This window comes from Micromonospora sp. DT15, assembly GCF_049841475.1.
Lineage (GTDB): Bacteria > Actinomycetota > Actinomycetes > Mycobacteriales > Micromonosporaceae > Micromonospora.
On record NZ_JBNCKJ010000002.1, the window covers coordinates 278,839 to 335,555 of the forward strand.

The window sequence follows — 56,717 nt, forward strand, 5'->3', positions numbered from 1 at the left end:
CACCTGGACACCCAGATCCGTCCAGGTCCAGTCCCGGTACGGCGGCACGGCACGGCCGAGCTGCGCGCTCGCGGTGGCCGCGTCCCGCCGCAGCAGGCACACTGCGGTACCGTCCGGCGCGAAGACCAGGCCGGACTCGTTGGGGTACCCGTCAGCGAACAGCGTCGGCACCCACTGCCGCAGGTCCAGCCCGTCCGTGCTGCGGTAGAGCCGGGCGAACCTCGGCTCCCGGGTGGCGTAGCCGACGCCGTACATCGCGTCGTCGTGCCAGGCCGCCCGCCACACCCAGACGCCCGGCTCGCCCACCGGGGTCGGATCACCCCAGGTGTGACCGTCAATGCTGAGCCAGGTCACCGTCTGGAACGTCTTGCTGGCCGCGCCGGTGGCGGCCGCCGCGAGCAGTTGCAGCCGCCCGTCGGGGCGCGCCACGAAGCGGGGGTCACGCAGGTCGGCACCGGGCTGCGCGATGACCGTCGTGGAGGTCCAGGACCGGCCGTCGCTCGACGTCAGTACCCGGATCACGCCGTCGTCGCTGAGGTGGGTGCGGGCCTCCCGGAAGGCGCAGAACCAGCTTCCGGCGTACCGGACGAGGTCGGTGAACGCGCTGTGCGGCGCGCTGTCGCCGATCCGGAGCACGGCGACGACCTCCGCGGTGCGGCGGCGGGTGGGTGACGACGTCATACGCGGCGGCCTCCAGGTGCGGTGACGACCGTAGACGCTAGTCAGCCGTCGCCGACGCCCACGCGACCAGCAACCGAACGTCCGACGAACAACGCGCGGGCGCTGTCGGATCGGCGTCGTTGGCGCGACTAAATCGGCGCGCTGGGCCGGGATGTTGGCACCCACCGCCCACCATGGGCGGTGGGTCGACCGTGGAATCAATCGGCGAGGGAGGTGACCGGATGCTCGGTTCAATGCTTCAGGCTCTCGCGACGAAACTGGTCGAGGAGATCCTCAAGCTCCTGGTGCAGTGGTTGGCGCCGAAGGCGCTGCGGTCGGTGCCGCACCGCGCCTCGCCGAACTGCCCACGCTGCGGCGGGTACGGGGTCCGCCGCTGGGCGCCGGGCGGCATGTGGATGTTCCTGCCGTCCCTGCTGACCTTCGCCTGGGGTTTCGGGTTCACAGTGCTCGGTGTGCCGGTGGTCGTGCTCGCTGTGGTCGCCGAGTTGGTCTCCGACGGCCTCGGCGGAGTGCCGACCGCGCTGCTCGCGCCGCTCGGTCTGCTGGTCCCCGTCGCGCTGATGATCGCGGGCGCGTTCGGTCTCGCCCACTACCACAGCTACCCGCCGAAGTGGTGCGCCCGCTGTCACGGCCGGTGGCCGCACCGGGACCGGGACGAATACCTCCGCGCGTCGGTGCCGGTGTTGACCTGCGGCTGCGGTCAGCGGCTCCGGGTGCCCCGGGCGGCAGCCGGGACGCGGCTGCGCTGCCCGCGTTGCCGTACCGAGCACGCCACCCGGGCCCCGGCCGACCGGTGACGGTTCAGCGGCGCGCGTGGTGTTCGGTGAGGAGTTCACCGGGTGGTGGCGGGAGTGGGCCGCACCGGTGTCTCCGGGCCGGAGGCCCTGCTCAGCAGCGGGTACGCGGTGACCACCAGGCACGCCGCCGCCATGGTCAGCAGGGCCGGGGTGAATCCCAGCGCGTCCACCGACCAGCCGCCGAGCAGCGCGCCGACCGGCAGACCGACGAACGCCAACGAACCGGCGATGCCGATCACCCGGGTCTGCAGCTCCGGCGGCACCCGCTCGTAGAGCGCCACCCCGAGCAGCGGGTTGACCGCCGCGATGCCGATTCCGGACAGGAACGTCACCACGAGCACCACCGGCAGCTCGTCGCTGATCGCCAGCGCCACCAACCGGGGCGTGCCGGCGACCAGCGCGCCGACCAGGAACGTCAGCCGCCGGGGCAGCCGGGGCCCGAGCGCGGTGAACACCAGGTTCCCCAGCAGCGCGCCCGCCGAGAACGCCGCCAACACCAGACCGAGGCCGCTCGGGCCGGGAAGCTCCCGGGCGACCCAGACCGGGATGTAGACGGCCACGCTGGCGTTGGCCACCATGTTCAGCGCCGAGATGACGGCGAGCATGCCGAGCAGCGGCCGGTCCCGGCCCAGGTAACTGAAGCCACCCCGCAGGGCGCGCAGGTAACTCTCCGGCTGGGTGGGTTGCGTCGGGGCGGCCGGCGGACGGACCAGGACGCCGATGAGCAGCGCGCAGACCCCGAAGCTGGCCGCATCGATGAGGATCGCCTCGGTCACCCCGAAGACGGCGATCAGCAGGCCGCCCACCGCGGCGCCGAACAGTGTCACCACCCGGCTGAGCCCGTCGTACGCGGAGGTCAGGCGGATCAGCGGCACTCCGGCGGCCTCCGCGACCGGTCGGAACATCACGTGCTTCACCCGGTCCCCGATGCCCCGCAGCGCGCCGGCCACCGCGACGAGCGCCACCAGCGGGACGAAGCCCAACCACGGGGTCAGCGCCACGACGACCATCACCACCGCGCTGCCCGCGTCGCAGAGGATCGAGGTACGGCGCAGGCCGATCCGGTCCGCCCAGGGTGTGCCCAACGCGCTGGACAGCAGGTACGGCAGGGTCTCGGCGAACGCGACCAGTCCCATCTTGGTGGGGCTGCCGGTGGTGACCAGCACCAGCCACGGAATGGTCACCACCGAGATGCGGGTGCCCAGGTTGGAGATCAGGTCCGCGCTGACCAGGACGACCAGTTGCCGGCGGGGGGTCACGCCCCGACCGCCGCCGCCCGACGGGCCGCGTACCGCGCGCGCAGCGCCCGCTTGTCCACCTTCATCGACCGGTTGACCGGCAGCCGGTCGATGACCTCCACAGTGGCCGGCGCCCACATCTCGTTGAGTTCGACGGTCACCAGGTCGATCAGCTCCGCCCCGGTGACCGTCGCGCCCGGCCCGAGCACCACGTACGCGTGCGGCACCTCGCCGACCGTCTCGTCCGGTACGCCGATGACGGCGGCGGCCCGTACCTGGGGGTGCCCGACCAGCACGTCCTCGATGGGACGGCAGAAGATCGCCCAGTTCCGGCGATGCGTGACGATCATGTCGTGTGCCCGGTCGACGAGGTAGAGGTAGCCGTCGTCGTCGAGGTGGCCGATGTCGCGGGTCCGCACCCACCCGTCGACGAGCGTCTGCGCGGTCAGCTCCGGCTGACCGTGGTAGCCGGCGAAGCTCAGTCGGGTCCGTACCCACACCTCGCCGTCGCGGCCCGTCGGCAGCACCGCGCCGTCGTCATCGCGGATCTCAATGTGGACGTCGCCGTAGGGCCTTCCGCATGAGCGCAACCGTTCCGGGTGCTCCGGATCGTCGGTCAGCCCGGGCAGCGCGGTGATCACGACCGCCTCGCTGAGGCCGTACACGATGCGCAGCACCGGGCCGAACCGGGCGATGGCTTGGCGCAGCCGGGCGGGCGCGGCGGGCCCGGCGCCCACGTTGAACATGAACATGGCGGAGAAGTCCGCGCCGACCAGCGCCGGGTGGTCCAGCACCTCGTAGAGCATCGGCGGCGTGACGAAGGTCGAGTTGATCCGCTCCCGTTGCACGGTGTCCACGAAGGCCACCGGGTCCCAGTCGTCGCGCAGGAACAGCACCCCGCCGGTGAACAGGTTGAACAGCGTGGTGATCTGCCCGCTGGCCAGCCACATCGGCGAGTGCGACAGGTGCCGCAGCAACGGGAACCCGGCGGCGCGGAAGTCGGCGGCCAGGGCGAGGATCTGGGCGTAGAAACTCTCCCGGTGGTGCACCAGCTTCGGGCTGCCGGTGGTGCCGCTGGTCTGCAGGAACGACTCGGGCGCCGGCACCGACGCCGGCAGGCCCGTCACGTCGGCGTCGGCGTCGGCGTCGGCCGTGAGATCGGGCCCGGTGCCGCCCGAGCCCAGACAGCACACCGGTGTGCCGGGCAGCGCGGCGGCCAGCTCCGGGCCCAGACTGGCCCGATCCCGGGCGTCGTAAACCAGGGCGTCCGGGCGGGCCAACCGGATGAACTCGTCGACCTCCCGGCGCGCGGTCACCGGGGCGACCCACATCGTCCGGCAGCCGAGCAGATGCAGGGCGAGCTGTAGCAGCGGACCCTCCACCGCGTTCGCGACTGTCACCAGCACCGCCGACCCGGGCCGTACGCCGTGCCGGGTCACCGTCGCGGCCATCGCCCGGACCAGTGCGGCGGCCTCGGTGTAGGTGAGTCGGCGACCGGCGCCGACAAGCGCCTCCCGGTCGCCGAACTCGGCGAAGAGGTCCAACACCCTGTCCACATAGGTAGTGGTGTGCCCGGGTCCGTCAGTCATCCGGCAGCCCCCATTTGAGAAAAGCGGCGGTCCCCGGGCAGTTCCGGTGACGACGCGACGGTGGCGCGGTTGGCGACCGCACCGCCGCCGCCTGGAAGCCTAGGCGCGAACCGGCTGGTCGGGACCGTGCCGACGGGCGATCCGAACGGCCCGCCGGACATTTGATCGCGTCGATCAGGTTGATTGACGCCCGTCAGCGGCGGCGGCTAGGTTTCTGGACCATCGTCCAGGCGGGCGCCGTCAGCGGACGGCCCTGGGCTGCCACACGATGGAGGTTCCATGGCAACGGCAACCCCGAAGAGATGGCATGTCATCGCCGCTGCGGCCGCGCTGTTGGTCGCCGGCGCACCCGCCGTCGTCGCCAGCGCCGGTCCGTCCGGCACCGCCGCCGGCCGACCCGACTCCCGCGCCGAGTGGGCGGGCAGTTGGGCCACCGCGGTCACCCGGGGCAACTCGGTCGGGCTGACGAACACCGGCCTCAACAACCAGAGCGTCCGGATGATCGTGCACGTCTCCGTGGGCGGCCCGGCGCTGCGGGTCCGCCTGAGCAACCTCTACGGCGAGCAGGCGGTCACCGTCGGTCGCGCCACCGTCGCCCGGCCGAACACCGCGACACCGGACGACCTCTCCGACATCGACGCGGCCTCGGTACGTCCGTTGAGTTTCACCGGTGCGACCACGGCGACAATGAACCGGGGCGCCGAACTGCTCAGCGACCCGCTGGCCTTCCCGGTCGCTGACGACAGCGACCTGGTGGTCACAGTGCACTTCCCGACGCCGACCGGCCCGACCACGTTCCACGGGCAGTCCCAGCAGGCCAACTTCATCGGCGCCGGGGATCTGACCGGGGCGGCCGAGGGCACCGGCTTCACCACCCGTCCCACCTGCTGCTGGTTCTTCCTCTCCGGCGTCGACGTGCAACGCAAGGGCAGCCCTGGCGCGCTGGTCGTGCTCAGTGACTCCATCGGTGACGGCAACGGCAGCACCGTCAACGCCAACCGGCGCTGGCCCGACCTGCTTTCCGACCGGTTGCTCGCCGACCGGCCGGACAAGCGCACCCCGGGCGTGCTCAACCTGAGCCTGGCCGGCAGCCGGCTCAACCACGAGGGCACCGAGCCGGGCGACGGCAACTACCCGGGCTACTACCAGCTCGGCCCGAACGCGGCGGCCCGGCTCAACGAGGACGTGTTCCCGCAGACCGGTGTGCGTACCGTCGTCACCCACCTGGGCATCAACGACATCTGGATGTCGAACGACTCACCCGAGGCGATCATAGGCACGCTGCGGCAGATCAACCAGCAGCTCCAGCAGCGCGGGCTGACCAGTTTGGTGGCCACGCTGACCCCGTACGAGGGGCACGGCGCGCCGGGTGTGTGGACGCCGCAGAAGGAGGCCACCCGCCAGGCGGTGAACGCGTACCTGCGCGGCAGCAGGGAGTTCGACGGGCTGCTCGACTTCGACCGGGTGCTGCGCGACCCGGCCCGGCCCAGCCAGTTGCTGCCCGCGTACGACTCGGGGGACCACATCCACCCGAACGACGCAGGCAACCAGGCATTGGCAGACGCCGTGCCGCTGCGGCTGCTCGACCTGTGATCCGGACCGGGGGTGGCGGGTGATCCCCGCCGCCCCCGGTCACCGACATCCTGGGGAGGAGTTCGATCATGGAGGTAGGGGAGTTACTCACCGGCCTGTACAGCGAGCAGGGCAGACAGGACCCGTACCCGTGGTACGCGGAACTGCACCGGCTCGGCCCGATCAGCGCGGTGCCGGCGCGCGCCGAGCACCGTACGGTGGCCGCGGTCGCTGTCGGCTACGACCTCGTCGACGGGTTGCTGCGCGATCCGGAATGGACGAAACAGCCGCCGCCGGGCTGGGAGGAGCAGGAGATCCTGCGGACCTTTCAGACCTCGATGATGTTCGTCAACCCGCCCGATCACACCCGGATGCGGCACGTCTTCTCCCGCACCTTCACGCCACGCCGGCTCGGCGCGCTGGAACCGGTGATCCTGCGCGTGGTCGACGAGCTGCTGGACCGGATGGCGGACGCCGGGGATGGCGTGGTCGACTTCGTGGCCGACTTCGCGTACCCGATTCCGGCCCTGGTGATGGCCGAGTTCGTCGGCATCCCGGCCGCCGATCTGCCGTGGTACCGCGAGCGGGTGGAGTGGATCGACGAATTCCTGGACGTGGCGGGGAAGACCCCGCAGCGGCTGGCTGCGGCCAACACCGCCGCTGAGGAGTTGCGGGCCTTCTACCGGGAGTTGATCGGGCACCGCCGCCGGCTGCCCGGGGACGACCTGCTCAGCGCGTTGGTCGAGGCGCTCGACTCCGGGGAGGTGGAGCTGACCGAGGACGAGTTGGTCAGCAACCTGATCGTGCTGTTCAACGCCAGCTTCGTCACCACCGTCTACATGTTCAGCAACGGGCTGCCGCTACTCCTGGCCCACCCGCGGACGGTCGCGGCGCTGCCCACCGACGCCACGCTGGCGCAGGGCTGCGTCGACGAGGTGCTGCGGTTGGCGAGCCCTGTGCACTTCCTGGCCCGCGCCGCGCCGGCCGACACCGTGCTGCACGGCGTGCCAGTCGCCGCAAACGACAACGTGCTGATCATGATCGGGGCGGCCAACCGCGATCCGGCCCGTTTCCCGGCCCCGGACACCTTCGACCCGACCCGTCCCGGCCCGCCGTCGCTGGCCTTCGGGGTGGGTCTGCACTTCTGCCTCGGCGCGGCGGTGTCGCGGTTGGAGGGTCGCCTCGCGCTGCCCCGGCTGTTCGCCAGGTTCCCCGCGCTGACGGTCACCGAGACACCGACGTTCAGCGGCAGCCTGTTCCTGCGTGGCATCGACAAGCTGCTGGTCAGCACCGGCGGATAGGAGCGACATGGCAGCACACCCGGAGGTGGCCGCGTACCGGGCGGCCCGCGCCGCGGCCGGCACCCCACCGCTGTACGCACAGACCCTCTCCGAGGCGCGCGCCGCGGACCTGGCCGCGATCCGCGCCGGCAGCGGCGCGGTCGAGCCGGTGACCGAGGTACGCGACGAGCGGATCCCCGGCCCCGCCGGGGAGCTGCCACTGCGGGTGTACCGACCGGCCGGGTCGGGTCCGCTGCCCACCCTGCTGTACTTCTTCGGCGGCGGGTGGACGCTCGGCAGCATCGACACCGCCGACGGCATCTGCCGACGGCTGGCCAACGCGGTGCCCTGTCAGGTGATCACCGTCGGCTACCGCCTCGCCCCGGAGCACCCCTTCCCGGCGGCGGTGCACGACTGCCACGCCGCCACCTCGTGGATCGCCCGGCACGCCGACGAGCTGGGCGCCGACCCCACCCGACTGGCGGTCGGTGGGGACAGCGCCGGTGGGAACCTGGCCGCCGCGGTCACCCTGCTCAGCCGTACGGACGGGCCGCCGCTCGCCGCGCAACTGCTGGTCTACCCGAACACCGACCAGAGCGGCGAACCGGCCGGGGACGAGGACCCGGCGCTGTTCAACCGCCGTTCGGTCGTCTGGTACCGGAGGAACTACCTGGTCGACCCGGCCCACGCGAGGGACCCGCTGGCCTCGCCGCTGCTCGCCGAGGACCTGTCCGGGTTGCCGCCGGCGCTGGTGATCACCGCCGAACTGGATCCCCTGTGCGCCGAGGGGCAGCGGTACGCCGATCGGCTGCGCGACGCCGGCGTGCCCACCCGGCTGGCGCACTACCCCGGCATGATCCACGGGTTCTTCGCCATGCCGGGCACCTTCACCGACGGGCGGCGCGCGCAGGAAAGCGCGGCGGTCTTCCTCCGCGAGCGCTTCGGACTGCCGGCCTCGGCGGGCTCGGGCGAGGCGGCCGGCGTGGCCGCGGCGGGGCCCGGCGATGGGTGAGCGGGGGTTGGCCGACCGGCCGGCCGTGTCGCTCGCCGACTACGCCGAGCGCGCCCGGGCCGTGCTGCCGCCGGATGTGTGGGACTACCTGGCCGGCGGCAGCGCGTCGGAGGTGACCCTCGCCGCGAACCGTCGCGCGCTGGACCGGGTCGCGGTGCTGCCCCGGGTGCTGCGCGGCGTGGACACCGTCGACCTCGGCGCCCACCTGCTCGGCCGTCGGTACGCCATGCCGGTCGGGGTGGCGCCGATGGCGTACCAGCGGCTCGTGCACCCGGACGGAGAGCTCGCTCTGGCCGCGGCGGCCGGCGCGGCCGGAATCCCCTACCTGGCCAGCACGCTGGGCAGCACCCCCATCGAACAGGTCACCCGGGCGGGGGCGGACGTCTGGTTCCAGCTCTACTGGCTGCGCGACCGGGCGCTCGTCCGCGACCTGCTGGACCGGGTCGTCGCGGCCGGCTGCCGGGCGCTGGTGGTTACAGTGGACGTCCCGGTGCTCGGCCGACGTCCCCGGGACCTCCGCAACGCGTTCCGGCTGCCGAGCGAGGTGGTCGCCGCGAACCTCCCCGACGGTCGAGACGCGTTGGCCCACTCCGGCGCCCCCGGGGTGTCCGCGATCGCCGCGCACACCGCCGCGTCGTTCGCGCCGGCGCTGCGCTGGGCGGACCTGGCCTGGCTGCGCGAGCAGGTCGACCTGCCGCTGGTGGTCAAGGGGCTGCTGGACCCGCGCGACGCGACCGAGGCGGTACGGGTCGGCGCGGACGCGGTGGTCGTCTCCAACCACGGCGGGCGGCAACTGGACGGCTCACCGGCGAGCGTCACCATGCTGCCGGAGGTCGTCGACGCGGTCGGGGACGGCTGCCAGGTGCTGCTGGACAGCGGCATCCGTTGCGGCACCGACGTGCTGCGGGCGCTGGCGTTGGGTGCGGCCGGGGTGCTTGTCGGCCGACCGCTGCTCTGGGCGCTGGCCGTCGGTGGCGAACCGGCCGCCCGGGACGCGTTGGGGCTGCTCGCCGCCGAGCTGACCGACGCGCTCACCCTGGCCGGCTGCGCCGACGTGGTGGCGGCCGGCCAACTGCGCACCCTCGGGGTGGGCTGAGGGATGAGCGCTGCCGAACCGGTCGACCTGACCGTCGCCGACCTGCACCCCGCGCTGGGCGATCCGGCGCTGACCTCGATGAACTTCCTCAACGAGGTGTCCGAGCGTCACCCGACGGCGGTGTCCCTCGCGGCCGGCCGGCCGTACGAGGAGTTCTTCGACGTCGCGGCGGTGCACCGACACCTGGACACCTTCCACCGGCACCTCGTCGACGACCTGGGGCACCGACCCGAGCAGGCCCGGCGGCTGCTGCTGCAGTACGGCCGGACCAAGGGCATCGTGCACCACCTGATCGCCCGCAACCTCGCCGTCGACGAGGGGATCACCGTCGACCCGGAGGACGTGGTGGTGACCGTCGGCTGCCAGGAGGCCATGTTCCTGGTGCTGCGGGCGTTGCGGGCCGGCCCGGCGGATGTGCTGCTCGCGGTCGCCCCGACCTACGTCGGCCTGACCGGGGCGGCCCGGCTGGTGGACCTGCCGGTGTGGCCGGTCGCCGGTGGGCCGACCGGGGTCGACCTGGACGACCTGGCCGCCCAGGTACGCCGGGCCCGGGCCGCGGGGCTGCGGCCGCGCGCCTGCTACCTGATGCCGGACTTCGCCAACCCCTCCGGCGTCAGTATCGACACCGCACACCGGCAACGGTTGCTGGACCTGGCGGCGCAGGAGGATCTGCTGCTGCTGGAGGACAACCCGTACGGACTGTTCCACAGCGACGACGGGCCGCGCCCGCCCACCCTGAAGGCGTTGGACACCGGCCGGCGGGTCGTCTACCTCGGCTCGTTCGCCAAGACCGTGCTCCCCGGGGCACGGGTCGGCTACGTCGTCGCCGACCAGCGGGTCGGCGGCCCGGGCGGGCGGGTCGGCACGCTCGCCGACCAGCTCGCCATGATCAAGAGCATGGTCACCGTGAACACGTCACCGATCGCGCAGGCCGTGATCGGCGGCCGGCTGCTGGAGCACGGATGCAGCCTGGTCGCCGCCAACACCCGGGAGCGGTCCGCGTACACCAGGAATCTGCGCCACCTGGTGGCCGGCCTCACCCGGCGCTTTCCGGCTCACCCGGACCAGCCCGGGGTGCGGTGGACGGTGCCGGCCGGCGGGTTCTTCGTGGTGGTGACAGTGCCGTTCCCGGTCGACGACGCGTTGCTGGACCGATCGGCGCGCGACTACGGGGTGCTGTGGACGCCGATGGCGCACTTCTACGACGACTCCGCGCCGGTGTGCGCGTTGCGGTTGTCGGTGAGCGCTGTCACACCGGAGCAGATCGACGTCGGGCTGGATCGCCTCGCGGCGCTGATCACCGACGAGTTGACTCGCCGGGCGGGTTGACACACCGCGTTCATCGGATGGCAATGCGCGACGACCCGCGTACCGCCGTCCTCGTTGGACGGTCATAATAAGCCGCATGGTTGCCTGGGAGTACGCCCTGCTCGTCCGTCGCTATCAGGGACAGGGCCGCAATTTTCACGTCTCGTTCGTCTGGTACGCGCCGGACGGGTCCCGCAAGGACATCACCGCCTACGGCGACACCGCCATCGCGCACCTCAACCGCGCCGGCCGCGAGGGGTGGGAGCTGGTCTCCGCCGCCGAGGACGTCAACAACGTCCAAGGCAGCACCGAAGTCCACCGCTACCACCTCAAGCGCCCCATGGGCTGACTCCGGCCCCCCGCCCCCGTCCCCGTCCGCCCCCGTCCGCGTCGATCATGGAGTTGTGGTGGTGGGCGAAAGTCGCTACCCGCCCTCATTCGGGCACCACAACTCCATGATCGACGCGAGTCGGTCGGGTCAGCTCAGGTCGACGCCGGGGTAGAGCGGGTACGTGGCCAGCAGGTCGGTGGCCTGGCGGGCGATCTTGTCGGCCAGGCCCGCGTCCAGCGTGTACTTCGCCTTCGACGGGGTGCCGTCGGCGTTGGCGCCGGCGGTGGTCTGGGTCAGCACGGTGTGGATCAGCTCGGCGGTCTGGTCCATCTCGGCGGTGCCCAGGCCCCGGGTGGTCAGCGCCGGGGTGCCGATCCGGATGCCGGAGGTGTACCAGGCGCCGTTCGGGTCCTGCGGAACCGAGTTGCGGTTGGTGACGATGCCCGAGTCGAGGAGGGCCTGCTCGGCCTGCCGGCCGGTGAGCCCGTAACCGGACACGTCGATCAGCACCAGGTGGTTGTCGGTGCCGCCGGTGACGAGCTTCGCGCCCCGACGCAACAGCCCCTCGGCGAGGGCCTGCGAGTTGTCCACGATCCGCTGGGCGTAGTCGGCGAAGTCGGGCCGGCGGGCCTCGGCGAGCGCGACCGCCTTGGCGGCCATCACGTGCGGCAGCGGCCCGCCGAGCACCATCGGGCAGCCCCGGTCCACCTGGTCGGCCAGCTCCGGCTGGCAGAGCACCATGCCGCCGCGCGGGCCGCGCAACGACTTGTGGGTGGTGGTCGTGACGATGTGCGCGTGCGGCACCGGGTCGAAGTCGCCGGTGAACACCTTGCCGGCCACCAGGCCCGCGAAGTGCGCCATGTCGACCATGAAGGTCGCGCCGACCGAGTCGGCGATCTCGCGCAGGATCCGGAAGTTCACCTTCCGGGGGTACGCCGAGTAGCCGCCCACCAGGATCAGCGGCTTGAACTCGCGGGCCGCCTCGGCCACCCGGTCGTAGTCGATCAGGCCGGTCGCCGGGTCGGTGCCGTAACTGCGCTGGTCGAACATCTTGCCGGAGATGTTCGGCCGGAAACCGTGGGTGAGGTGGCCGCCGGCGTCCAGCGACATGCCGAGCATCCGCTGGTTGCCCAGCTCGCGGCGCAGCGCGAACCAGTCGGCCTCGGTGAGGTCGTTGACCTGGCGGACCTGGGCCTTCTTCAGGGCGGGGGACTCCACCCGGTCGGCGAGCACCGCCCAGAACGCGACCAGGTTGGCGTCGATGCCCGAGTGCGGCTGCACGTACGCGTGCGCGGCGCCGAACAGCTCCTGGGCGTGCTCGGCGGCGAGCGCCTCGACGGTGTCGACGTTCTGACAGCCGGCGTAGAAGCGGCGGCCGACGGTGCCCTCGGCGTACTTGTCGCTGAACCAGTTGCCCATGGCCAGCAGGGTCGCCGGGGAGGCGTAATTTTCGCTGGCGATCAGCTTGAGTGACTCCCGCTGGTCGGCCAGCTCGGCGCCGATGGCGTCGGCGACCCGCGGCTCGACAGCCCGGATCACCTCAAGGGCACTCCGGAATGCGGTGGACTCTGCGTTGCGGGACATGCGACCTCCAACAGACGTGCGGGGAAGGCCCAGGCGCTCGGCAAACGTCCACGTGACGAGGCCGCTCCCCGATGGTTCTCCATCCCCACGCGCCAGTAACGGCCCGGGAGGATCCTACCGGGCCGTTACTGGCCGTTCGGGCCGCCCTCCGGGAGGCGACCCCGCCAACGTAATGAGGGGTGATCAGACGATCACCGCCGGCTCGCTGATCAACAAGGTGCAGACCGCCGCCGGCAAGATCATTCCGGACCGGCTCAAGTCCGAGCAGCACCGCCGGATGGCCGAACCAGGCTCAGGCAGCTAACCCCCGCCCCCCGCCCCGCGCCGCCCCGGCTCCCTCATCCCGCGATCTTGCACTTTCTGTCGTGACAAAACGGCACGAGACATCGCCAACCGGCAACAGAAAGTGCAAGATCGCGGGCCGGGCCGGGCCGGGCCGGGGCGGGGCGGCACGACGAAGGGCCCGGCGTTGTGCCGGGCCCTTCGGAGTGAGCGGGTGCCTCAGGCCGTCACCGCATCGAGCGCCTTCTTGATCGCCTTCGGGGCGGTGGGGGTACGCGGCGCGTCCGCGCGCAGCGCGATCATCTTCTCGCCGATCTCCTGGAGCTGCTTGCGGCCCAACGCGTCGCGGACCTTGGGGAACCACTCCTGCTCTTCCTCCTCGACGTGGTGCGTGACGTTCTCGATCAGCACCGTCGTCTTGGCGTTGAAGCGCTCGTCGTCGGCGTCCATGCTGGCCAGCTCGGCGCAGAGCACATCGGCGACGTGGTGTTCCTCGTACGACTCGAGGATGTCGTCCTCCAGGTCGGGCAGCAGTCGGCGGACCTCCGGATACATCACCTCGTTCTCCAGGTAGGTGTGCACTGTCAGTGCCTCCAGGATCTGGTCCACCAACTTCTGCCGCTGGTTCGCCGGCCCCTCCTCGGCGTCCTGGAAGGCCTTGAACAGGCGGCGCATTTCCTTGTGGTCCTCTTTGAGCAGGACGATGGCATCGGTCGACACCGGTATGACCTCCCTGACGAGTCTCGGCTGGTGGGGATCCGGTACCCCTACGCCGAACGCGGAAACAGGTGAAACCGCCTCAGACCATCGCCAGGGTGCGGGGGATCTCGTCGAGCAGCTCCCGAGCCAGAAAGCCGATCCGGCCGTAGCGGGGGATCAGCCGCTGGCCGCTCACCGAGTGCGCGAACGAGCCCCAGCAGGCCGCCTGCGCCGGGTCGGCACCCCGGGACAACAGCCCCGCCAGCAACCCGGCGAGCACGTCCCCGCTGCCGGAGGTGCCCAGCCCGGCGTCGCCGCTCTCCTCCCGCCAACCCCGCCCGTCCGGTGCGGCCACGTGCCCGTACAGCGACACCACCGCCTCGTACCGGGCGGCCAACTCGGCCGCCTCGGAGTCCAGGTCGTCGCCCGGCTCCCGCCCGAGCAGGTGCTCGGCCTCGGTGACGTTGGGGGTGAGAACCACGGGTCGACCCGAGCCGACCAGCAGGTCCGGTGAGTGGCTGAGCGCACCGAGGGCGTACGCGTCGAGGACCAGCGACGTGTCCGGGCGGGCCGCCTCCAGGACCAGGCTCAGCAGACGGTTGGTCTCGTCGATCGCCTTCAGGCCGGGGCCGATCGCCACCACGTCGGCCTGCGTGACCAGGTCGCCGAGCTGGCCGTCCCGGTCGGCGGCGACCGCACCGTCGGTGGTTTCCGGCAGGCCGACCACGAGCGCCTCGGGCACCTGGATGCTCAGCGCCGCCGCCGTGGACTCCGCGGCGGCGAGCTGGAGCACCCCGGCACCGGCGCGCAAGGCGGCCACTCCGGCGAGCAGCACCGCGCCCGGCGTGAAGCGGGAACCGCCGACCACCAGCACGGTGCCCCGGCTCTCCTTCCCGCCCACCGGCACGGGCAGTGCCCAGTCCCGCAGCAACGCCGGGGTGATCACCTTCACCTCAGACCGGCTCGGCATGGATCTCGTCCTCCCTGGTCGGCTGGGCGCCCTGCTGACGCAGGTGCGCGACATCGTTGAAGGCGGTGAGAGCAAGGCGGCCGTCGTCGTCAGCCGACCACTCGGTGATCGAACAGTTGGCGATCACGTCCTGCCGGGTGAGGGCCATCAGCTCGTCCTCGGTCAACCCCTCCAGCAGATAGCGAAGCAGGAAGACCAGCGCGTCGTGGCCGAAGAGCAGCACCCGGCAACCGTCGTGGTCACGACGCAGGTCGCCCAGCAGCGTCCGCAGCCGCAACGCCACATCCGTCCAGGACTCCCCGCCCGGCGGCCGGTAGTAGAACTTGCCCAACCGCTCCCGACGTTCGGCCTCGTCCGGGTACCGCCGGCGCACCCCGTGCCCGGTCAGCCCGTCGAGGATGCCCAGCTCCCGGTCGCGCAGCCGCTCGTCGCGGTGGACGGGAATGTCGGTGCCGGCCAGCGCCAGCCGCGAGGTCTGCACCGCGCGCAGGTACGGCGACACGACCGCCACATCCGGGCGCCTCGCGTCCGGCAGTTCGGCCAGCCAACGGCCGGTGGCCCGAGCCTGCTCCTCGCCGGTCGCGGACAGCGGCACGTCGGCGTCGCGATGGGTGAGGTCGATCAGCTCCGCGCCCGACGCCTCGGCGTGCGTCGCCGCGACGTTCGCGGTGCTCTCGCCGTGCCGGACGATCCAGAGGGTTGCCAGTTCCGCCATGCGGCCCCCCTACCCGGGCGCCGCCGACGGTAACCGTGTCCGGTGGTGGCTGTCGGTTTCGGGGCAGCGCCGCGACCCGGTGATGCGAAACAATGTGCGCCGGACAGGTGACGGGGGTCAAGAATGACTGTCTTGCGAGGTCTGCGGGAAGCGGTCCTGTTGTTCGTGGTGGTCGGGGCGCTGGTCGCGGTCGCGGCGATGATCTGGGTGGCGGTCGCCGGCGGTGACTACGCCGCTCGGCTGGGCATCGGGTTGGTTGTGGTGGGCGGGCTCATCGGCATGACGGGCGACCTGACGATGAGTCGGATCGGCATGCTCGGCCCGCGCGCCACCTTCGGTGCCGCGCCGGAGCGGGAGACGGCCGGCGGTGGGCGTGTGCTCACCGGGGTCGGCGTCTTCCTCTTCGTCGGGCTGCCACTGGTCGTGGTCGGCGTGCTGCTGCTCACCTGAGCGAGCGCGTCGTCGCTGCCGTCGAAGCCCCGCTCCGTCGGCGCCGCGCCAGTGTCCGCTCGGTGGCTGTACGGGGCGCTTGTGCGCCGTACCCTCAGGGCGTGGCCACGGCGGCGGAGGAGATCCAGGTGGGGGAGCGGCTGGTCCGCGTCTCCAGCCCCGACAAGCCGTACTTCCCGGAGCGTGGGCTGACCAAGCTGGACGTGGTCCGCTACTTCCTGGCGGTGGGCGACGGCATCCTGCGCGCGTTGCGGGACCGGCCGACCATGTTGGAACGCTGGCCCCGCGGTGTCTTCGAGGGCGCGACGATCGCCACCCGGCAGACCAACCGGGGCGACGCGTTCTACCAGAAGCGGCTGCCGGCCGGCGCGCCCGAGTGGGTGCGAACGGCGCACATCACGTTCCCCAGTGGCCGGACCGCCGACGAGATCGCGCCGAGCGAGTTGGCAGTGGTCATCTGGGCGGCCAACCTGGGCACCCTGCGGTTCCACCCGTGGCCGGTCACCGCCGCCGACGTGGAACGCCCCGACCAGTTGCGCATCGACCTGGACCCGATGCCCGGCGTCGGCTTCGAGCAGGTGGTGCCGGTGGCGCACGAGGTGCGGGCGTTCCTCGCCGAGCTGGGCATGACCGGCTACCCGAAGACCACCGGCGGTCGGGGGCTGCACGTCTACCTGTCGATCGAGCCGCGGTGGAGCTTCGGTGACTGCCGTCGGGCGGTGCTCGCGCTGGGCCGGGAGATGCAGCGCCGGCTGCCGGACCTGGTCACCACCACCTGGTGGCGCGACCAACGGGACCGGCCGGTCTTCGTCGACTACAACCAGATGGCCCGGGACCACACGGTGACCTCGGCGTACTCGATCCGGCCGACGCCGGCCGCGCTGGTCTCCGCGCCGCTGGACTGGTCGGAGCTGGACAAGGCCCGCCCGGAGGACTTCGACGTGCTCAGCATGCCGGCCCGGTTCGCCGAGCGCGGCGACCCGCACGCCGGCCTCGACGGTGACCGGCACTCGCTGGAACCGTTGCTGGAGTTGGCCGACCGCGACGGGCTGGAGGCCCCGCCGGAGCGCTGAGGCCGGCGGTCACGCCCAGGGGCTGCCAACCCCGTCGAACTCCTCGAAGACCAGCCAGGTGCGGGTGGACAGCACCCCCGGAATGCTTTGCACCCGACCCAGCACCACGTCGCGCAGCGCGGCGTTGTCCGGCGCGCGCACCAGCGCGAGCACGTCGTGGTCACCGCCGAGTAACGCGGCGTGCTCGATGTAGCGCACCTGGGCCAGCTCGGCCGACACCTCCCGCCAGGTGTTCTGCTCGATGGTCAGGGCGATGTACGCCGACGTGCCCAGCCCGGCCGCCTCGGGCGCCACCTGTGCCCGGAATCCGGTGATCACCCCGTCGCGCAGCAACCGCTCCACCCGCGCGTACGCGTTGGTGCGGGAGATGTGGATCCGCTCGGCGAGGGTACGCACCGACGTCCGGCCGTCGCGGACCAGCTCGTCGAGGATCCGCCGGTCGACCTCGTCCAACGCTCGGGCCGATCGTCCCGATCCCGCGCCCCGGCCTGCGTCGTCGGCGGTCTCCTGGCTCACTGGTACGCCCTCCGCATGCCAACCGTCCCGCCTTCTGTGTCGATCTTGAGTCAATCATCCACAAGCGGAAGCATAGGCTCACCACACGTCCCAGGAGGTTCCGCCGTGACGACCACTCCCCAGGCGGTCCGCAGGGCATCCCCGCGCACCCGTCGAACGGTCACCCCGCCCGACCCGGCGCGCTCGTTGCTACCGGACGCCGAGCCGGTCCGCCTGCTCGCCGAGAACGGCACGCCGCTGCCCGCCCGCGCCGACTACCCCGAACCACCCGCCGAGGTGCTGCGCGAGCTGTACCGCCGGATGGTGCTCGGCCGCCGATTCGACACCCAGGCGACCGCCCTGACCAAGCAGGGTCGGCTGGCCGTCTACCCGTCCTCGCGGGGCCAGGAGGCGTGCCAGGTCGGCGCGGTCCTCGCGGTCCGCGACACCGACTGGGTCTTCCCCACGTACCGCGAGTCGATGGCGCTGGTTGCCCGAGGCATCGACCCGGTCGAGGTGCTCACCCTGCTGCGCGGCGACTGGCACTGCGGCTACGACCCGACCGAGGTGCACACCGCGCCCCAGTGCACCCCCCTCGCCACCCAGTGCGTGCACGCCGCCGGCCTGGCGCACGGCGAGGCGTACCAGGGCCGCGACACCGTGGCGCTGGCCTTCATCGGTGACGGCGCCACCAGCGAGGGCGACTTCCACGAGGGGATCAACTTCGCCGCCGTGTTCAAGGCGCCGGTGGTCTACTTCGTGCAGAACAACAGGTACGCGATCAGCGTCCCGCTGTCCCGGCAGACCGCCGCGCCGTCGCTGGCTTACAAGGGCGTCGGCTACGGCGTACCCAGTGAGCAGGTCGACGGCAACGACCCGGTGGCGGTGCTCGCCGTGCTCACCCGCGCGGTCGCCCACGCCCGGGCCGGCAAGGGACCGTTCCTGGTCGAGGCGCACACCTACCGGATGGAGCCGCACACCAACGCCGACGACGCCAGCCGCTACCGCGACGGCGCCGAGGTCGACGCCTGGCGGGACCGGGACCCGGTCGCCCGCCTGGAGACCTACCTGCGCGCCCGCGGTGTGCTCGACGACGCGGCCGTCGCCGAGATCGCCGAGCAGGCCGAGGCGTACGCGGCGGACCTGCGGACCCGGATGAACGAGCAGCCCACAGTCGATCCGCTGAGCCTCTTCGACCACGTCTACGCCGAGCCCACCCCGCAGCTTGTCGAACAGCGTGAGCAGGTCCGCGCCGAGCTGGCCGCCGCGCACGCCGAGGAGGGCGACGCCTGATGGCCACCACCATGGCGAAGGCGCTCAACACCGCGCTCGCCGACGCGCTCGCCGCCGACGACCGGGTCGTCGTCTTCGGTGAGGACGTCGGCGCGCTCGGCGGCGTCTTCCGGATCACCGACGGCCTCCAGGCCCGCTTCGGCGAGAACCGCTGCTTCGACACCCCCCTCGCCGAGGCCGGCATCGTCGGCTTCGCCGTCGGCATGGCCATGTCCGGCCTGCGCCCGGTGGTCGAGATGCAGTTCGACGCTTTCGCGTACCCGGCGTTCGAGCAGATCGCCTCCCACGTGGCGAAGCTGCGCAACCGCACCCGGGGCGCGCTGAGCGTGCCGATCGTCATCCGCGTGCCGTACGCGGGCGGGATCGGCGGGGTCGAGCACCACTGCGATTCGTCCGAGGCGTACTACGCGCACACCCCTGGACTGAAGGTGGTCACCCCGGCGACCGTCGACGACGCGTACTCGCTGCTGCGCGAGGCCATCGAGGACCCCGACCCGGTGGTCTTCATGGAGCCCAAGAAGCTCTACTTCGCCAGCGCCGAGGCGTCCCTGCCGACCCGCAACGAGCCGTTCGGCCGGGCCGTCGTGCGCCGGCCCGGACGCGACGCCACCCTGGTGGCGTACGGGCCGGCGGTGCCGGTCGCGTTGGAGGCCGCCGAGGCCGCCCGGGAGGAGGGATGGGACCTGGAGGTCATCGACGTACGCACCATCGTGCCGTTCGACGACGAGACCATCACCGCCTCGGTCCGGCGTACCGGCCGGTGCGTGGTGATCCAGGAGGCGCCCGGCTTTGCGGGCGTCGGCGCGGAGATCGCCGCCCGGGTGCAGGAGCGCTGCTTCCACGCGCTGCACGCCCCGGTGCTGCGGGTCGCCGGGCTGGACATCCCCTACCCGGCGCCGATGCTGGAGCACACCCACCTGCCCGGCGTGGACCGGGTGCTCGACGCGGTCGCCCGCCTCCAGTGGGACGACCAGCCGGACGCGCGTTGGGCGGCGGCATGACCACCGTCGAACGGACGCAGGTCTTCCTCCTGCCCGACCTGGGCGAAGGGTTGAGCGAGGCCGAGATCGTCGAGTGGCGGGTCGCCGTGGGTGACGTGGTCACCGTCGACCAGAGCGTGGTCGAGGTGGAGACCGCCAAAGCCGTCGTCGACGTGCCCTGCCCGTACGCCGGCCGGGTGGTCACCCTGCACGGCACGGCCGGTGAGGTACGCCCGGTCGGCCAGCCGTTGATCACCATCGCGCCGCTGGATGGGGGCGACGAGCCCGCCGGGCACGCCACCTACCGCGAGGAGGAACGGGCCGGTTCGGGCAACGTGCTGATCGGGTACGGCACCGGCCACGGCACCGCCACCCGCCGTCGGCGTCGGCCCCGCCTGGCGGTGGCCCCCGAACCGGCTGACGCCGGCCCGACCGGCGGCACCGGCGCGGCTGCCGGTGCCGTGTCGCGCGACCCGGCAGCGCCCTCCGCCGTCCTGGTCATCTCCCCGATAGTGCGGCGGTTGGCCCGTGAGCACGGCGTCGACCTCGACACGGTGCGGGGCACCGGACCCGGGGGTGTGATCCGCCGCGCCGACGTGGAGGCCGCGCTGACCGCGCCCGCCGCCCGGCTCGCCGCCGTGCCGGACCCGCAGGTCGGGTCGGCCCCGGCCGGGGACGGCGACGTCATCGTCGCGCTGACCGGCGTCCGCAAGGTGATCGCCGACAAGCTCTCCCGCAGCCGGCGGGAGATCCCGGAGGTGACCATCTGGGTCGACGTGGACGCCACCGGGCTGTTGGAGACCCGCGCCGCGATCAACGCCGCGACGCCCGACGCGCCGGTGAGCATCCTGGCCCTGCTGGCCCGGATCTGCCTCAGCGGACTACGCCGGTTCCCGCAGCTCAACGCCCGGGTCGACACCGAGGCGCAGCGCATCGTCCAGTCCGCCGGGGTGCACCTCGGCATCGCCGCGCAGACCGACCGGGGGCTCCTGGTGCCGGTGATGCGCGACGCCCAGCGGCTCACCACCGCCGAGCTGGCCGCCGAACTGGCGGCCACCACGGCCGCCGCGCGGGCCGGCAGCCTGCCCCCGGCCCGGCTGACCGGTGGCACCTTCACCCTGAACAACTACGGGGTGTTCGGCGTCGACGGCTCCACGCCGATCATCAACCACCCCGAGGCGGCCCTGCTCGGGATCGGGCGGATCGTGGACAAGCCGTGGGTGGTCGACGGGCAGCTCGCCGTCCGCAAGGTGACCCAGCTGAGCCTCACCTTCGACCATCGGGTCTGCGACGGCGGGGTGGCCGGCGGCTTCCTGCGGCACGTCGCCGACTGCGTGGAGCGACCGGCGCTGCTGATCGCCGCCGTCTGACGCGTACCCCCTCGGCCCCGGCGCTGCCCGTGCGGCGCCGGGGCCGGCGCACGTCCAGGCCTCCCCGGCGGTGTCATCGGGCCGGCGGCATCGGGCCGGCGCACGTCCAGGCCTCCCCGGCGGTGTCATCGGGCCGGCGGCATCGGGCCGGCGGCGTCATCGGGTCGGGGTTTCCCGGCGGCCTCACCGGGAAGTCGGCCCCGCCGGAACGCACCGAACGCGTCGAAGGGAGCCCGCCGTGGCCGTGGCGAACGAGCTGCTGTTGAACTCGGTCCGGGTACGACGGCCCGCCTCGGCCGGCGCGCCGCTGTACTGCGACGCGCTGGAGTACGGGCTCACCGGTGACGGTGCGACCAACGACCAGCCGGCGCTGGCCGCTCTCGTGGACCGCCTCGGCGCCGGGTACGCCTCGGACGGACGGGCCCGGGTCATCTACTGCCCGCCGGGCATCTACTCGATCCGGGACGCGGGCACCGTGTGGCGCAGCGGTGTGTCGCTGATCGGGGCCGGCCCGGCGGCGACCCGGTTCATGCTCAGCAACGAGGGCAACCGGGCCGACCCCACCCCGTTGGCCTTCTGGACCACCGTGCAGCACGGCGCCGACCGGGACCGGCACATCGCCGACTGCACCTTCTCCGACTTCCAGATCGACGGCTCCGGCGTCGCCATGGCCGAGTACAACTACCTGGCCAAGGGCCTCGGCCTCCAGTACGTGGTGCGGGGCGTCTTCCGCAACCTCTACATCCACCACACCGCCGCCACCGGGCTGGGCTGCGACTTCCTCCAGGACTCGCTGATCGACGGCGTGGTGGTGGTCGGCTGTGGCCGACTGGACAACGGCGAGCAGATGGGTGGTGCCGGCATCGGGATCGGCATCGGTGGCTGGGGAGCGGTGGAGCGGCTGACCATCGCCAACTGCACCGCCCTGGCCAACGGCACCAACGGGATCTTCCTGGAGCTGCAGAAGGACTACTGGGCGCCGCCGCGCGGATACCGCATCGTCGGCTGCCACAGTCAGGGCAACCGCTTCGGCATCTCCGACTGGGGCGCCGACGGCCTGATCGTCTCCGCCTGCACCATGACCGGAAACCTGGAGACCGGGTTCGACGTGTCGGCGCAGGGCACCTCGTCGGTGGCCGGCCGGGGTGGGCTGCTCACCGACTGCGTCATCGACGGCAACATGTACGACGGGGTCAGTATCGGTAACAGCCCTGGCCCGTACACCGTCCGAGGCAATCGGATCAGCGGCAACGGCCGGTACGGTTATCACTCGCACGACCTCGGGCGCGGCTACCGCGGCTCGATCCGGGACGTGGTGATCGAGAGCAACGAGTTCTGGGGCAACGGCCTCGACGCGATCCGGATCGACCACCAGATGACCGACGCGGTGCTGCTCAACAACCGGATCCGCAACAACGGACGGCAGTACGGCGAGGGCACCGGCGGTACCGGTGACGCCGTCCGCTACAGCGAGCGGTCCCTGGTGGACCGGTCGGCCAACTGGCCGCACGACGGGCACCGGGGCAAGGTCCTGCGGGTCGGGAAGGCGGTGGCCATGGTGGCCTCCAACACCGGCGACGAACTCACCCTCGCCCCGGTCCGCCCGGACGCGTTCAGCGCGTGGAGCGGGGACGTGCCACCGCCGGGATGCGGATACGAGCTGGCCGCCGCACCGAAGCTGCGGGCCGGAATCACCGTCGACGCGCCGTTCGACTCGGCGACCATCCGGGGCAACCGGGTGTGGGACAACCACGACAACCCGACCCAGACGCACGGGCTGTGGATCACCGAGCGGGGCAGTTGCGTGGACTGCCGGGTCGAGGACAACGACCTGGCCGGCAACGCCGACGAGGGCATGCGACTGGACACCCCGCCGGTGGGCGGACGGTGGCGGGACAACCACGTGGACAGCGACTGGAGCTGACCCGACGTCGGTCGCCGTCGGGACGCCAGGGCGATGGCGACGGCGAGACCCGGAAGCTGAACGACGTGCGGCGGCGGCCGGAAGGATCCGGCCCCCGCCACTGTCGTGGTGAAACCGATCAGCCGGCCAGACCGGCAACCGGGGTCGGGTCCAGCACCACAGTCGCCGAAGCGGACTGCGGGGGTACGCCCGGGTCGGTCGGGGCGTCGGTGTACTCCGCGACGAACACCGCGGTCAGGTTGTCAGCGCCGCTGTGCCCACCGTCGAGGAAGGTGGGGATGCTTCCGGAGCAACCCGTCGAGGTGGACAGCGGGTGCCCGTGCTCATCGTGCCCGAGCACGTAGGTGACCTTCACCCGGGAGCAGTCCACCGGCAGGTCGTCGGTGACCTTCACCTCGTACGCGACGGTCTGCCCGAACTGGAACGGCTGCCCGGCCTCCGGGGCGACGAACTCGATGACCGGCGCGGTCGGCCCGACCACCAGCGGCAGGGACGCCGAGGCGGACCGTCCGGTGCGGTCGGTGACCTTCAACGTCGGCGTGTACGAGCCGTTCTCCGGGAACGTCCAGCTCGCGTTCGGAGCGGTGCTGTCCACCGAGCCGTCCGCGTTGAAGTCCCACGCGTAGCTGAGCTTGTCACCGTCCGGGTCGGTCGTGCCGGCGCTGGAGAACGCGACGGTCAGCGGGGCCTGCCCAACGGTCGGGGTGCCACTGATCTTCGGGATCGGCGTCCGGTTGCCCCGCACGAAGTCGATCCGGGACAGCTGCGCGTCCGGGTTCTCAGCGAAGTAACCGTCGCCGTACTCCAGGACGTAGAGCGCGCCATCCGGGCCGAACTCCATGTCCATCGGGTTGTCCACTACCAGCGACGGCGCCACCGGACGGATGTCGTCGACATCGCCGTCCTCGTCGAGGCGGAACTCCTTGATGTAGTCGCGGGACCACTCGTAGAACAGCGGCACCCCGTCGTAGTAAGCCGGCCAGCGGGTGCGCGACGTGCTGGTCCCGTCGTACTCGTACGCCGGGCCGCCCATCGGAGAGATGCCGCCGGAGCCCAGCTGCGGGAACTCGGCCGAGGGTGCGGCCGCGTACCAGACCTCCGGCTGCTCGACCGGCGGCAGCACGCGCTTGCCGGTGTTGTGCGGTGAGTCGTTGACCGGGCGCTTGCAGTTGAATGTGGCGCCGGACTCACCGGTGGCGAAGTCGTAGTCGTTGTAGGCGATCGTCGGCGTCACGCAGTACGGCCAGCCGTAGTTCGCCGGCTTGTCGACGCGCATCCACCGGCCGTGCCCGGCCGGCCCGCGCTCCGGGTTCGGGTTGGACGCGTCCGGGGAGTAGTCGCCCACGTACACGTCGTCGGTCCGCTTGTCGACGGAGAACCGGAACGCGTTGCGTAGCCCCATCGCGTAGATCTCAGGGCGGGTCTGCGCCGTGCCGGCCTTGAACAGGTTGCCGGCCGGCACAGTGTAACCACCACCGGCCTTGACCTTGATGCGCAGCAGCTTGCCGCGCAGGTCGTTGGTGTTGGCCGAGGTGCGCTGGGCGTCGTACGCCGGGTTGCGGTCGGCCCGCTCGTCGATCGGGATGTAGCCGTCGGAGGCGAACGGGTTGGTGTCGTCACCCGTCGACAGGTACAGGTTGCCCTTGCTGTCGAAGTCGATCTGGCCGCCGACGTGGCAGCAGATGCCCCGGTCGGTGGGCACGTCGATGATCTGCTGCTCGCTGGCGAGGTTCAGCTTCTGCCCGTCCAGCTTGAACCGGGACAGCCGCAGCGCGCCCTTGAAGCGCTGCCAGTCCGCCTCGGTGCCGGTCTCCGGCGCGTCGCCCTCGTTGACGCCGGGAGTCGCCGGGTCGTCCACCGGCGTGTCCATCGGCGGCGAGTAGTAGAGGTACACCCACTTGTTCTGGGCGAAGTTCGGGTCGATGGCGACGCCCTGCAACCCCTCCTCGTCGTGCTCGTACACCGGAATGTCGGCGGCGATGGTGTTCAGCCCGGTGCGCGGGTCGTGGATGCGGACCTCACCGGTACGGGAGGTGTGCAGCACCCGCAGGTCGGGCAGGACGGCGAGGCTCATCGGCTCGCCCGGGAAGTCGTTCAGTGTCACTTTCTGGAAGCTGCTGTCCGGCGGCGCGGCTGGCGCTGCGGACGCTGCCGACGGTGGTACGGCCAGACCGGCCGTCACCAACAGCAGGGCGGACGCGAATGCGGTCCTGTTCATCAGGTGAGTCCCCCGGGGTGGTTTCAGTACCGAAGTGAAGCGAGATAGTCGAAGCCGACGCGAGCGGTGTCCAGTGCGTCGGCGGGGGAGCGCGGCGCGGTGCCCGCGTCGTCGCGCTCCACGATGTACTCCTCGATGCCGGCTTCCCGCTCGTGGGCGAAGATGCGGCCGAAATCGATGACGCCGTCGCCGAGGTCGGCGAAACCACCCTCGACGTCGAGGTCCTTGACGTGTACCTGGCGGATCCGGCCGCGGTTGGCACGGATCACGTCGACCGGGTCGTGGGCGCCCCGCCAGGTCCAGTAGAGGTCCAGCTCGAAGTGCACCAGCCGGGAATCGGTCTGCGAGCTGAGGATGTCGAACCCGGTCGAGCCGCCGGTCAGCGGCACGAACTCGAGCTGGTGGTTGTGGTAGCCGAAGTCCAGCCCCGCGCGTTCGGCGAGGCGACCGGCGCGGTTCAGGTCCCGAGCCAGGGCCCGGTAGACGGCGGGGTCGCGGATCGGCTGACCGCTCGCGTCCCGACCGAAGTACGGGTGGACGATCTTCTTGCAGCCCACTACGTTGGCGTCGGCGAGAGCCTGCTCCCAGGTGGCCGCGTCGAACGGCTGCGGGATGCCGACGTGACCGGAGGTGGAACGCAGCCCGGCCTCGTCGAGCGCGGCCCGGAACTGTGCGGCGGTGCGTCCAACGAAACCGGCGTGCTCCACTCGCCGGTAGCCGATCCGACGCAGCGCGTCCAAGGTGCCGGGCAGGTCGGCGGCGAGCTGGTCACGCAGCGTGTAGAGCTGAATGCTGATCCGGTCCACCGGCACCCGGCGGCGGCCCTGGGCCTGCCCGGTGGTCGCGGCGGGCGCGGCGACGGCTGGGCCGCCGAGCAGACCGGCGGCGCCGACAGCGGCCGCGGAGACAGTCGCGGCGCGCAGCACTCCCCGCCGGCTGACCGGCTCGGACACCGGTGTCGGCCCCGGTCGGTTGAGTTGTTGATCCATGGTGGTGGTCCCTTCCTGACGGCTGGGACGCCGTCGGCGGCGGTCGACCTGACTGCCGTCCGCCGGGCGCGCCGAACCGGCCGGAGGCGGGCTCCGGCTGGACGGTGAGGGACGGCGCGGGTGCGGCCCGGACCCATCGGGAGCGGAACGCGGCGACCCGGCAGAGGTGGCGGCAAGTTGATCGACGAATGGGCAACCCTCTATCTAGATCCAGACCTTACCCTTGCCTCCGGACGAAGGCAAAGCTTTGTCGCGTTCGCCGGAAGTTTCGCTTCAACTGACAAAAGTCCGCCCACGAGGTGCGCCACCGGGCCTGAGCTTCTACTTCCCGTGGGATTCCTGGAAGTCGCGGTGTCGGGACGGCCGGGATGCCCCAACTTCCTTGAAGCCGAGTCGATCATGAGCCGGGTCGACGGTGCCGCCGCCTCCGCTCGCCATCCGGACAGTCGACGTTGCGTCGCTCAAGCGGAGCAAAGTGCATGACACGGGTCGGTTGAACCCCTGTCTGGGCCAAGCGGAGCATTGTTGGAAAATGGGTCGATAAATGCGCGGCCAATTATTTCCGAATGCCGCGAATGGTCCCGTCAAGCGGGCAAGAATGCGGGGGAGGGAAGTCGAAAAACGGGGGGACTGAAACATGACGTCTAGGCGGCGATTGACGCTGTTGGCGGTAACCATCGCAGCGGCACCACTCGTCCTGGGTGCGTGCACCGTCGACCGGGGTTCGGCGACCGGCTCGGCCAAGAAGCACGCCGCCCCACCGGAACTCGCCGTGACGCCGGGGGACAAGGCCCGGGACGTCCCGGTCAGCGCCGAGGTGGGCACCGTGGTCAAGGGTGGACGGGTCACCGGCGTACGGCTCACTGACGACAAGGGCAAGCAGGTCAACGCCGAACCGCGCGAGGACGGGTCCGGCTGGGTGCCGAGCGCCCCGCTGCAACCGCGACGGACCTACACCGCGGAGGTGACCGCGACCGGTGACTCCGGTGCCACCACCACCCGCACCACCACGTTCACGACGATGGCCAAGTCGACCAAGCCGCAGATCACCAGCACCCTCTATTTCAACGGCAATCGGACGTACGGCACGGCGATGCCGGTAACGGTGGCCTTCGACCCAGGAATTCCGAAAGAGGCCAGGGCGGATGTCCAGCGGCGGTTGTTCGTAAAGACGAATCCGCCGCAACCGGGTGCCTGGTCGTGGCTTGAAGATGGAAGCCAGGTCTATTACCGGGCCCCCGATTTCTGGAAGCCCGGGACCACCATCAGTGTCCGGGCCGGTCTGGAGGGTCTGCCGATCGGAAAGAAGCTGGTCGGCGACGCCGAGCGGACTGCGACCTCCAAGATCGGACGGCAGGTCTCGCTGGAGATCGACAACGCCACCAAGCAGATGACCGTCCTGCGCGACGGCAAGCAGGTGCGCCGGATCCCGGTGAGCCTGGGTAAACCGAGCACGCCGAGTTCCAGCGGCAAGATGGTGATCATGGAAAAGCACGAGCGGGTCACCTTCGACACCCGGGGTGAGCCGAACGGTGGCTACGTGGTCGACGTCGACGACGCCCAGCGCTACACCTGGGGCGGCGAGTTCATCCACTCCGCGCCCTGGTCGGAGGGGGACCAGGGCAACACCAACGTCTCGCACGGTTGCGCGAACGTCTCCGCCACCGCGGCCGACTGGCTGATGGGGGTGACGCAGGTCGGTGACCTGGTCACCGTCAAGGGCACCGAGGTGGAGCTACAGCCGGGCAACGGCTGGACCGCGTGGAACGTGAGCTGGGACGAGTTCGCCAAGGGCAGCGCCCTGCCGGTGCCGCCCGGGCTCAAGCCCGCGCCGGTCGCCCCGGCGCACCCGGGCGCGGTGGCCGGCGGGTCGCCCGCACCGGCACCCTCCGTCAGCGGCCGCTGAGCGGAAGAACGGGGGCCGGTCCGCACGACGACGGTAGTCCCGTCGCCCGTAGCCGGGCGACGGGACGGGACACCCACCGCGTCGATCTTGCACTTACTGCGGCGGCATAAGGGGCATTTCACGCAACCCGGCGACAGGGAACGCAAGATCGGCGCGGTGGTGGGGTGCAGGGCAGGGTCAGGTTAGGGGTACGCGGGCCACTCCGGGACCGGTCAGGCTGCCCAGCCAGAGGTGGTCGCCGTGTTGGCGTACCCCGGTGATCATCGAGTAGTGCCCGTTCGGACCGTGCAGCGTCCGGCGGACCGTTCCCGCGTCGTCGACCAGCGCGACCAGCCCGTAGCGGCGTGGCTGCGGCTGCATCGCGTCGGGCAGCAGGGCGGCGATCTGGCGCAGACGCGGATGGGGAAGCAGCCGTTCGGCGATCGGCACCCGGGGGCTGGGCAGCGCGATCCAGTACGTCCCATCACCCACCGAGGCGAGATTGTCCGGGTACGCGGGCAGGTCGGCGAGGACCCGCACACCGCCGCCGAGCTCGACCCGCAGCAGACGGTGCGTGCTGGTCTCCACCAGCATCAGCGCCGACTCGTCCGGGGTCAGCGCGATCCCGTTGGGAAAGTACAGCCCATCGGTCACCACCTCGGTGCGGCCGCTGCCCGGATGGTGGGCCAGCACCCGCCCGTTGGGACGGTGCTCCAGCAGGTCCCGCTTCCAGTGCGAGACCGGAAACCGGTCGGAGCTGTCGGTGAAGTAGATGGTGCCGTCACGGCCCACCGTCGCGTTGTTGGCCAGGTGCACCGGGGGTGCCGTTCCGGTCAGTTCGCGTACCGCGCCGTCCGGGGTGACCCGCAGCAACCCGCGGTACGCGTCGCAGACCACCAGGGCCTCACCGGACGGGTCCAGCTCAATGCCGAGCGGACGGCCCCCGGTCTCGGCCAGCAGGTGGGGTGTGGTGCCGGCCCGCGCGTCGACCGGCCACCACCAGAGCCGACCGTCCTCGTCGCCACTGATCACCCGCCCGGCGCCGTCGACCAGCACGTCCTCGGGGCCGACGGCGCCCGCGGGGAGGGGGAGCAACTCGGCCTCGTCCAGCCGACGGTCGATGGGGGCCCATGCCCCGGCCAGCGCCGGAGGGCTGGTCGCCGGCTCGCGGACGGGGCGGATCAGCCGGGGCGGCCGGGGCCGGGGGATCAGCATCGACCTATTCTCCACCCGGATGCCGGCCGGCCCCCGGGTTCCGAGCCCGCGCGGCGCGCCGCGGGAGGCCCCTGACTCCACCCCGAGGAGGAGGTGGGGTACCTCGGGGTATGCCCCTGGGCGTACCCGGAATCACTCCGTGGAGGGGCGAAAGTGTCGGTGGTGGGGGCTAGATTTCTGGGCATGGAAGAGCACAGCGACCGGCTGGACGTGCAGGTCAGCGTGGGTGACCAGATGGTCCTCGTGCGGGTGGCCGGCGAGATCGACATCGCCACCGTGGCCGCGTTCCGGTCCGCGCTGTGGTCCGCGCCGCCCCGGCCGGTCCTTCAACTGGACCTGTCCGGGCTGCGGCTGCTCTCCGCCACCGGCGTTCGCACGCTGCTCGCGGCGCATCTGCGCGTACGGGCCTGCGGTGGCGAGCTGGTCCTGGTCGACCCGAGCCCGGTGGTGGCGCGGGTGCTGCGCGTCAGCGGGCTGCACCGCGTGATGCCGATTCTGGAGCTGACCTGGCCGATCGAGGCCGCCGCGCGTCGCCCGGTGATCGCCACCACGGACCTGCAACTGGCCGCCTGATCTCGATCGACGAGGTTGCCCGTCACCGTCTCAGCCGGGCACGGGGCCGCCGGCGCGTACCGGCGACCCCGACAATCGGTCAGCTCACGCCGAGCAGGTCGACGACGAAGACCAGCGTCTCGCCCGGCTTGATGACGCCGCCGGCACCCCGGTCGCCGTACCCCAGGTGCGGCGGAATGGTCAGACGGCGGCGACCGCCGACGCGCATGCCGGCGACGCCCTGGTCCCAGCCGGCGATGACCTGACCGCCGCCGAGCGGAAAGTCGAACGCCTCGCCCCGGTTCCAGGACGAGTCGAACTCGCCGCCCGTGGAGTGCGACACGCCGACGTAGTGCACGCTGACCAGTTGGCCCGGCTCGGCCTGCGGGCCGTCGCCAACGGTGATGTCCTCGATCACGAGGTCGGCCGGCGGTGCACCCTCGATCGGACCAACCTCGGGCTTGCCCGACTGGGCGCCTGCTGCCTGGGTCATGCGGGGATCTCCTGCCGTGTTGGGTGATGTGTCCGGTCACCGTCGATCCTGCCGGATCACCCCTCACCGATGTGCGGCGGACCCGCAACCTGCTCCGCAGCCCTCATCCGTCGGTCGAGCACCGGCGTCCCGGTGGCGCTGGGGGCCCGGCCGGTGGAACGACGCCGTGGCGGGCGTCACCGATGCTGGTGACGCCCGCTGAGGGGGGTGTGCGGAGTTCACCGCAGCCAGGGTGTCCGCTGGACGATCGGCAGCGTCGCCCACACCCGGCCCAGGCCCCAGGTGTCGCCCGCGTTGACCAGCGCCAGGACCGCCAGCACCGCCGCGTAGATGAGGTGGTCGTCCATGAAGGGGTTGTTCTCCGGAGGCAGGACGGCGGTCCACATCATGACCAGCAGCAGCCCACCGGCCACGGCGGCGACCCGCATGCCGATGCCGAGCAGCAGCGCGACACCGATCCCGGCCAGGCCGATCATGAAGAGCCAGTCCGCCCAGGCGGCACCGGCGATCCCGGTGTAGAGATCCTTGAACGGGCCGGTCACGCCGAAGGTCAGGAATCCCTTGGTGGGGCTACCCCCGTTGATCCAGGCGTTCTTCGACTCGGTGGCCATCCCGAAACCGAACACCTTGTCGATGAAGGCCCAGAGGAAGATCCAGCCCAGTGCCAGCCGGGTGCCGGCCAGGATGTACCGGACGGCCCGCTCGTGAGTGGTGCCGGCCTTCGCAGCGGGGTTCTCGGCGGTGACCCGCTCGGTCGTCGCGATCATGGTCTCCACGTCCTTTCTCAGCTTCGCACCGCGCTTCCCGGTGGCATCTCCAGTGGACGCTCCCGGCGTTCACGGCGGCAGGGCCGACAGACCGCAACCGCTCGGGACGTTCGACCCCTCCGGTCCGGTCCGGCGGCCCTGACGACCGTCGGCGCTCGGTCGTAGCGTCCGAGATGGACCACGAGAGAGAGGCCGTGATGAGGACCTGGCAGGTGGGTGACGTGATGACCCGGGAGGTCGAGACCGTGGTGGCCGAGACCCCGTACCGGGAGATCGTCGATGTGCTGTTGCGCCGCGGGGTCAGCGCGGTGCCGGTGATCGACGATTTCCGCCGAGTGCTGGGGGTGGTGTCCGAGGCCGATCTGCTGCACCGGGTCGAACGCGCCGGTGAGCCGGCGCTGCGACGGGTCTTCGAGAGCCACCGTCGGCGTGGCGCGCGGAGCAAGGGTGCGGCCCTGCTGGCCGGCGACCTGATGACCGCGCCGGCGGTCACCACCGATCCGGAGGCGCCGCTGTCCGCCGCTGCCCGCGTGATGGACCGCGAGCAGGTCAAGCGGCTGCCCGTGGTGGACGACCTCGGCCGGTTGATCGGCATCGTCGGTCGTGCCGACCTGCTGCGGGTGCACCTGCGGTCGGACGCCGAGATTCGTGAGGACGTGGTGCAGGAGGTGCTTCGCCGGGTGCTCGCCGTGCGGGACGGACTGGTCACGGTCGAGGTCCGCCACGGTGACGTGACGCTTGCCGGTCGGCTGGACCGCCGCTCCGCCGTCGACCTCGCCGGTCGGCTCGCGGCGCAGGTCAGTGGCGTGGTGCGGGTGACAAACGCGATCGCCTACGACGCCGACGACACGGTCACCGACCCCGGCCAGGTGATGCCGGTCGCCTGAGGGCGGCTACCCGCCCGCCCGGAGCCTCAGCCGCCGCCCGCACTGCTAGCTGCCAGATCATCGTATGGGCCCGACCCGACTTCGTTCGACCGCCCGATGCCGGGTCGGGCGTTCACCTAGGCTCGAAAAGGGCACCAGCGACACCACCCGCACCCGCGTACCTCCGTTCGCCGCCGGCACCGATCATGCCCCTTCGGGCCGACGTCTGGTCAGGGGTGGCCGGGCTCGATGCGGGCGGTCACGTCGAGGTGCGCGGGCTGGCAGTCGGTCGTCGCCGCGAATCGGCGGACCGCCGCGCGAACGTGCTCGCGTACGCCGGCGGTCGGCGCGTCGGCGGTGAGGTCCACCCGGATCCACACGTCGGGGTGCGGTGGCGTGCCGGTGAGCACCACCCGGGCCCGGCGTACGCCAGGGTTGCCGGTCAGGTCTCGTACCAGCGCGTCGGTGAGGACGTCGGTGGCCAGCCGGGTCCGGCCCGGCCGGCGTCCAGGGTGGCTCAGGGTGCCGCGCAACGTGCCGTCCGGGCCCCGCAGCTCCCGGGTCAGCAGGCGCTGCCCGGCCAGTGCGAGCAGGGCTGCGGCGGCGGCCGCGGCCAGGCCGCTCCACGGCGCGGCCCTCCGCAACCGCTCGACCACCTCGGCGCTGAGCAGCGCCGCCGCCGGGTCGGCGCCGGGCAACGTGCCGAGGCTGGCCGTCAGTGCCGCCGCGCCGCCCGCGACCAGCAGCAGCGCGATGATGGTCCACAGCAGCCGGTGCCCGGCGTTGGTCACGCCGGCCGTCGCCGGGGCAGCAGCCGGACGTCGATCCGGGCGGGGCGGGGTGCGGTGAGGTGACGCAACTCCTGGTGCACAGCGAACTCGATCTCCGCCCGGGCCGCCGGGTCGCCGGTCGCGCGGACCCGGGGGCGCCACTGACCGCCGCGACGGCGGACCCGGACACGGGCGCGGCGGACGCCCGGCACCGCGCTGGCGGCGTCAGCGAGCCGCCGTTCCACGCAGCGCCGGTGCAGGTACCAGCCGTCGTGCTCGTCGGCGCGCAGGCGGGCCGGTGTCCAGCGGCGCAGTTGGGCGACGAGGATGGCCAGGCCCAGCAGGAGAGCCCCGCCGGCCACGGCCCGGACGGTGGGGTCGCGCCACCGGGTGCCGCTCAGCGCGTCGAGCCAGCCGCTGGTGTGGAGCGGTGTCGGTCGGTGCAGGGTGAGCAGCAACGCCTGGACGGCCGCCGCCGCGCCGCCAAGAAGCAGCACGGTGGCCAGCAGCAACGAGGCGACCCGGTTGGCGGTGCGCATCTCAGCCGTCCTCCGGTGTGGCGGTGCCGACGCCGGAGGAGTCGACGCCGGGGACGAGCAGGTCGTCGACGGTGACCGTCACCACCGCCACGCGGAGCCCGGTCTGGGCGGCCACCCGGTCGGTGACCACCGCCCGGACCGTCTCGGCGATCGTCGGCACGCTGTGCCCGTACCAGGTGATCAGGTGCAGGTCGAGTCCGACGGACCGGTCATCCAGACGGACCGCCGCCGGGCGGACGACGGACACGCCCGGCACGAGGCTGGCCGCCTGCACCGCGATCCGTGCGACGTCCGCCGTGTCGCCAGGGCGGCGTTCCGGACCGGCCGTCCCGGCGGCCAGTCCGGTGCTGGGGTTCGTCCCCGCGGACGGGCGGGTGGTCATCGCCGCCGCCGAGTGTCGGCGCGGCGGTCGCCGAGACCGGTCATCGCGAGGTCGCCGTCGAGCACCCGGACGACCAGCCAGCCGAGCAGACCGGCGAGCACGGCGAGGGCGGCCACGCCGATGCCGGCGAGCGCCCAGACCGCCACGGCGAGGAACCCGGCGAGGAAGCCGAACTGCTGTCGCGACATGGTCACCTCCGGACCGGTCCGGTACCGGCGGTCGCTGGATACACCCGGCGGCCACCCCTGGAACGTCAATGCTGCTGTGATACGCGTCACAGGAGAAGTCGATGGCCCATGATCGACCACCTAGACTCGGCCCGGCTCGACCGACCGGCGGATGGATCAGGCAGATGACGAGCATCGGGAGCGACGACCGCGGTTGGCTGCGGGCGATGCCCGCCGAGGCGGGGCGCGACGCGCTGCTCAGCCGCGCCGGCCATCGGGTCCTGGCGGCACGCCGGCTCACTGACCTGCTCCAGGGCCGCCCGCCCGGCGTCACCGGCAGTCAGTGGACCTCGGCGAGCCGCGCCAGCTTCGACTTCGTGGTCTACGCCGCCGACACCGGCCGTCCGGTCGTCGCCGTACAGATCGGCCCCGTTCCGCCTCCCGGCTCGGCGCAGCAGCGCGTGGAGCGCCTCACGGACGCGGTGGGCGCGGCCGCCGGCCTGCCCACTCTGCGGATCGGGTCGCCCACGTTGAGCGCCGCCGAGCATGGCCGCCGCCTGGTCGAGTACGTGATCGACGCGCGCGCGTACGCCGAGGGCGGGGCCACCGCCGCCGGGACCGAACCGGCGCCGGTGGGCTTCCGGGACATCCTGGGCCGGCTGCCGGACGGGCGTACCGGGCCGGTGAACGACCTCGGCGCGCTGACCCGCGTGGCGGCGGTCGAGGCGTACGTGGCCGGGCAGGTGGCCGACCCGATCGTGCGAGGACTGCACGTCCGCTGGGTAAACGGGCCGGCACAGGGGTGGAGTTGGGTGCAGGTACGCCCCGACGCGTGCCTCATCGAGCAGGTCTCGGTGACCGAATACCGTTTCTCCTGCGGCATCGACGCGGCCCGGCTGGCCGAGGATCTCGCCGCCGTCGCCGTGGGGGAACGACTGCGCGAGAACGCCGTCGCCGACCTGCTGTCGCGCGCCGAGTGGACCGCGCAGATCGCCGCGCTGGGCCAGCGCCGCCACGAACTGGTCGGCGGGTTCGCCTTCGACCACCTCTGCGCCGACTGACCAGCGCCCGTTTCACCTGCTGATCCCTGCTCCGCACCGGCTCCGTGTCGGGTCGCGGCAATTTCCTGTGCGTCTGTTGAACCTTCCCGGCCGCCGCCCCGTACTCCTGCGCGAATGAACAGGATCTCCCCATCCGCGTCCACCGGGCGCGGGAGACGGTGCGGAAAGGGCATCGTCGGCCATCGACGCATTACCGGGTAGGTCACGGTGGGTCGCCACCGCGGCGTGCCACCTCACATCCGTCGGTCCGCCGAGGGCAGAAATCCACTACCGGATCGAGAAGGAGAGCAATTCGATGCGCAGGTCCACTCGGGCGCGCCGGCCTTCCGGCAACGCGCGGAGCAAGCGTCTGCTGGCAGTTGTCGGCACGCTCGCGGTCTTCGGCGGAGTTGTCGCCGTGACTCAGATTTCGTCGGCCCAGGACCGGCGGACAAATAAGCCGCGTCCGGCTTCCGGGCAGTGCGTGGAGCCGAGCCCGGGCGCGACCGCGCCGACCGGTGGCGGCTCGACCAGCCGAACCTGGCAGAACGGTCGGTGGGTGCGTAATCACTGGGGTGACGGACAGCAGTCGGTCCCCGAGTGCGAGGACGGCAAGGACGGCACCGTGGGCACTGGCACGGCCATCGCCTGTCCGGACGTGGCGAGCAAGCTGCCGCAGGTGCCAGACCGGGCTCGGGCCGAGGTGGACCGCAACCTCGCCCAGTTGCAGACCCAGATCGCCGAGGCGGACCGCCGGCTCGCCGCCGAGGGCAACAAGGGTGAGGCGTTCATCCGCAACGCGATCCTGCAGCCGCTGGCCGGCAAGCGCCGCGCCGTGCTGGACCGGATCACGACCGCCATCGACCGGGCCGGACCCCGGCCGCAGGGCCTCGCGCAGCTCGCCGAGTGCCAGGTGCAGCCCACCGGCGGAACGGGCGGCAACAACGGCGGCGGCACCACTCCCACCACCACCCCCGGCGGTGGCAACAACGGTGGTGGCAACAACGGTGGCGGGAACAACGGCGGTGGCACCGAGCCCGGCGCCGGGCTCGGCGTGCTCGCCAACGACTGCGACGAGAGCCGGCTCCAGCCGCACGACGGTTTCCAGAACGGCAACCGCTGCGTGAGCACCGAATTCGGTGAGGTCGGCGCGGCGGCCAACAACCCGTCGCTGCTGATCACCCAGTTCCCCGACCAGGTCGGCCAGAACCAGCCCTTCACCCTGCGGGTCAGCACCCGCAACCTGGTCCGGGACCGCTTCCTGGCCGCCGGTCAGGGTGGTTACTACGTGGAGAGCTCGCTCCTCAACGACCAGGGCCTGGTCCGCGGTCACTTCCACACCGCGTGCCGGATGCTGGACAGCCTGACCGCTCCGCCGGAGCCGCAGGAGGTGCCCGCGTTCTTCGTCGCGACCGAGGACGGCCGCGGCGGCGCCCAGCCCGACGAGGTGACGATCCAGATTCCGGGCCTGCCGGAGTCCGGTACCGCCCAGTGCTCCGTCTGGGCCGGTGACGGCTCGCACCGCCTGCCGATGATGGAGCGGGCCAACCAGACCCCCGCCTTCGACTCGGTGCGCATCGACGTCAACTGACCTGACGTACCGGCGGCGGCCGGCCACCCGGGGCGACGACCCGGGTGGCCGGTCGCCGCTTCGGTTGCCCGGACAAACGACGGGGCCCCGCCGTTTCCGGCGGGGCCCCGTCGAGTCGCGTCAGCGGCTCTTGTACGCCTCGACGACCTCAACCGGGATCCGGCCGCGCTCGGAAATCTTGTAGCCGTTCTTGACGGCCCATTCCCGGATGGCCCGGTTCTGCTCCCGATCCATTCCCGCGCCGGCGGGTCGCCCCGGCCGCCGGACCGAACGGGCGCTCTCCACCGGGCCGCGCCCGATCCGCCGACCCGCATTGATGTACGGATCGAGCGCCTTGCGCAGGACGCCGGCATTCTCGTCGGAGACGTCGATCGTGTAGGCCACGCCGTCGAGACTGAACTCAACCGTCCGGTCGGCCTTCCCACCGTCGAGGTCGTCGGTCAGGACCGTGATTACTTTTCTCGCCATTGCCGATTACTCCCTGTGTGCGGCGGGATGTGTCCAAAGTCTGACCTATCACCCCGGTAATCCGCAACAATATGCCTTCCATTCATTCGGCGCGTCGCGATTCCGTTACCGAGCAAAACCATGAATCGGTTCGGTGGCGAGGCTTCATTCCCCGAGGATGCCGCTGTGACCGGCGATGGCAGCCGCCTCGGCCCGGTTCGAGACCCGCAACTTGCGCAGCAGCGCGGCGGTCATCCGTTTCACCGTCCGTTCGGAGACGTGCAGTTCTTCGGCGATGTCGACGGTGTTGCGGCCGGCGGCGATCGCCCGCAGCAGCCGCCGTTCCTCGCCGTCCAGGTCGACGGGCGCGGAGCGGGTGGGCCCCAGCAGCATGGCGCGCAGCAGTTCGGCCGGCAGTACCGCCCAGCCGTCGAGGATCGCCAGCAGCGGGGGCAGCAGCTCCTCCGGTTCGCTGGTCTTGGGCAGGAACCCCTCGGCACCGGCCCGCAGCGCCTCCACCGCTGGCCCGGGGTCGGCGGAGCCGGACATCGCGACCACCCGTACCCGTGGGGTGGTCCGCCGGATCGCGGCCACCGCCCGGATGCCGCCGGGCGGCGGCATGTGCAGGTCGACCAGGGCCAGGTCGGGGCGGCAGCTGCTGACCAGGGCCGCCGCCGCGGCGGCGTCGCCGGTCGAGGCGGCCACCTCGACGCGTCCGTTGGTGGTGATCGGGAGCAGCAACTCCAGGCCGCGGACGAACAGGGGGTGATCGTCCACGACGACGAGTCGCAAGGTGGAGGCTCCCGGCATGTCTGCGCCGTTCCCCAGCGGGTACCGATCATGCGGGTTCGCACCGAACGAGAGGACTCGGGTGGATGCGCGTACGGCACGGTTTGCGGGACCTGCTGCGAGGGTTGCGCCCCATTGAGCCGACACCGGGCGAGAAGCGACCGACGGCGGCCGATTCCGAGCTGCTGCTGCGGGTGCTGTGTCACGAGTTCCGGACGCCGATCAGCACCCTGACCTCGCTGACCCGCGCGTTGGCCGACGAGCGTCGGGAGCTGACCGGGGACGACCGGCGGGCACTCAGTGCGCTGGCCCGCGACCAGGCCGCCCACCTTCAGAGCCTGCTGCGTGACGCGACCGCCGGCACCGGTGTGCTGACGCCGACTCCGCAGCCGGATCCGGCCGTCGCGCTGGCGGGCATCCTGCGGGAGGCCGCGGCGCTGGTGCCGCTCGCCCGTCGGCGGGTGCGAGCCACCCGGGAGGCGGCCTCCTGCCCGGTGCCGCCCGGACGAACCCGACAGGTACTGGTCAACCTGGTGCAGAACGCGTTGCGGCACGGGCCGCCGGACGGACAGGTCGGGCTCTACGCCACGGTGCGCGGCCCGAGCCTGAGCATCCTGGTCACCGACGAGGGTCGGGTCGACGATGCGCTGCTGGTCGCGCTGCGGCGTCCGGCACCGGCCGTCGGGATGTCCGGTCTGGGCCTGTGGATCGCGCGGCAGCTCGTCGCGACGGACGGGGGAGCGTTGCGGGCGCACCGGCTACGGCCGCGTGGAGTGGCGTTGGAGGTGCTGCTGCCGATGGCCCGCCCGGTGCGCTGACCCGGCTGGGACACCGGTTGGCCCGCTCGGGTCACCGGGGCGGGAACGGCCTCGCTACCTATTTTCCGGCACCGAGGAGGTTGGATGTTCAGCCACGTCAAGGATCTGCAGTTCGAAGCCAAGCCGGACGGCCCCGATGCGGCGTTCGCCCGGCGGTTGCAGGAGGTGCTGGGCGGCAAGTGGGGCGAGATGACGGTCGCCAACCAGTATCTCTTCCAGGGTTGGAACTGCCGACTGCCCGGCAAGTACAAGGACCTGCTGCTCGACGTCGGCACGGAGGAGATGGGCCACGTCGAGATGATCGTCACGATGATCACCCGGCTGTTGGACAACGCGCCGCTGTCACTGACCGAGGGGATCGCGGAGGATCCCGGAGGCGCCGCGACCTACGCCGGTGAGAATCCGGCGCACTTCATCCACGGCGGAGGTGGCGCCCTGCCCGCCGACTCCAACGGGGTGCCCTGGAACGGCTCGTTCGTCACCGCGAGCGGCAACCTGTTGGCCGACTTCCAGCTCAATGTCACCGCCGAGGCGCAGGGTCGGCTCCAGGTCGCCCGGTTGTTCCACATGACCGACGACCCGGGCGTCAAGCAGATGCTGCGCTTCCTGCTGGCCCGCGACACGATGCACCAGAACATGTGGCTGGCGGCGATCGAGCAGCTCAAGGAGGACGGCCTGGAGGAGATGCCGGTGCCGGAGGCATTCCCGGACTCGGGCGAGTTCACCGAGGAGTACGGCTACACCTACCTGGGTTTCTCCTCGGGCACCGACGCCGCCCAGGGGCGCTGGGCGTCCGGGCCCTCGCCGGACGGCAAGGGCGAGTTTCGGTACGACGACAACCCGCGGGCGAACGCGCCGGAACCGGTGCTGGCCCCGGGTGACCCTCGTCTGTACGGCACCAACCCGGGAGTGGCCGGCTCGGTGGTGAACACGGTGAAGAGCAAGCTCACCTGAGGTGCCCGTCGGGTCGCCCACCGGTCCCGGGCGACCCGATGGACCGGGCGCGAAAGTGGCCTGGGTCACAGGCCGGAACAAGGGGAACGCTTTGTTACTTGAGTGAGACACGCTCAACTAACGCGAGGTGTTCGATGGCAACTCTTCCGGTACTGCCCCTGACCGACGCCGTGCTGCTGCCCGGCATGGTCATCCCGGTGACCCTCGACCCCACCACCCAGGCCGCGATCGACGCGGCGCGGGCGACCGGCGACCGCAAGCTGCTGGCCGTGCCGCGCATCGACGGCGAGTACGGCCCGGTGGGCGTGGTCGCCACCATCGAGAAGGTCGGCCGCCTGCCCGAGGGCGAGCCCGCCGCCGTCATCCGTGGCCTGTCCCGCGCCCGGATCGGCTCCGGCGTGCCCGGCCCCGGCGCCGCCCTCTGGGTCGAGGCGACCGAACTCGACGAACCCGCCCACGCCGGTCGGGCCCGCGAACTCGCCCGTGAGTACCGCGCCCTGGTGACCTCCGTGCTCCAGCAGCGGGGCGCCTGGCAGGTCATCGACGCGGTGGAGCGGATGACCGACCTGTCCGAGCTGGCCGACTCGGCCGGTTACGCGCCCTGGCTGACGCTGGAACAGAAGACCGAGCTGCTCGCCGCGCCGGACGTCACCGCCCGGCTGGAACTGCTGGTCGGCTGGGTGAAGGACTACCTGGCCGAGCAGGAAGTCACCGAGCAGATCAACAGTGACGTCCGCGAGGGGCTGGAGAAGTCCCAGCGCGAGTTCCTGCTGCGCCAGCAGCTCGCCGCGATCCGCAAGGAGCTGGGCGAGGACGAGCCGGACGGCTCCGCCGACTACCGGTCCCGCGTCGAGTCCGCCGAGCTGCCGGAGAAGGTCCGCGAGGCGGCCATGCGCGAGGTCGGCAAGCTGGAGCGGGCCAGCGACGCCTCCCCGGAGGCGGGCTGGATCCGTACCTGGCTGGACACCGTGCTCGAGATGCCCTGGGGCACGCGTACCGACGACAACACCGACCTGACCGCGGCCCGCGCGGTGCTCGACGCGGACCACGCCGGCCTGGCCGACGTCAAGGACCGCATCCTGGAGTACCTGGCGGTGCGCAACCGGCGCGCCGAGCGCAACCTCGGTGTGGTGGGCGGTCGCGGCTCCGGCGCGGTGCTCGCCCTCGCCGGTCCTCCCGGAGTGGGTAAGACCAGCCTCGGCGAGTCCGTGGCGCGGGCGCTCGGGCGCAACTTCGTCCGGGTCTCGCTCGGTGGCGTCCGCGACGAGGCGGAGATCCGCGGGCACCGGCGCACCTACGTGGGGGCGCTGCCCGGTCGGATCGTCCGCGCGCTGCGCGAGGCCGGTTCGATGAACCCCGTCGTGCTCCTCGACGAGGTGGACAAGCTGGCCGCCGGCTACGCCGGCGACCCGGCCGCCGCCCTGCTGGAGGTGCTCGACCCGGCCCAGAACCACACCTTCCGGGACCACTACCTGGAGGTCGACCTCGACCTGTCCGACGTGCTCTTCCTGGCCACCGCCAACGTGGTGGAGTCCATCCCCGGCCCCCTGCTGGACCGGATGGAGCTGGTCACCCTGGACGGGTACACCGAGGACGAGAAGGTCTCCATCGCCCGTGACCACCTGCTGCCCCGGCAGCGGGAGCGGGCCGGGCTGACCGCCGACGAGGTGGAGATCGCCGACGAGGCGTTGGCGCTGATCGCGGGGGAGTACACCCGAGAGGCCGGGGTCCGGCAGCTCGAACGTGGCCTCGCCAAGATCCTGCGCAAGGTGGCGGTGACGCTGGCGACCGACCCGTCGCCGGTACGCGTCGACACCGACAACCTCACCCGCTACCTGGGGCGGCCGAAGTTCACCCCGGAGTCGGCCGAGCGCACCGCGGTGCCCGGCGTGGCAACCGGCCTCGCCGTCACCGGCGCCGGCGGGGACGTGCTCTTCATCGAGGCGACCAGCATGGAGGGCGAGCCGGGGCTGACCCTGACCGGCCAGCTCGGAGACGTGATGAAGGAGTCGGCGCAGATCGCGCTCTCCTACCTGCGCTCCAACGGGCGGCGGTTCGGCATCGACCCGAACGCTCTCGCGGGACGCCGGATCCACGTCCACTTCCCGGCGGGCGCGGTGCCCAAGGACGGTCCGAGCGCCGGCATCACCATGGTCACGGCCCTGGCGTCGCTGGTCACCGGCCGCCCGGTCCGTCCCGAGTTCGGGATGACCGGTGAGGTGACGCTCTCCGGTCGGGTGCTGCCGATCGGTGGGGTGAAGCAGAAGCTGCTCGCCGCGCACCGGGCCGGCCTCACCGAGGTGATCATCCCGGCGCGCAACGAGCCCGACCTGGACGACCTGCCGACCGAGGTGCGCGAGGCGCTGACCGTGCACACTCTGGCCGACGTGGCCGACGTGCTCGCCCTGGCGCTGCGCCCGGCCGACGTGAAGACGCTTGACGGGCCGGCGCTCTTCGCGGTCTGACGCTCCGACCATCCGGGCCCCCGCCGTCTTGCGACGGCGGGGGCCCTTTCGGTACGCGGGGAGGTCTACTGTCTCGTCTGCACCGTCAACCACCTCTCCGCCGCGAGGCGGCCCCTGGAGGAACCCCCCGTGAACGTGGTGCTCTGGATCATTCAGTTCCTGCTCGCCGCCGTCTTCGCCGGCGCCGGGCTGGCCAAGCTGAGCCAGCCCAAGGAGAAGTTGCGCGAGGTGATGCGGTGGGTGGACCCCGTCCCACCGTCACAGGTCAAGTCGCTCGGCGCGGTCGAGCTGCTGGCCGCCGTCGGGCTCGTGCTGCCCGCTGCCACCGGCATCGCCACAGTGCTCACCCCGCTCGCCGCCGTCGGGCTGGTCATCGTCATGATCGGCGGCCTCCTGGTGCACCTGCGCGCCGGCAAGCAGCAGACCACCCAGCAGGGGCGTCGCACCGAGATCCAGGGCGCGGTCACCTGCGCGGTGCTGCTCGTCCTCGCCGCAGTGGTGGCCTGGGGCCGTTTCGGCCCGTACGCCCTCTGATCCGCGTCGGCGAGCACGCGACAATGCACAGTAGAGTCTGCCCGCCGCTCGAGGTGGCACTCAACGGGGGAGAGGCATGGAACCGATCGTGAGCGCACCTGGTGCGGTACCGCCGGCAGCGCCACAACGGTCAGATCCACCGAGCCGACGGTTGGGACGGCGGGTGCTCTTCGCCGGCGGCGCGGGCGCTGCGGTGGCGACCACGGTGGCCACCCTCGCCGGTGCGGAACAGGCGGGATCGCCGCCCGTCACGACCGTGCGGGAGGCTCCGCTCAGCCTCCGGGACCCCCGGGTCGGCTGCCGGCTCGACGGCAGTGACGAGTCGGACAAGGTCACCACGGCGCTGAACCTGCTGCCGGCCGGTGGCGGGGAGATCTTCCAACCAGTGGGCGCGCTCGGTCTCGGATCGGAGGTCCGCTTTCCGACGAGTGTGACCTGGACCGGCGAGAACATCGGCGCCGCGATCATCCAGCCGGCCCCGGGCTACACCGGTCGTCTGGTCTCGAGCGGTAAGTACAACCAGATCTCCAACGTGCACTTCTACGGCATGCAGACCTCCAACGTGCTGTTGACCGTCCGCGGCCCCCGGTCGACCTTCCACCACCTGCACTTCGGCAACTCGGGCAGCCACGCGATCGAGTTCCTCGGCAAGGACGCGGACACCAGCGCCCACGCCAACAAGATCACCGATATCAACATCGAGGACTGCCTCGGCGTCGGCATCCTGGTGAACAAGGTCGCGTACGACAACGAGTTCCTCAACGTCTGGGTCGGTGAGTGCCAGACCGGGTTACGGCTGCTGGACAGCGCCTGCTTCTTCGACAACCTGCATGTCTGGGGTTGCCGGGGCAACGGAGTGGAACTGCGCGAACCCGCCCACCGGAACATCTTCCAGAACGTCTACCTGGAGTCGAACGGCACGAGTGGCACCGGCAGCGGCGCCGACCTTCGGCAGGTCTGGGGGACCCAGTTCATCGGCGGCCGGCTGTGGCGCAACGCCACCAACGGCATCGAGGTCTCCTCATCCGGACGTACCCGGATCATGGGGCTCGACATCCACGACAACGGCGCGAACGGGATCCTCGGCCGCGACGCCGACCTGTGCCAGGTGATCGGCAACCAGTTCTACGACGACGCGACGCCCCGCCGCCAGGACCGACCGATCGTGACGGTCGGCACCAGCAACAACTGGATCGTCACCAACAACGTGATGCGGGCGTACGACCACCGCTCCGGTGGCGCGTCGCTGGCCGGGGCCAACAACGTCGTCAACGGAAACATCGGCTAGCACCGGCGGGGCGGCGGGTGCCCATGTTTCACCCGCCGCCTCGCCGGGCCGGGTCGTCGGCGACCGTCGTACTCCGGCGGTCGCCGACCGCGTTCTCAGCGCTCGTCGCCGCCGCGGTCGCGGCGCACGGTGGCCTTGCGGCCCTTGATCGTGCTGGAGCGCAAGCCGGAGATGACCTCGTCGGCCACCCCCTGCGGCACCTCCACCAGTGAGAAACGGTCGGCGATCTCGATCGAGCCGATGTCCCGGCCGCGGATGCCGGTCTCCCCGGTGATCGCGCCGACCAGATCCTGCGGGCGCACCCCGGCGCGTCGACCCAGGCCGACGAAGACCTGCACGGTGTTGCCGCCGCCGGAGCGGGGCCGGCCTCCGCCCCGCCGGTCGCCGCCCCGGCCGCCGGCGTCCGGTCGGCCCTCGCGCGACCCGCGGACCGGAGCCTGCGGGATCTCCTCCTCGTCGTCGGAGCCCGGCGACGTCACCTCGTGGGCCAGCTTCACGGCGGCGAGGGCGACCTCCATCAGGTCGAACTCGTCGGTGAGCGTCTCCACGATCACCCGGAACGGGTCGAGGTCGTCCTCCAGCAGGCTCTCCCGCAGGGCCGCCTGGGTCAGTTCCAGCCGCCGGGTACGCATGTCGGCCACGGTGGGGATCTTGTCGATGGTGATCCGCTGGCCGGTCACCCGCTCGATGGTCTTGAGCATCCGGTGCTCACGTGGCTCGGCGAGGGTGATCGCCACGCCCTCGCGGCCGGCCCGACCCACCCGACCGATCCGGTGCACGTACGACTCCGGGGCGGACGGCACGTCGTAGTTGACCACGTGGGTCAACTGCTCGACGTCCAGCCCACGCGCCGCCACGTCGGTGGCCACCAGCAGGTCGGCGGTGCCCGCCCGCAGCCGGCCCATGACCCGGTCGCGCTGCTCCTGGCTCATGCCACCGTGCAGCGCCTCGGAGCGGTAGCCCCGACCGTTCATCGTCTCGGTCAACCGGTCGACCTCTTCCCGGCTGCGGCAGAACACGATCGCCGCCGTCGGGGACTCCACGTCCAACACCCGACCCAGCGCGGCCGGCTTGTGCGCCCGGGTCACGATGTACGCGCTCTGCCGCACCCGGGGCGCCTCACCCGCGACCGTCTGCTCCCGGCCGATCTCGATCCGCACCGGTTCGCGCAGGTGCTGGCGGGCCATCCCGTCGATGCGCGAGGGCATGGTGGCCGAGAAGAGCACCGTCTGACGCTGCGCCGGAGCGTGCTCCAGGATCGCCTCGATGTCCTCGGCGAAGCCCATGTCGAGCATCTCGTCGGCCTCGTCGAGCACCACCGTGGCCAACCCGCCGAGGCGCAGGGTGCCCCGGGCGATGTGGTCGAGGGCCCGCCCCGGGGTGGCGACCACCACGTCGACACCGCTGTCCAGTGCCCGCAACTGCCGCCCGATCGGCTGCCCACCGTAGATCGGCAGCACCCGCGCGCCCAGGTCCTTGCCGTAGCGGTGGAACGCCTCGGAGACCTGTACCGCCAGCTCCCGGGTCGGCACCAGCACCAGCGCCACCGGGTCGCCGCCCTGGCGGTGCGCCGTCATGAGGTTCAGCAGCGGCAGCGCGAACGCGGCCGTCTTGCCGGTGCCGGTGGCCGCCTGCCCGAGCAGGTCCCGACCCTCCAGCAGCGGTGGGATAGCCTCCCGCTGGATGGGGGTCGGCTCCTCGTATCCGAGGGCGGAGAGGGCGCCGAGCAACTCGGCGCGGAGCCCGAGCTCGGTGAAGGCGCTCACCTCGTCGGTGCCGTCCGGGGTGGTGTCGATCGGTGCGTCGTGCTGTGCAGGTGCGGAACTCATGGGCCAAGCCTTTCATCACGCCGTCCGGGCCGTTGCGGCGACCGCCACAAGAGCTGTCCCGAGCCCGTGCCGCCGCCGTTCCATGATCCCGGTGGCGTCCCCGGTCAGGCGTCGGTGGTCAGGATGGCCAGCACCATCACCGCGGCGAGGGCCACGTCGAGCACCACGCAGAGCTCGGCGTAGGCGCGCGGCACCACCCGGCGGTTGCGGTGGTGCACGATGTCCCAGCCGGCGTGCGCCAACCATCCGAGCGCCACCAGCCAGGCGGCGGTCCGCCCACCGGCCAGCACCGCGACCAGCGTCAGGGAGACCCAGATGGCCAGACCGGCGAGTTGGGTGGCGAGCACGCCCCGCCCGCCCAGCGTGCGGCGGGCCATGCCGATCACCAGGTAGCCACCGGGCAGCACCAGCATCGTCCACGGGCTGAGCACGGTCGGATCGACCCACATGTCCACCGTCAGCAGCAGCGCCAGCCCGCTCGGCCAGTGGCGGGCGAGCGCCACCACGGCCGGATGCCGGCGGATCGGCACCGGCGCCTCGTGCCGATGACGCACCGCCACCAGCACCATGGCCGGCACCATCAGCAGGTGACCGCCGAGCATCAGGGCGTCGGCATCCAGCAGGCCCGCCCACCACGGCACGAGCAGCAGCAGGAACGGCACGTACATCGCGGCGGCCATCTCGGCGACCCCACGCCAGTGGTGCGCCCGGTAGCGCATCCACACCGTCATTCCGACGGTCATGTTCGTGGCCATCACCAGTGCGGCGACGTCCGGCCGGGCCAGCGCATCGGAGACTCCCAGGGCGGCGCCGGGCAGCTCCCACAACGGCCCGAGCAGCAGCATCCCGGCGACCATCGCCAGCGCCATCTCGCCCAGGTGCCACAGCAGCCGCCGCGTGCTGCTGGCCGGTGCCGCGGCGGTCGGTGCCGCCGCACTCGGCGTCGGGGTCGAGGGGGTCGGCTCAACGGTGGGCAGGGGCGTGGGCGACGGTACGGCGGTGACGCTGTCCGCGTACATCCTGGTGTTTTCCATGTCTCGACCCTGCCGGTGCCCCCGGTGTGGCCGGCAGACCCGTTCGTCACGGAAAAACCGTGCGGGCCGCACGGCTCGACCGTGACAGTTCGCATGGGTGGACCATGCGCCGGGCGGTCCTAGGATCGGTGCGTGGCGAGCGAGGCGGTGACTACCCGGGCGGACCGGCGGCTGCGTCGCGCTCGACGGGCGACGCTGGTGTCGCTGGCCACCGGCGTGTGGGCGAGCGTCCTGTTTCCGGCGGTCGGCCTGACCCGCGAGCCCGACCGGGTCCGGGTGACGCTCGGCGCGGTCGGCATCCTCGCCTTCGTGATCGCCCAGACCGTCGTCCTGTACGCGGCCGTGACGCCGTGGCTCGACCCGCGCTGGCGGCGTCGGGCCGAGCTGAGCCTGATCGGGGTGGCGGTGCTGACCGTTCCGCTGGTGGGCCCGGTGGCGGCCGGCAGATGGCCGACCTGGGCCTGGCTCGGCGCGGCGCTGATCGGCATGACGCCGCTGCTGGTGCGGTGGCGGGCGGCGCTGGCGGTCGCGGTCGGCGTCCTGGCGGTGTCGGTCGCGGTGGCCTGGTGGACCGGTGGTTCCGTTGCGCGTCACCTCGCCGTGACCGGCGCAATCGGCGCGGCGGTCGCCGCCGTCAACGGGTTCCAGGTCTGGTTCTGGGACCTGCTCGTGGAGGCCCGGCAGGGCCAGGCCGCCCAGGCCCGGCTTGCCGCCGCCGAGGAACGGCTGCGCTTCGCCCGCGACGTGCACGACGTCCTGGGGCACCACCTCACGGTGATCGCGTTGAAGGCCGAACTCGCCGCCCGGCTCGCACCGGTCGACCCGGAACGGGCCGGGCGGGAGGCCGCCGAGGTGCAACGGTTGGCCGCCTCCGCGCTGGGCGAGGTACGCGAGACCGTGCACGGCTATCGGGCCGTCGACCTCGACGAACAGCTCGCCGCGGTGGTGGGGGTGCTGCGCTCCTGCGGGGTGCGGTGCACGGTTCTGCCACTGCCGGCGGACCTGCCGCAGCCCGCCGCGATCGAGCTGGCGGCGGTGCTGCGCGAGGCGAGCACCAACGTGCTGCGGCACAGCCGGGCTGACTGGTGCCGGATCCGCATCGATCGGGAGGATGACGTGGCCAGGATGACGGTGGCCAACGACGGTGCCGACGACCGCGGCCCGGACGCGCACAGCCACGGTCTGCGCGGGCTGGCCGACCGGCTCGCCGCCGCCGGGGGCGAGTTGCGGGTACGCCGGGAGGACGCGATCTTCACCCTCGAAGCCACAGTGCCGGCGCCGTCGTGATCCGCGTCCTGCTCGCCGACGACGAGGACCTGATCCGGGTCGCCGTCGCCGCGCTGCTCGCCCTGGAACCGGACATCGAGGTGGTGGCACACGCCGCCGACGGGAAGACAGCCGTCACCGCGGCGCTGGCGCACCGTCCGGACGTGGCAGTGGTGGACCTGGAGATGCCGGGCCTGGACGGCATCGCGGTAGCCGCCGAGCTGACCCGGGTCCGACCCGAGTGCGCGGTGGTCGTGCTGACCGGGCACGGTCGTCCCGGGCACCTGCGCCAGGCGCTGACCGCCGGCGCCCGTGGGTTCCTGCCCAAGGGCTCGCCGGGTGGGGCGCTCGCCGACGTGATCCGCCGGGTGCACGCCGGAGGGCGCTACGTCGACCCGACGCTGGCCGCCGACGCGTTGACCCTGCCCCCGTGCCCGCTGACCCCTCGGGAACTGGAGACGCTGCGGCTGGTGGAGGTCGGCGCCCCGGTCGCGGTGATCGCCCGTCGGGTGCACCTGTCCACTGGCACCGTGCGCAACCACCTCTCCGCCGCCGTGCAGAAGCTCGGCGCCGCCGACCGGGCCGAGGCCGTCCGCACCGCCCGGGACAACGGCTGGCTCTGACCGGCGACACCGGCGGCGTGCGTCGGGGAGGCCGCGAACACTCTCCGGCGCTGATCAATCAAGGCAGTCGAGTCCTCGCCTCTTAGCCGGCTGCGAAGATGGACAAATGCCCAGGAAAGTCGCGGCGGGTCCGGTCGACCCGGTGCGCTCCAGTGCCGTCGAGCTGTTCTTCGACCTCGTTTTCATCTTCACCCTCGGTCGCTTGTCGGCGACCCTGGTCGAGGAGCCCAGCCTGCTCGCCGACGCGCAGGCCGTGATCTTCCTGCTGGCCTTCTGGTGGATCTGGTACAACACCAACCTGGCCACCGACAGCCTCGACTGCGAACGACCCACAGTGCAGATTCTGATCATCTGCGTGATGCTCGGCAGTCTGCTGATGTCCATCAACGTTCCGGACGCCTTCGGTGACCAGGGCTTCGTCTTCGTGAGCGCGTACCTCGGGATCCACCTCGGCCGGACCCTGGTCATGGCCCTCTATCTGCACGGCACCCCAGCCTGGCGTCGGCCGGTACGGGGACTCGTCTGGTTTTCGATGTCCGCGACGGTCTGGTTCGCCGGGGCGGCGGCCAGCGGCGGCGAAGCACGAGTGCTGCTGTGGGCATTCGCGCTGGCGATCGACTACTCGGCGCCGCTTCTGGGATGGCCGGTGCCGTGGCTCGGCCGGGCGCGGGCCAACGAGTGGCACCTCTCGGGCGAACACCTCAACGAGCGGTACCGGCAGTTCATTATCCTTGCCCTCGGCGAGACGATCCTGGCCACCGGCAACTTCTACCGGCTGTCGCCGCGAAACCTGGCGGACACCACCGCATTCCTGCTCACCTTTTGGACGGTGGTCTTCCTCTGGTGGACCTACTTCTATCGCACGACGAGCAGCCTCGCCGTGAAGATCGATACCGCCGTGGACCCGTACCGGCTCAACCTGCGGGCGAGCTACAGCCACCTGGTGATGGTGGCGGGCATCCTGCTCACCGGCATCGGCGGCGAACTGATGCTGAAGGAGCCCGACGCGCAGCGGTCGGCCGGCAACGTCGTGGCGATCCTGGTCGGGCCGCTGACCTTCCTCATCGGGCGGATGATCTTCGAGATCTGGCTGTTCGGCCGCCTGACGAGGCACTGCCTCGCGGCCGTGGTGGCATGCCTGATCCTGAGCCCGGTCGCGGCGCGACTCCCGCCGCTGTCGGTGGGCCTGCTGGGCGCGGCCACCATCACCGTCGTCGCCATCTTCGACCTGACCCACCGTGCCCGGGTCGCGGGTGAGGTCAACCCGGTGTCGGCCAGGGACGCTCCCCGCCGTCACCCTGCCTGACGGGTGTAGCTCGGTTCCAATCTGTGGGGGCGGCGTGAACCGTCCGGATAGCGTGGGCGCGTGCGTACGGTGGAACTGGTCTGCTCGCCCGGCCTGGAGGTCGCGGTCCGGGCGGTCTGGGGCCGCCTGGCCGCCGCCGGGCTACCCAGCCTGGCCCGCAACATCCACCCCACCAACCGGCCGCACCTCACCCTCGCCGCCGTCGACGAGTTCCCGCCGGGGGTCGAGCACCGCCTGGCCGAACTGTTCGACGCCGCGCTGCCGGTGCCGGTGACACTCGATCGGGTCGTCGTCCTGGACGGCAGCGCGCCACTGGTCTGGCTCGTCCGACCCACGCCGGCGCTGACCGCGCTGCACGCCGCCGTCTGGGAGGTTCTCGCCGATGCCGACGGACACCGCCCGTGGCACTCGCCCGACGCGTGGGTGCCGCACCTGAGCCTGGCCCTGCGGTTCCGCGACGCCGACCTGCGGTTGGCGCGTGCCGTGGCCGGTGGGCAGCGCCCGACGGGCGACTTCGACGCCGCCCGCAGTTACGACGGCACGGACCGCTCGGTGACCGCGCTGACCCGGCTCCGCTGAGGCAGCCGTCCGCTGAGGCCCCGACGTGCCGAAGTGGCATCGTGGCCGCTTTCAAGGAGGGGCAGCAGTCAGGCCGAGGCGGCCGTCGGAGCGTGTCGCCCCGACGGCCGCCGGCCCCATCCTGGTCAGTTGTCGCGCGGCTGCGGGATCTCCTGCCTGGTGAACGAGATGCCCGCCGCCGGGGCGGCCCGGGTGGCGATCGACGCAGCCGACTCGTCGGTGTCGTAGAGCCGAACCGAACCGTTGGCGGTCCGGCTCACGAAACCGAGTCGGATGCCGTTGGAGTTCTGGAAGACGAATGCCGTCGGGTCGGTCGGATAGGTCTCGTCCGGTACCGTCGCCGTGGCCCAGTCGCCCCAGGCGGTGGAGCCTGCGGCGGTCTGTCGGCTGTGCTGGATGGTGTCGTCGGTCGTCCGGGTGAACACCGAGACGCGGCCGGTGTTGGGGCTCAGGACGGCGGTCGGGGAGCCGACCGGCGTGATCCCGCTGGCTCCCACCGCGGTCCAGGTGCCGGGCCAGGTGCCGTCGATGTTCTGCAACTGGCTCTTGACCACTCCGTCGGTGTGGCGGGCGAACACCATCAGGCGACGGCCAGGCAGTGTCACCACGCTCGGCGTGTCCACGAAGCCCGTGCCACCCAGCCCCGTCCAGGCGGAGGTCAGCGCGCCACCCTTGTAGGTGGCGGCCTGCAGGGTGCCAGCAGCGTTGGCCACCAGAAGTGTGGCGGTGCCGTCGGCGCCCGGCACGGCGACCGGCGTCCCGGTCAGGCCGGTGCCACCGAGCGGCGTCCACGGAAACAGATCGCCGGCCGTGCCGTCCTGCCGCCGGTGCCACAGTGCGCCCTCGGCGTCCAGAGCGAAGACCACGCGGGTGTCGTCGGAGAGCCGGACGGCGGTCGGCTCCGAGCGCATCGCCCCACCGAGGGCGAGCCACGGATTCCAGTCCGGCATGGCCGGCGTCTTCTGGGTCAACGAACCCACGTTGCTGGTGGTCTCGTGGGCAACGATGGTGACCCTGTTCTGGGCGTCCGAGACCAGCGACGGCTTGCCCGTGTACGCCTCGGTGCCGGGCGCCGGTGACCACTGGATCGAATACAGCGAGTCCGGGTTCGCGCGTCCGTGCCGCAGTTGACCGATGTTGTCGGTGTAGGCGATCTCCAGGCTGCCGAGCGCGGTGCCGGCGGCCGGGGCCTGCGCGACGGCCAGCGGGGCGTTCTGCTGCGCCGGGGTGGCGGGCAGCGCGGGGCTGGTGATCGCCCCCTGCCGGCAGGTGTTGGTGGTGGTGAAGACGTTCGGGAAGCCCTCCCAGCCGTTGCCGATCTGGTCCGCGGTCAGTGCCCAGGACAGGTTGTCCTCGCGGAAGCGGTACTGGAACAGATCACCGTCGGCCTGAATGCCGAAGAGCGTGTCTCCGCCGGCGGAGAAGAGCCCCTTGGTGAACCCCTGCCAGTCGCTCGAACCGACCTGACGGTCCCGCAGGAGCCACCGCTGACTCGCCGGGTCGAACCGGTGTCGGTAGAGCTTGCCGTCGGACGTGCGGCCGTAGAGGACGCCGGGGGCACCGGCGACGATCAGGTTGTACCGGTCCCAGCCGGAGTCGATGACGCGTGCGTCGATGGTCCATTTCCGCGTCGGCTCGTCGAACCGGTACCAGCGCAGTTTGCCCTGGGCGTCGACGGCGTAGAAGTCGCCGATCTGGTCCACAGTGATCTTGTTGCGGAAGGCGGCTGTCGCATAGTTCGTGAAGCTCGAACTGATGATCAGGTTCTGCTTGCCATCGATGGTCTCCCAGTTGCTGCCTGTCCATCGGTAGCGGTTCAGCCCGGTCGAGTTGATGCCGTAGACCCGGCCGTCCGGCCCGCCCAGCAGGCGACCGAAGGTCTGCCAACCGCTGGGACCGACGGTGGTGGCGGCGGTGAACACGCCGCCGTCGCGGCCCGGGGTGCTGTACTGGCGACGGGCGAGAGTGCCGGCCGTTGTCGAGTTGAAGAACGCCGCCGCTCCGGTGCAGCTGAAGGCGTCGGTGGCCGCGTGGGCGGGAGACGCCGGCAGCGGTGCCACGAGGCCGGCGGCGCCGATGAGCGCTGCGGCGGTCAATGCCAGCGACCGACGCCGAGAAGACGTCCGTGGTGTGGACTCTTTGGTTAACTGGGACACGTTTGTGTGATCCTCCCCCGAGAAGAATAAGAATGACCGCAATGAATTGATCAGTCTGTGGTGATCGCCACATTCGCAGAGGGTCCACTGTGCGCGGTGAGTGATCCATCCGCCACGGTCGCGGCCCATCATGCACGACCGTGGGCCGCCTGCCAAGCGCGAAAGCTCGGCCCGGTTCGAGGAGTCCGGGAACATCCATGATGGACATTCGGGGCGGGTCGGAGCAGGGAGCAAGCGGACTTAAGGCTACAAATGGTCGAAGTCTTAACGGAAAGTAGTCTCCCCAGGTCGTAGCGCAAATGAGGAAGGTTGCCGCCACTCTGGCTTGACAGCCGATCGAGCGTGCTGCAACCTACAGCGGCATATCGATGAGTAGCAGCACACGGGGGTGTGAAGCTGTGACCGCTGACTTGGCGGCATTCTGCCGTGCCGAGGCGACACGAATATTGTTGGGCGCTCCGCTCCCGCGTGAATTCCGTCCACCCGAGTTGTCTCTTTCTCTTTTCTGACATTCTCGTCGACCGATGAGTCGGCGTCGTTACGCCGTGCCCGTGAAGAGGTAGCGGCGATCCACACCCGGCTTCGTGGGGCCTTCGCAGGTCTCGCGGCCGGCACGTGCCTGTCTCCGCCTCGTAGCCCGTCCTCGATCCAGGGGTGACCATGTCCTTCAGCATTCGCCGTCTGCCCGACCCGCGCGGTCGGCTGACCGATCTGCGTGGTCGGCTACCCCGGCAACGTTCGATGTTCGGCTCCGGCACCACCCGGTCGGTCCTGGCCGCCGCTCTGGCCGGTGTGCTGATGCTCAACCTGGGCGGCAGCGGGGTGACGGCGCTGCCGGCGGGCGGTGCCCGCGACCGGGACGGTGTGGCCTCCGCCGGTCGGGGTGGCGGCGGCGCGAAGCCGAACCAGGCATGGGGCTCGGCGGCCGGCAAGGCTCACGTGACACCCGGACGCCCCAACCGTGACCTGCCGAAGTCCATGCGCGGGCAGTACCCGTTGCACAAGCTCGCCGACAAGCCCGCCCCGGGGCGCAACAAGGCGTCCGTCGCGACGGCACCCGTCGAGGACGCCCCAGGCTTCGACAAGCGAACCAGCCGGGAACGACCGGCCGAGCGCGACGTCAACCAGCGGGTCTTCGACAACGCCGACGGCACCCAAACCACCGAGTTCTCCTCCTCCCCGATCAACTACCGCAAGCCGGACGGCACCTGGTCGCCCATCGACCACGCCCTGGTGCCGACCGCCGACGGGTGGGGGATCGCCGCCGACTCGGTCGGTCTGCGCCTCGCCGGCAACGGCGCCGCGACTCAGGTGGCCCGGCTGAGCTTCGACGCTGACACCGACTTCGGGTTTGGTCTGGCCGAGGCGTCCAACGCGCCGGGCCGGGTGGACGGCAACGCCGTCACCTACCCCGGCGTACGCCCCGACGTCGACCTGCGTCTGGAGCCCCGGGCGGGCGGCGTGAAGGAGACCCTGGTCCTGCGCTCGGCCAAGGCACCCGCCTCGTTCGTGTTCCCGCTGAGCCTGCGCAACCTCACCGCGAAGCTGGTCGACGGTCAGATCGTCCTCAGTGACCGCGACGGGCGTCAGCGCGGGGTCATCCCCCCGGGTTACATGGTGGACGCCGGCACCGGCACGGCCGGTCCCGCCACCTCCACCAAGGTGGCGTACGAACTGGTCACCACGGGTGGGCAGACGGCGCTGAAGGTCACCCCCGACCGGGCCTGGCTGACCGACCCGGCCCGGCGGTACCCGGTCGAGGTCGACCCGACCGTCGGCCCGCCGGTCGCTGCGATCAACGCCGACAGCAGCATGTACGTGCACGGAGACAGCTCCACGTCCGGCAGCAGCGAGTTGCTCGTCGGTCGCTCCGGCGGGTCCAACGCGGCGGCCTACCTCAAGTTCGGCAACCTGGTCAGCCGACTCCAGAACCACACCATCCACGGGGCGGCGCTCTCCGCTGTCAACTTCGACGCGGCTTCCTGCAAGGCGCGCGCGGTCAGCGTCCACCCGGTCACCGGGTCGTGGTCGGCCGGCACCGGCTACTCGTACCCGGGGCCGGCAGTGGGTGGCGCGCTGGTCAGCCGCTCGTTCGCCCACGGGTACGTCGCTCTCGGCCAGTCCCAGTCCGCCTGCCCGGCAGCCGGGGAGATGTTCGACCTCGGCGTCGGCGGCCGTAACCTCGTGCAGCGCTGGGCCAACGGCCAGCAGGCCAACAACGGTCTCTCGCTGCGCGCGTCGACCACCGACACCTCGGCGTGGAAGAAGTTCGCCGGCACCGGCACGGCGAACCCGCCGGCGCTCTACGTCACGCACAGCCCGTACAACGCCGGGTACGCGATCCCGAAGCCCACTCCGGAGCCGGCCGTCCTGCGTAACCAGGACGGCAAGGTGAAGGTGACGGTCACCAATCTCGGTGCCGAGGCGTGGACGCCGGCCAACTACTACCTCGCCTACCGGGTCTACAACGCGCAGACCGGCGTCGCGGTGACCCAGCAGCGGGCGGCGACCCTGCCCACCACCCTGGCCCGTGGCGCGAAGGTCACCCTCGACGCGACGGTCAAGCGGTTGGAGCCCGGCTCATACTTCCTCGACTTCACCATGGTGCGTACCGGTGGAGCGGTCTTCACCGACCACCAGGTGCCACCCGGTCGGATCGTGCTCCAGGTGTTCGACGTTCCGCCAGTCGTGCAGGAGCTCTACCCGGAGAACGGGTACCAGGCTCCGACGCTCACCCCGTTGCTCTGGGCCCGGGCCGTGGACACCGACGCCGCACCCGGTGCCACCTTGTCCTTCAAGTTCGAGATCTGCGACCAGACTGACGCCGGTGCGGCGACCAACTGCACCAACTCCGGCTACCAGGCCAAGCAGTCCTGGGTGGTGCCCGCCGGCCGGATGGTCTGGGGCAAGAGCTACCTGTGGCGCTCCTTCGTCAAGGACAGCGCCAACGAGGTCATCTCGCCGTACTCGACAATGCTCAGTTCGGTGCCACAACCGGACCTGCTGTCCCGGATCGCCACCTCGCCCAACGCCGAGCAGGGCCGCGAGTTCGACGCTCAGACCGGAAACTTCGCCACCTCCGCCGTGGACGCCACGGTGGTGACCGTCGGTCCGGAGCTGAACCTGGTCCGCACCTACAACAGCCTCGACCCCCGCACGACCGGTGTCTTCGGCGCCGGCTGGTCCAGCCGGTACGACATGACGCTGGTCCCTGACAACGACGGCTCCGGCAACGTGGTGGTCCGCTACCCGGACGGCCAGGAGGTGCGGTTCGGCAAGAACCCGGACGGCACGTACGCGCCGCCGCCGGGCCGGGTCGCGAAGCTCACCGTCGACAGCAGCAACTGGAAGCTTGTCGACCGCACCGGCAGCACGTACCAGTTCTCCCTGCTCTACAAACTCCAGAAGATCACCGACAACTCCGGGCACTCGGTCAACCTGACCCTCGACCCGATGACCGGCAAGCTCGCCCGGGCCCAGGTCTCCAACAGCCAGAGCAACACCGCCGGCCGTTCGCTGACCTTCACCTGGAACGGCAACCGCATCGCCACGGTCAGCACCGACCAGGTCAACGGCGCGAAGCTGACCTGGAACTACACCTACGAGGGTGACCTGCTGACCAAGGTCTGCGGCCCGGAGTCCGCCTGCACCAACTATGCCTACGCGGCCGGTTCGCACTACCGCACCGCCGTTCTCGACGCCAAGCCCGACTCGTACTACCACCTCGGCGAGGCCGAGGGCACCGGCGCGGCCAGCGACGTGGCGATCAACCTGGGCAAGGACGCCGGCACGTACCGCAACAACGTCACCCTGGGCCAGCCCGGCGTGCTGGAGGGCACCAACGGCACCGCCGCGGCCTTCAACGGCACCTCGGCCTACCTCGAGTTGCCCAAGGGGCTGGTGAAGAAGAGCCGTGACGTCTCCGTCGAGCTGTGGTTCAAGATCGGCCTGACCCAGACCGGTGGCCCGCTCATCGGCTACCAGGACAAGGCCGTCGGCACCGCCGCCACCAGCGGCGTCCCGCTGCTCTACACCGGCACCGACGGCAAGCTGCGCGGCCAGTTCGCCACGGGCACGATCGCACCGATCACCTCGGGCATCACTGTCAACGACAACAAGTGGCACCACGTGGTGCTCTCCGCGATGGCCAACACCCAGACCATGTATCTCGACGGGGTCAAGGTCGGTGACCTGGCCGGGCAGCCGATCGAGCACTCGCTGCTGACCTTCAACCAGGTTGGCCTCGCCTCGGCGACCACGCCCAGTTCCTGGCCGGCCTGGGGCGGCACCGCCCAGCGCTACTTCGCCGGCACCATCGACGAGGTCGCCGTCTACTCGCGCCCGATCGGCCCGGACACGGCCAAGGCGCACTTCCAGTACGCGAAGCCGGCCGCCCAGCAGCTGACCCGGGTCACC

51 protein-coding genes and 1 riboswitch (2 of these 52 only partly in view) are annotated in these 56,717 nt (G+C 71.5%); of the genes, 29 read left to right on the plus strand and 22 right to left on the minus strand.

Translation table 11 applies throughout. The features are described 5' to 3' along the window. Nucleotides 1-681, minus strand: the 5' portion of a protein-coding gene (locus ACLQ3F_RS05410) for a sialidase family protein (protein ID WP_425846688.1). 258 nt of this gene lie to the left of the window's left edge; only the first 681 of its 939 coding nucleotides appear in the window; its start codon is at nt 679-681; its stop codon lies beyond the left edge, outside the window. A gap of 233 nt (nt 682-914) precedes the next feature. Between ACLQ3F_RS05410 and ACLQ3F_RS05415 the strand changes: the two genes are divergently transcribed. Continuing rightward, nucleotides 915-1,478: a hypothetical protein gene (locus ACLQ3F_RS05415; RefSeq protein WP_425846690.1), complete on the plus strand. Its 564-nt coding sequence runs from the start codon at nt 915-917 to the stop codon at nt 1,476-1,478. A 35-nt stretch (nt 1,479-1,513) separates the two neighbouring features. On the opposite strand, the gene ACLQ3F_RS05420 is transcribed toward ACLQ3F_RS05415, so the two are convergent. Continuing rightward, entirely contained in the window at nt 1,514-2,737 is a 1,224-nt protein-coding gene (locus tag ACLQ3F_RS05420) for an MFS transporter (RefSeq protein WP_425846693.1), read from the minus strand. Beyond that, nucleotides 2,734-4,305: an AMP-binding protein gene (locus ACLQ3F_RS05425; protein ID WP_425846696.1), complete on the minus strand. Its 1,572-nt coding sequence runs from the start codon at nt 4,303-4,305 to the stop codon at nt 2,734-2,736. The genes ACLQ3F_RS05420 and ACLQ3F_RS05425 overlap by 4 nt, the downstream gene beginning before the upstream one ends. Nucleotides 4,306-4,617: 312 nt before the next feature. Between ACLQ3F_RS05425 and ACLQ3F_RS05430 the strand changes: the two genes are divergently transcribed. From ACLQ3F_RS05430 to ACLQ3F_RS05455, 6 genes are all read left to right on the plus strand, one after another. After that, a complete protein-coding gene (locus ACLQ3F_RS05430) occupies nt 4,618-5,898 on the plus strand; it encodes an SGNH/GDSL hydrolase family protein (protein ID WP_425847388.1) in 1,281 nt (426 codons plus the stop codon). Between the two features lie 68 nt (nt 5,899-5,966). After that, nucleotides 5,967-7,178 (plus strand): cytochrome P450, encoded by a 1,212-nt coding sequence (locus ACLQ3F_RS05435; RefSeq protein WP_425846699.1) that lies wholly within the window; start codon nt 5,967-5,969, stop codon nt 7,176-7,178. Between the two features lie 7 nt (nt 7,179-7,185). Continuing rightward, nucleotides 7,186-8,169 (plus strand): alpha/beta hydrolase, encoded by a 984-nt coding sequence (locus ACLQ3F_RS05440; RefSeq protein WP_425846702.1) that lies wholly within the window; start codon nt 7,186-7,188, stop codon nt 8,167-8,169. Next, the gene (locus ACLQ3F_RS05445; protein ID WP_425846705.1) at nt 8,162-9,265 is read left to right on the plus strand and encodes an alpha-hydroxy acid oxidase; all 1,104 of its coding nucleotides are present in this window, start codon (nt 8,162-8,164) and stop codon (nt 9,263-9,265) included. Before ACLQ3F_RS05440 ends, ACLQ3F_RS05445 begins: the two co-directional genes overlap by 8 nt. Nucleotides 9,266-9,268: 3 nt before the next feature. Continuing rightward, nucleotides 9,269-10,594, plus strand: a complete 1,326-nt coding sequence (locus ACLQ3F_RS05450) for a PLP-dependent aminotransferase family protein (RefSeq protein WP_425846707.1) — start codon at nt 9,269-9,271, stop codon at nt 10,592-10,594. Nucleotides 10,595-10,661: 67 nt separating this feature from the next. After that, nucleotides 10,662-10,922: a hypothetical protein gene (locus ACLQ3F_RS05455; RefSeq protein ID WP_425847389.1), complete on the plus strand. Its 261-nt coding sequence runs from the start codon at nt 10,662-10,664 to the stop codon at nt 10,920-10,922. 129 nt (nt 10,923-11,051) lie between these two features. On the opposite strand, the gene ACLQ3F_RS05460 is transcribed toward ACLQ3F_RS05455, so the two are convergent. Further along, a complete protein-coding gene (locus ACLQ3F_RS05460; RefSeq protein WP_425846710.1) occupies nt 11,052-12,488 on the minus strand; it encodes a glycine hydroxymethyltransferase in 1,437 nt (478 codons plus the stop codon). 20 nt (nt 12,489-12,508) lie between these two features. Further along, nucleotides 12,509-12,598, minus strand: a riboswitch (ZMP/ZTP riboswitch). A 62-nt stretch (nt 12,599-12,660) separates the two neighbouring features. Between ACLQ3F_RS05460 and ACLQ3F_RS05465 the strand changes: the two genes are divergently transcribed. Next, nucleotides 12,661-12,792 (plus strand): hypothetical protein, encoded by a 132-nt coding sequence (locus ACLQ3F_RS05465; RefSeq protein WP_387354733.1) that lies wholly within the window; start codon nt 12,661-12,663, stop codon nt 12,790-12,792. A gap of 197 nt (nt 12,793-12,989) precedes the next feature. On the opposite strand, the gene ACLQ3F_RS05470 is transcribed toward ACLQ3F_RS05465, so the two are convergent. The 3 genes from ACLQ3F_RS05470 to ACLQ3F_RS05480 all read right to left on the minus strand — a co-directional run bounded on the left by ACLQ3F_RS05470 (nt 12,990) and on the right by ACLQ3F_RS05480 (nt 15,154). Beyond that, nucleotides 12,990-13,490: a hemerythrin domain-containing protein gene (locus ACLQ3F_RS05470; RefSeq protein ID WP_357235274.1), complete on the minus strand. Its 501-nt coding sequence runs from the start codon at nt 13,488-13,490 to the stop codon at nt 12,990-12,992. A 79-nt stretch (nt 13,491-13,569) separates the two neighbouring features. After that, nucleotides 13,570-14,439: an NAD(P)H-hydrate dehydratase gene (locus tag ACLQ3F_RS05475; protein ID WP_357258245.1), complete on the minus strand. Its 870-nt coding sequence runs from the start codon at nt 14,437-14,439 to the stop codon at nt 13,570-13,572. Next, nucleotides 14,423-15,154 (minus strand): histidine phosphatase family protein, encoded by a 732-nt coding sequence (locus ACLQ3F_RS05480; RefSeq protein ID WP_425846714.1) that lies wholly within the window; start codon nt 15,152-15,154, stop codon nt 14,423-14,425. Before ACLQ3F_RS05480 ends, ACLQ3F_RS05475 begins: the two co-directional genes overlap by 17 nt. A gap of 123 nt (nt 15,155-15,277) precedes the next feature. Here ACLQ3F_RS05480 and ACLQ3F_RS05485 point away from each other — a divergent pair, with 123 nt between their 5' ends. Beyond that, entirely contained in the window at nt 15,278-15,604 is a 327-nt protein-coding gene (locus ACLQ3F_RS05485; protein WP_357258247.1) for a hypothetical protein, read from the plus strand. 101 nt (nt 15,605-15,705) lie between these two features. After that, nucleotides 15,706-16,677: a DNA polymerase domain-containing protein gene (locus tag ACLQ3F_RS05490; RefSeq protein WP_425846718.1), complete on the plus strand. Its 972-nt coding sequence runs from the start codon at nt 15,706-15,708 to the stop codon at nt 16,675-16,677. 9 nt (nt 16,678-16,686) lie between these two features. Here the strand turns inward: ACLQ3F_RS05490 and ACLQ3F_RS05495 are convergent, their stop codons facing one another. Beyond that, complete coding sequence (locus ACLQ3F_RS05495) at nt 16,687-17,193, minus strand: Lrp/AsnC family transcriptional regulator (RefSeq protein WP_425846720.1); 507 nt, start codon at nt 17,191-17,193, stop codon at nt 16,687-16,689. A gap of 105 nt (nt 17,194-17,298) precedes the next feature. Here ACLQ3F_RS05495 and pdhA point away from each other — a divergent pair, with 105 nt between their 5' ends. From pdhA to ACLQ3F_RS05515, 4 genes are all read left to right on the plus strand, one after another. Next, on the plus strand, nt 17,299-18,465 hold the full coding sequence (gene pdhA / locus ACLQ3F_RS05500; RefSeq protein WP_425846723.1) for a pyruvate dehydrogenase (acetyl-transferring) E1 component subunit alpha: 1,167 nt from the start codon (nt 17,299-17,301) through the stop codon (nt 18,463-18,465). Continuing rightward, a complete protein-coding gene (locus ACLQ3F_RS05505; protein ID WP_425847390.1) occupies nt 18,462-19,466 on the plus strand; it encodes an alpha-ketoacid dehydrogenase subunit beta in 1,005 nt (334 codons plus the stop codon). Before pdhA ends, ACLQ3F_RS05505 begins: the two co-directional genes overlap by 4 nt. Continuing rightward, nucleotides 19,463-20,815 carry a dihydrolipoamide acetyltransferase family protein gene (locus ACLQ3F_RS05510; RefSeq protein ID WP_425846726.1) on the plus strand — a complete coding sequence of 451 codons (1,353 nt, stop codon included), beginning with the start codon at nt 19,463-19,465 and terminating at the stop codon, nt 20,813-20,815. Before ACLQ3F_RS05505 ends, ACLQ3F_RS05510 begins: the two co-directional genes overlap by 4 nt. A gap of 244 nt (nt 20,816-21,059) precedes the next feature. Beyond that, nucleotides 21,060-22,739 carry a right-handed parallel beta-helix repeat-containing protein gene (locus ACLQ3F_RS05515; RefSeq protein ID WP_357205061.1) on the plus strand — a complete coding sequence of 560 codons (1,680 nt, stop codon included), beginning with the start codon at nt 21,060-21,062 and terminating at the stop codon, nt 22,737-22,739. Between the two features lie 118 nt (nt 22,740-22,857). Here ACLQ3F_RS05515 and ACLQ3F_RS05520 read toward each other — a convergent pair whose 3' ends face one another. Then, nucleotides 22,858-24,957 carry a PQQ-dependent sugar dehydrogenase gene (locus ACLQ3F_RS05520; protein ID WP_425846728.1) on the minus strand — a complete coding sequence of 700 codons (2,100 nt, stop codon included), beginning with the start codon at nt 24,955-24,957 and terminating at the stop codon, nt 22,858-22,860. A gap of 23 nt (nt 24,958-24,980) precedes the next feature. Further along, nucleotides 24,981-25,946 (minus strand): sugar phosphate isomerase/epimerase family protein, encoded by a 966-nt coding sequence (locus tag ACLQ3F_RS05525; protein WP_425846730.1) that lies wholly within the window; start codon nt 25,944-25,946, stop codon nt 24,981-24,983. 637 nt (nt 25,947-26,583) lie between these two features. Here ACLQ3F_RS05525 and ACLQ3F_RS05530 point away from each other — a divergent pair. After that, nucleotides 26,584-27,852 carry a L,D-transpeptidase gene (locus tag ACLQ3F_RS05530; RefSeq protein ID WP_357206067.1) on the plus strand — a complete coding sequence of 423 codons (1,269 nt, stop codon included), beginning with the start codon at nt 26,584-26,586 and terminating at the stop codon, nt 27,850-27,852. Nucleotides 27,853-28,029: 177 nt separating this feature from the next. Here ACLQ3F_RS05530 and ACLQ3F_RS05535 read toward each other — a convergent pair whose 3' ends face one another. After that, a complete protein-coding gene (locus ACLQ3F_RS05535; RefSeq protein WP_425846734.1) occupies nt 28,030-29,046 on the minus strand; it encodes an SMP-30/gluconolactonase/LRE family protein in 1,017 nt (338 codons plus the stop codon). 183 nt (nt 29,047-29,229) lie between these two features. Between ACLQ3F_RS05535 and ACLQ3F_RS05540 the strand changes: the two genes are divergently transcribed. Continuing rightward, nucleotides 29,230-29,619 carry an STAS domain-containing protein gene (locus ACLQ3F_RS05540; RefSeq protein WP_425846736.1) on the plus strand — a complete coding sequence of 130 codons (390 nt, stop codon included), beginning with the start codon at nt 29,230-29,232 and terminating at the stop codon, nt 29,617-29,619. 79 nt (nt 29,620-29,698) lie between these two features. Here the strand turns inward: ACLQ3F_RS05540 and ACLQ3F_RS05545 are convergent, their stop codons facing one another. Further along, the gene (locus ACLQ3F_RS05545) at nt 29,699-30,091 is read right to left on the minus strand and encodes an FKBP-type peptidyl-prolyl cis-trans isomerase (protein WP_238685740.1); all 393 of its coding nucleotides are present in this window, start codon (nt 30,089-30,091) and stop codon (nt 29,699-29,701) included. Between the two features lie 218 nt (nt 30,092-30,309). Further along, nucleotides 30,310-30,867, minus strand: coding sequence for a hypothetical protein (locus tag ACLQ3F_RS05550; protein WP_425846740.1), 558 nt, complete (start codon nt 30,865-30,867; stop codon nt 30,310-30,312). Between the two features lie 188 nt (nt 30,868-31,055). Here ACLQ3F_RS05550 and ACLQ3F_RS05555 point away from each other — a divergent pair, with 188 nt between their 5' ends. Next, nucleotides 31,056-31,745: a CBS domain-containing protein gene (locus ACLQ3F_RS05555; RefSeq protein ID WP_425846742.1), complete on the plus strand. Its 690-nt coding sequence runs from the start codon at nt 31,056-31,058 to the stop codon at nt 31,743-31,745. 209 nt (nt 31,746-31,954) lie between these two features. Here the strand turns inward: ACLQ3F_RS05555 and ACLQ3F_RS05560 are convergent, their stop codons facing one another. The 4 genes from ACLQ3F_RS05560 to ACLQ3F_RS05575 are packed head-to-tail and all read right to left on the minus strand — an operon-like array spanning nt 31,955 to nt 33,603. Next, nucleotides 31,955-32,515 carry a hypothetical protein gene (locus ACLQ3F_RS05560; RefSeq protein ID WP_425846744.1) on the minus strand — a complete coding sequence of 187 codons (561 nt, stop codon included), beginning with the start codon at nt 32,513-32,515 and terminating at the stop codon, nt 31,955-31,957. Next, complete coding sequence (locus ACLQ3F_RS05565; protein WP_425846747.1) at nt 32,512-33,033, minus strand: DUF6286 domain-containing protein; 522 nt, start codon at nt 33,031-33,033, stop codon at nt 32,512-32,514. Before ACLQ3F_RS05565 ends, ACLQ3F_RS05560 begins: the two co-directional genes overlap by 4 nt. A 1-nt stretch (nt 33,034) precedes the next feature. Then, nucleotides 33,035-33,415 carry an Asp23/Gls24 family envelope stress response protein gene (locus tag ACLQ3F_RS05570; protein ID WP_357206042.1) on the minus strand — a complete coding sequence of 127 codons (381 nt, stop codon included), beginning with the start codon at nt 33,413-33,415 and terminating at the stop codon, nt 33,035-33,037. Beyond that, entirely contained in the window at nt 33,412-33,603 is a 192-nt protein-coding gene (locus ACLQ3F_RS05575) for a hypothetical protein (protein WP_357233807.1), read from the minus strand. Before ACLQ3F_RS05575 ends, ACLQ3F_RS05570 begins: the two co-directional genes overlap by 4 nt. Nucleotides 33,604-33,767: 164 nt before the next feature. On the opposite strand from ACLQ3F_RS05575, the gene ACLQ3F_RS05580 reads away from it, so the two are divergent. Together ACLQ3F_RS05580 and ACLQ3F_RS05585 are read left to right on the plus strand one after the other, a co-directional pair. Next, complete coding sequence (locus tag ACLQ3F_RS05580) at nt 33,768-34,643, plus strand: hypothetical protein (RefSeq protein WP_425846750.1); 876 nt, start codon at nt 33,768-33,770, stop codon at nt 34,641-34,643. 295 nt (nt 34,644-34,938) lie between these two features. Next, nucleotides 34,939-36,213: a hypothetical protein gene (locus tag ACLQ3F_RS05585; protein WP_357233811.1), complete on the plus strand. Its 1,275-nt coding sequence runs from the start codon at nt 34,939-34,941 to the stop codon at nt 36,211-36,213. A 120-nt stretch (nt 36,214-36,333) separates the two neighbouring features. Here ACLQ3F_RS05585 and ACLQ3F_RS05590 read toward each other — a convergent pair whose 3' ends face one another. Both ACLQ3F_RS05590 and ACLQ3F_RS05595 read right to left on the minus strand, forming a co-directional pair. Next, entirely contained in the window at nt 36,334-36,681 is a 348-nt protein-coding gene (locus ACLQ3F_RS05590) for a histone-like nucleoid-structuring protein Lsr2 (RefSeq protein ID WP_088989485.1), read from the minus strand. 144 nt (nt 36,682-36,825) lie between these two features. Further along, nucleotides 36,826-37,437 (minus strand): response regulator transcription factor, encoded by a 612-nt coding sequence (locus ACLQ3F_RS05595; RefSeq protein ID WP_357258262.1) that lies wholly within the window; start codon nt 37,435-37,437, stop codon nt 36,826-36,828. Between the two features lie 98 nt (nt 37,438-37,535). On the opposite strand from ACLQ3F_RS05595, the gene ACLQ3F_RS05600 reads away from it, so the two are divergent. From ACLQ3F_RS05600 to ACLQ3F_RS05620, 5 genes are all read left to right on the plus strand, one after another. Then, complete coding sequence (locus ACLQ3F_RS05600; RefSeq protein ID WP_425846754.1) at nt 37,536-38,267, plus strand: sensor histidine kinase; 732 nt, start codon at nt 37,536-37,538, stop codon at nt 38,265-38,267. 84 nt (nt 38,268-38,351) lie between these two features. Next, the gene (locus tag ACLQ3F_RS05605; protein ID WP_357208524.1) at nt 38,352-39,221 is read left to right on the plus strand and encodes a manganese catalase family protein; all 870 of its coding nucleotides are present in this window, start codon (nt 38,352-38,354) and stop codon (nt 39,219-39,221) included. Nucleotides 39,222-39,355: 134 nt separating this feature from the next. Then, the gene (gene lon, locus ACLQ3F_RS05610) at nt 39,356-41,686 is read left to right on the plus strand and encodes an endopeptidase La (RefSeq protein WP_355009832.1); all 2,331 of its coding nucleotides are present in this window, start codon (nt 39,356-39,358) and stop codon (nt 41,684-41,686) included. Between the two features lie 129 nt (nt 41,687-41,815). Then, nucleotides 41,816-42,220, plus strand: coding sequence for a DoxX family protein (locus tag ACLQ3F_RS05615; protein WP_357208219.1), 405 nt, complete (start codon nt 41,816-41,818; stop codon nt 42,218-42,220). Nucleotides 42,221-42,308: 88 nt separating this feature from the next. Further along, on the plus strand, nt 42,309-43,508 hold the full coding sequence (locus ACLQ3F_RS05620) for a right-handed parallel beta-helix repeat-containing protein (RefSeq protein WP_425846757.1): 1,200 nt from the start codon (nt 42,309-42,311) through the stop codon (nt 43,506-43,508). 95 nt (nt 43,509-43,603) lie between these two features. Here the strand turns inward: ACLQ3F_RS05620 and ACLQ3F_RS05625 are convergent, their stop codons facing one another. Next, complete coding sequence (locus ACLQ3F_RS05625) at nt 43,604-45,337, minus strand: DEAD/DEAH box helicase (RefSeq protein ID WP_357207762.1); 1,734 nt, start codon at nt 45,335-45,337, stop codon at nt 43,604-43,606. A 104-nt stretch (nt 45,338-45,441) separates the two neighbouring features. After that, entirely contained in the window at nt 45,442-46,371 is a 930-nt protein-coding gene (locus ACLQ3F_RS05630; RefSeq protein ID WP_425846761.1) for a hypothetical protein, read from the minus strand. A 132-nt stretch (nt 46,372-46,503) separates the two neighbouring features. Between ACLQ3F_RS05630 and ACLQ3F_RS05635 the strand changes: the two genes are divergently transcribed. The 4 genes from ACLQ3F_RS05635 to ACLQ3F_RS05650 all read left to right on the plus strand — a co-directional run bounded on the left by ACLQ3F_RS05635 (nt 46,504) and on the right by ACLQ3F_RS05650 (nt 50,145). After that, entirely contained in the window at nt 46,504-47,658 is a 1,155-nt protein-coding gene (locus tag ACLQ3F_RS05635; protein ID WP_357207767.1) for a sensor histidine kinase, read from the plus strand. Further along, nucleotides 47,655-48,260, plus strand: coding sequence for a response regulator transcription factor (locus ACLQ3F_RS05640; RefSeq protein ID WP_355009838.1), 606 nt, complete (start codon nt 47,655-47,657; stop codon nt 48,258-48,260). Before ACLQ3F_RS05635 ends, ACLQ3F_RS05640 begins: the two co-directional genes overlap by 4 nt. A 106-nt stretch (nt 48,261-48,366) precedes the next feature. Beyond that, the gene (locus tag ACLQ3F_RS05645; protein WP_425846765.1) at nt 48,367-49,566 is read left to right on the plus strand and encodes a low temperature requirement protein A; all 1,200 of its coding nucleotides are present in this window, start codon (nt 48,367-48,369) and stop codon (nt 49,564-49,566) included. 60 nt (nt 49,567-49,626) lie between these two features. After that, on the plus strand, nt 49,627-50,145 hold the full coding sequence (locus tag ACLQ3F_RS05650) for a 2'-5' RNA ligase family protein (protein ID WP_425846767.1): 519 nt from the start codon (nt 49,627-49,629) through the stop codon (nt 50,143-50,145). Between the two features lie 125 nt (nt 50,146-50,270). Here ACLQ3F_RS05650 and ACLQ3F_RS05655 read toward each other — a convergent pair whose 3' ends face one another. After that, entirely contained in the window at nt 50,271-52,241 is a 1,971-nt protein-coding gene (locus ACLQ3F_RS05655; protein WP_425846770.1) for a tachylectin-related carbohydrate-binding protein, read from the minus strand. A 720-nt stretch (nt 52,242-52,961) separates the two neighbouring features. On the opposite strand from ACLQ3F_RS05655, the gene ACLQ3F_RS05660 reads away from it, so the two are divergent. Next, nucleotides 52,962-56,717 carry the 5' end (the start) of a LamG-like jellyroll fold domain-containing protein gene (locus ACLQ3F_RS05660; RefSeq protein ID WP_425846773.1) on the plus strand. It continues 5,700 nt past the right edge of the window, so the window shows 3,756 of its 9,456 coding nt (coding positions 1-3,756); it begins with the start codon at nt 52,962-52,964; its stop codon lies beyond the right edge, outside the window.

Bases quoted from the DNA above. Each gene is read 5' to 3' on its own strand.
- ACLQ3F_RS05510 (WP_425846726.1), top strand. From the start codon at position 19,463: ATGACCACCGTCGAACGGACGCAGGTCTTCCTCCTGCCCGACCTGGGC.
- ACLQ3F_RS05605 (WP_357208524.1), top strand. From the start codon at position 38,352: ATGTTCAGCCACGTCAAGGATCTGCAGTTCGAAGCCAAGCCGGACGGC.
- ACLQ3F_RS05465 (WP_387354733.1), top strand. From the start codon at position 12,661: ATGAGGGGTGATCAGACGATCACCGCCGGCTCGCTGATCAACAAGGTG.
- ACLQ3F_RS05590 (WP_088989485.1), bottom strand. From the start codon at position 36,681: ATGGCGAGAAAAGTAATCACGGTCCTGACCGACGACCTCGACGGTGGG.
- ACLQ3F_RS05545 (WP_238685740.1), bottom strand. From the start codon at position 30,091: ATGACCCAGGCAGCAGGCGCCCAGTCGGGCAAGCCCGAGGTTGGTCCG.
- ACLQ3F_RS05445 (WP_425846705.1), top strand. From the start codon at position 8,162: ATGGGTGAGCGGGGGTTGGCCGACCGGCCGGCCGTGTCGCTCGCCGAC.
- ACLQ3F_RS05565 (WP_425846747.1), bottom strand. From the start codon at position 33,033: ATGCGCACCGCCAACCGGGTCGCCTCGTTGCTGCTGGCCACCGTGCTG.
- ACLQ3F_RS05535 (WP_425846734.1), bottom strand. From the start codon at position 29,046: ATGCTGATCCCCCGGCCCCGGCCGCCCCGGCTGATCCGCCCCGTCCGC.
- ACLQ3F_RS05585 (WP_357233811.1), top strand. From the start codon at position 34,939: ATGCGCAGGTCCACTCGGGCGCGCCGGCCTTCCGGCAACGCGCGGAGC.
- ACLQ3F_RS05460 (WP_425846710.1), bottom strand. From the start codon at position 12,488: ATGTCCCGCAACGCAGAGTCCACCGCATTCCGGAGTGCCCTTGAGGTG.
- ACLQ3F_RS05450 (WP_425846707.1), top strand. From the start codon at position 9,269: ATGAGCGCTGCCGAACCGGTCGACCTGACCGTCGCCGACCTGCACCCC.
- ACLQ3F_RS05525 (WP_425846730.1), bottom strand. From the start codon at position 25,946: ATGGATCAACAACTCAACCGACCGGGGCCGACACCGGTGTCCGAGCCG.
- ACLQ3F_RS05485 (WP_357258247.1), top strand. From the start codon at position 15,278: ATGACTGTCTTGCGAGGTCTGCGGGAAGCGGTCCTGTTGTTCGTGGTG.
- ACLQ3F_RS05600 (WP_425846754.1), top strand. From the start codon at position 37,536: ATGCGCGTACGGCACGGTTTGCGGGACCTGCTGCGAGGGTTGCGCCCC.
- ACLQ3F_RS05580 (WP_425846750.1), top strand. From the start codon at position 33,768: ATGACGAGCATCGGGAGCGACGACCGCGGTTGGCTGCGGGCGATGCCC.
- ACLQ3F_RS05625 (WP_357207762.1), bottom strand. From the start codon at position 45,337: ATGAGTTCCGCACCTGCACAGCACGACGCACCGATCGACACCACCCCG.
- ACLQ3F_RS05480 (WP_425846714.1), bottom strand. From the start codon at position 15,154: ATGGCGGAACTGGCAACCCTCTGGATCGTCCGGCACGGCGAGAGCACC.
- ACLQ3F_RS05415 (WP_425846690.1), top strand. From the start codon at position 915: ATGCTTCAGGCTCTCGCGACGAAACTGGTCGAGGAGATCCTCAAGCTC.
- ACLQ3F_RS05540 (WP_425846736.1), top strand. From the start codon at position 29,230: ATGGAAGAGCACAGCGACCGGCTGGACGTGCAGGTCAGCGTGGGTGAC.
- ACLQ3F_RS05575 (WP_357233807.1), bottom strand. From the start codon at position 33,603: ATGTCGCGACAGCAGTTCGGCTTCCTCGCCGGGTTCCTCGCCGTGGCG.
- ACLQ3F_RS05555 (WP_425846742.1), top strand. From the start codon at position 31,056: ATGAGGACCTGGCAGGTGGGTGACGTGATGACCCGGGAGGTCGAGACC.
- ACLQ3F_RS05530 (WP_357206067.1), top strand. From the start codon at position 26,584: ATGACGTCTAGGCGGCGATTGACGCTGTTGGCGGTAACCATCGCAGCG.
- ACLQ3F_RS05475 (WP_357258245.1), bottom strand. From the start codon at position 14,439: ATGCCGAGCCGGTCTGAGGTGAAGGTGATCACCCCGGCGTTGCTGCGG.
- ACLQ3F_RS05630 (WP_425846761.1), bottom strand. From the start codon at position 46,371: ATGGAAAACACCAGGATGTACGCGGACAGCGTCACCGCCGTACCGTCG.
- ACLQ3F_RS05440 (WP_425846702.1), top strand. From the start codon at position 7,186: ATGGCAGCACACCCGGAGGTGGCCGCGTACCGGGCGGCCCGCGCCGCG.
- ACLQ3F_RS05645 (WP_425846765.1), top strand. From the start codon at position 48,367: ATGCCCAGGAAAGTCGCGGCGGGTCCGGTCGACCCGGTGCGCTCCAGT.
- ACLQ3F_RS05520 (WP_425846728.1), bottom strand. From the start codon at position 24,957: ATGAACAGGACCGCATTCGCGTCCGCCCTGCTGTTGGTGACGGCCGGT.
- ACLQ3F_RS05425 (WP_425846696.1), bottom strand. From the start codon at position 4,305: ATGACTGACGGACCCGGGCACACCACTACCTATGTGGACAGGGTGTTG.
- ACLQ3F_RS05570 (WP_357206042.1), bottom strand. From the start codon at position 33,415: ATGACCACCCGCCCGTCCGCGGGGACGAACCCCAGCACCGGACTGGCC.
- ACLQ3F_RS05435 (WP_425846699.1), top strand. From the start codon at position 5,967: ATGGAGGTAGGGGAGTTACTCACCGGCCTGTACAGCGAGCAGGGCAGA.
- lon (WP_355009832.1), top strand. From the start codon at position 39,356: ATGGCAACTCTTCCGGTACTGCCCCTGACCGACGCCGTGCTGCTGCCC.